Raw genomic sequence first — 56,090 nt, 5'->3', positions numbered from 1 at the left:
ACAGCTGCTGAAGCAAATGAATATATCCAAGGTGTTGCCAAGAGTAAAAATGCTAAAAAGGTAGTCAAAGCAAAATCAATGGTGACTGAGGAAATTTCTTTGAATTCAGCTCTCCAGCAAGCAGGCTGTGAAGTCATTGAAACGGACCTCGGGGAATACATCCTCCAAGTGGACGACCATGATCCGCCATCACATATTGTTGTTCCTGCTTTGCATAAAAACAAGGAACAGATCCGCGATGTGTTTGCGGAGAAGCTAGGCTATCAAAAGACTTCCAAACCTGAAGAACTGGCCCTTCATGCAAGGCAGAAGCTTCGAGAGGAATTCATGAGTGCCGATATTGGCATTACCGGCTGCAACTTTGCAGTAGCTGAGACAGGATCCTTCAGCCTTGTTACAAATGAAGGAAATGCCGATCTTGTTACTTCCCTTCCAAAGACGCAAATTACCGTTATGGGAATGGAGCGGCTTGTTCCTACTTTTGAAGAAATGGAAGTGCTTGTCAGCCTATTGACAAGAAGTTCTGTTGGACAGAAGCTCACCAGCTATATTACTGTTTTGACAGGCCCTAGAGAAGAACTTGAAACAGACGGACCTGAGGAATTCCACCTTGTCATCGTTGACAACGGCCGGTCCAGCATTCTCGGAGGGGAATTTCAGTCTGTCCTTAACTGTATCAGGTGTGCAGCCTGCATCAATGTCTGCCCGGTTTACCGCCAGGTCGGCGGCCATTCATATGGCTCCATCTACTCTGGACCAATTGGCGCAGTATTGTCACCGCTTCTTGGCGGATATGACGAATTCAAGGAACTTCCTTACGCAACAACGCTTTGCGGCGCCTGTACGGAAGTCTGCCCTGTCAAAATTCCGCTTCATGAACTTCTGCACAAACACAGGCAAGTGATTGTCGAAAAAGAAGGCAGAGCTCCATTTGCCGAGAAGATGGCAATGAAAGCATTTGGAATGGGGGCTTCTTCTCCTGCTCTTTATAAACTCGGAACTAAATTTGTCCCTTCTGTGATGAGTCCATTCACCGACGGGGATAAAATTTCCAAAGGCCCCGGCCCTCTTAAACTGTGGACGGACAGCAGAGACTTCCCTGCACCGAATAAAGAGAGGTTTAGGGACTGGTTTAAAAACAGGGATAAAGGGGGCAAGGAATCATGACCGGATCCATCCAAAACAGAGATGCTTTTTTAACCCAAATCGCAAAAAGCCTTGGCCGCGAAAGGCGCTCAAAAGGAGTAGCCGTACCTGCCTGGAAGCATCGTCCTCAAGACGAAGTATTGAAGGGCGCCACACAGGACGAACTGGTTGAAGTGCTGAAAACCCAATGCATGAAAATCCACACAAGCCTTGTTGTGACAAACCTTCAGGACCTTCCGGCAAAGCTTGGAGAAACGGTCTCCAACTATGGCGGAGGCCCGGTCATCAGCTGGAAGGATGAACGCTTCTCCCAGTGGGGCCTTGATCCTTTAATGAAAAAAGGCTGGAAAGAAAAAGATATTGAATTATACGAATGGGACGAGTCAAAAGGAAGCGAAAACATCCGGCAGGCTGAAAAATCAAATGTTGGCATAACCATCAGCGAGATAACCCTTGCTGAATCCGGAACAGTTGTCCTTTATACTGACAAGGATAAAGGACGGACTGTCAGCTTCCTTCCTGCCACTTATATTTGCCTTGTGCCAAAAAGCAGCATCGTTCCCCGCATGACGCAAGCTGCCCAAAAAATGCGCGAAATGCACCATCAGGGAAAACAAGTATCATCGTGCGTCAACTTCATTACAGGGCCGAGCAACTCAGCTGACATTGAGCTGAACCTGGTAGTGGGTGTCCACGGTCCTATCAAAGCAACCTATATTGTTATTGAAGATTTGTAAAAAAAAGCGGCCCGCGGGCTGCTTCTTTTTTTCATTCAATTGGAATCAGGCAGTTCTTGAAGTAGACACTTACTAATCTTTTAAAAGCAGAGAAACAGCCTGACTGATCCTCTCACTCTTGGTTATGTAGCATTTGTTCAAATTTCTTTTCACGACTTGAATCATCGAGAAACCCTTTGTCTGCAATCATGGCCTGAAGATACATGCAACAAAAATATAGGGATGCGGCAGTTATTGGCGGTGGCCTTCTCGGACTTGAAGCGGCGAAGGGCCTTTTGAAATGGCTAAACTACTGGCACGTTGTACATTTGTATTTTTTTGTAGTATTTTTATTTCTTTAGTTGTAAATGTTATTTTGCTCATGATCGTTCCCCTAATCCCCATATCTTAAGAATTAAGTATATAAAAAAAGTACCTATAGATGAAACACTCTTTTTCAAGTGTCCTATCTATAGGTACCATATTATCAATCACCCTCTCTTTCTATAATGCTTTTTCCTGTAATGAAGCAGCCTGCTTTAATTTCCTGTCGTGGACCGCTGTCGTCAGGATGGCTCCTGCCAGTAAGAATACTAGGACACTGAACAAAATGGACATTCCGTATACATCCGCAACGATTCCGCCAAGAAGCGGACCTACCATCCTTCCGGCAGTTGCCGTGCTATTGACTATCCCTTGGTAAAATCCTTCTCTCCCCTTTGGAGCAAGCTCATTTGCAACCGTAGGGACCGCCGGCCAAATCAGCATTTCGCCTATTGTCAGGACCACCATGGCTCCGAGAAAACCGGTGAATTCCCCTGCGGAGGCAGTAATGAAGAATGAACCGATAAAAATGAGAATCCCGATCATCATCTGGATTTTCAAAGACTTCTCAAATGGGCGGACGAGCCTGTTTACAATCGGCTGTCCCAATACAATCAAGGCGCCGTTAACCGTCCATAGCACACTGTATTGGCCGACTGTAACACCAAGCTCCCTCGCGTATGCAGGGATTACAGCCTGCCACTGAACGTACGCAACCCAACATAACAAGTAGCCAGCGCTGATTGTAACCATTGCATAAAGCTTCGCATAGTTTCTGACAGGACCGTTTTCTTGAAGTATGTTTGTCTGCTTCGGTTGGGCCGTCTGGATTCCCCGATAGCCATATACAGCAATGACCAGGAAAATGATATACATCAATGTGTTAGCCAGGAAGATCAGCTGAAAGGAAATGGAGGCAATTACACCGCCAAGCGCAGCCCCTAGGGCAACACCAAGGTTTTGAGCGATATAGATGGCGTTGAATGCCTTCCTCCCTCCTTCCTTCCATACAGAACCTGCCATTGCGTACATAGAAGGAAACACAATTCCTGAGCCAAAGCCGGCAACTGTCAGGAATATGACATAAGGAATCCAGTCATGCCAAAGAGTCAGTCCCCCAAGCGACAGCACCGTAATAAAGATTCCAAAGAGAATCGACCGGTAGCCGCCTATTTTATCAAATAATGTCCCGCCAATCAGGTTCCCCACAACAGAAGCTGCTGAATTCAGCATCAGGACAACTCCCGCTACGGACAGAGACTTTCCAAGATGTTCATGGATGTAAATGGTGTTTAAAGGCCATAAAAAAGAAGAGCCTGTTACATTTACCGCCATGCCAATTACTAAAAGCCAAAGAGCTTTAGGCATGTAAAACGCTCCTTCAAACAAGAGTCCCGGCGTCCGGGCTTCTCTTGATCATTCATTTCGATTATCAAAATAATATTTTAGTTGTTTTCACTTCCCTTGGCAACATTTATTACCTTTTTAGATCAGAAAAAAGGGAATATGTTCCCCTGGTGTATCACTGTAGTTTAGAAACTCACTTTCCACATTGTTGACACAGTGACGAAGATAGGACAAAATAAAGAAAAACACTGCACAAACCCCTATTTGCACAGTGTTTTTCTCTTTTTCATCATCGCAATTATGCGATGAACTTATTGTTTATTTTTTCGCTGCAGATGGCGGTACTGGCGGCTGCTGAGCCGGGAAGTAACTGTTTATGGCATGATCCTTCTTCTTGAAGTTATCACGTTCATCGTAAACAGTCTTCTTGGCTTTTTCTATTTCCTCATTCAATTCTTCCAAGTCCACTCTTGCTTTTACAAGCTCTTCCGTCGCAATCCGGATGGCTTCATTCGATGCCTCGGTTGAAATCCTCAGGGAATCCATGGATCCTTGCGGATTGTGGAAACCGGCGGAGCTTTCAGCAGCGACGAAATCCCAGAACCATTGGCCTTTGCGGATATGTTCCTGGGCTTGCTTCACTTTGTCTTCGCTTACCTTCGATGTAATCATTTTATTCACATAGTAATGGGCTGTAATGGATACATCCTCAGCCTTGTGAAGGGCCTTCATATGGGTATCCTGGATGTCTGTCACCCGCTCCTTGAGATCCTTCATATCACGGTTGCTGTGACAGGTTGAGCAAGACTGTTCCATTGTTTTGAGCGGTGATGTCCACCAGTGGGAACTGATCTTCTTCTTGCCATCCACTCGTTCATATGGCATATGGCAGTCTGCGCACGTTACTCCTGCTTTGCCGTGCGGCCCACTCATATGCGTCTCGAAATCAGGATGTTGCGATTTCAGGATAGGTGTTCCGGAAACATTATGGACCCAGTCTTTGTCAAATCCTTTTTCTTTAGCCGTTGTTTCATAATATTCGTACATTTCTTCAGGCTTGAAGCCTTTAGACCAAGGATATGTCACTTCCCCATTATCAGCTGCAAAGTAATACTCTACGTGACACTGGCCGCAAACATAGTTGCGCATGTCATTTTTAGTAGGATTGGACATATCGATTCCTTGCGATTCCATCGCTTTAATGAAGCTTGGGCGCGTGACCCGTAAATCCATTGTCTGCGGATCATGGCAGTCAGAGCAGCCAATTGGCGAGTGCCCCATTGCTTCGGCTTTTGGCCAAATATCTTTGTTGAAATTACCGTTCCAGTAATCATCTCCCATTTCCTCGATCATATGCGGGACGGCAGTTGATTTACAAGTCAGGCAGGAACCAATCGATTTGTCGGTAATCCTGGCAACCGAGCGGATATCCTCATTCGCGTAAGTATGGCCTCTGTCCTCATTATACTCGATTGCAAAGCCGTATCCGTTAAAGAGAATCGGAAGGTATGGTTCTTTATCGTGGTCGAATTTGCTACGTTTTTCTGAACCGCTATACTTTGTATCTTCCATTTTTTCATTCTTTTTATAGCTGTCATATTGAAGCGGGAACAAGTCCTTGAACGCTTCATTCCTGATTTCATCTTTTTTCAGTCCGGTTTTTAGCTCATCAGCTGAAGTTTGTTTATTTTCCGAATCCGAACAACCTGATAATATCAGCATGACAGCGACTAGGAGCAAATATGCCCAGCGGAAATCCCTAGCCATTGTTCATCGTGCCTCCCTTGTTTTCCAATAGTTCGCCTGGTTTCGGCGGCTTGAAGTAATCTTCTGTCTTGAATCCCTTGCCATGCGGCACTGACTGGTGACAGCTCGTGCAGTTGTCCTTCGCGTCATGAGAAACGTTCTTCAGCGTGTTCTCATGGCAGCTGATACAGTTCTCCGTGACGACTTCATCTGTGTTCTCCGAAGCATGCAGTACTTTTGGAATTTTTTCGTCCCCTATGAAATTAAAATAGACATGTGACATGCCGGATTTCGCCTTGTATGTATACTTTTTCACAAGGCTCTCATGCGGAAGATGACAATCTCCGCATGCAAGTTCTGCATGATTCGATTTGGCGAATGACTCATGTACTTCTGTCATGATGTGGCAGCTGCTGCAGAAATCGGGTGAATCCGTATACGCCAGTGTTTTAACTGTGGCAACCGAGACAATGATACCCGCAAAAACACCGATGAAAAGCAGCAGCCGTTTATCCATTGCCAAAATTTTCTTAAACATCCCTTTTCACCTCCCCATTTTTCAAAAATGAATCTATTAAAACACGAATGTGTTTTAACCTGGGTTAAGGCGTGGCTTTTTTCTCTATCAATTCAATCAGCTTTTCCTTTGTGGTCGGTCCAGAAAACCTTTCGACAATTGTGCCTTCTTTATTGATGATCATGGTTTCAGGCTGCCCAAGGACATTATAGGATTTTGCTGTTTCTTCTTTCGTATCGAGGAGGTATGTCAATTTTGAATTATGCTCTTTTACGTATTTCTCCATTCTTATTTTTGTTTCGCCTTTTGCAATAATCAATAGTTTGGCATCTTTGTATTCTTTCCCGAATTCTTCTAGTTCTGGTGCCTCTTCTAGGCATGGCGCACACCAGGTTGTGAAATAGTTCAGGACTACTGTCTGGCCCTTCAAATCGGAAAGCTTGTATGTTTCACCGGTAATATCCTTCATTTCAAAATCTGGCGCATTTTCTCCCGGTGTGACCGTTGCTTTTCCGCCAAGGCCGTTCATCAGGAAAAATAGAAACCCTGCAGCAGCAAGAATGATGAAAAAAGGAACGATTCTTTTGCCCATTTTAACCACCTGCTCCTATTGTTCTGTATTCCACTCGTCCAGCAGTTGCAATTCCTTTTTTAGAGCTTTCTGCCGCTTGCCAAGAATGACAATATACCCGGCGATCAAAGTCCAAATGATTGAGTATGCCAAGAACAAATAAGTCATGTTTATTTCCTCCCTATTAATATGGTTTAATTTTCAGCCAGCAAGACGGTTAATGGCTTTATTCTTTGCTTTTTTCACCGCATGGCGCATTTTTTCAATTTCTATCCCCTTGCGCATCAAGTATGCATAAAGGAGCGTGATCGTAAAAATGCAGAAAAGGAGGGTAAACAGCATCGGTGGCTCAATGCCTCCGCCATCCTGATTCTTTCCGTCTCCAAATACAACTGGGTGAAGCTTCGTATTCCACCAGCGAATGGCCATGAATACGATTGGAACATTGATAACACCGATGATGCCAAATACGGCAGACAGCTTTGCGATTTTCTCCCAGGAACCCTCCATCCTCCTGACAAACAAGTAGGCGACGTAAATGAACCAGAGAATCAATGTTGTTGCAAGGCGGGGCTCCCATGTCCACCAAGTATTCCAGCTTGATTTACCCCAAATCATACCTGTCAGGAGAGTGATCGTTGTGAACAGAACCCCGATCTCGGCTGAAATCCCTGCATGGATATGAAACTTGATATTTGGTTTAATGAGCGTTCTGACACTGTAGTAGCCGACTGTGAAAAAGGCCAGAAATGCTACCCAGGCACAGCTGACATGGAAGTAAAAAATTTTTTGAGGCGCTCCCATAAATTTTTCTACCGGCGACCAGATAAAGACAAAGTAAAGGGCCGCAAAGACCATCGGAATAAGCAGGTAAAACATCGCTGTATCAATGAAGCCGGATTTTTGTTTCATTCATGATCCCTCCATAATAAATTCAAATAAGAAAAAGCAGGCTGCAAGGAATAGTAAATCATAGGCGGCCATAAGCTGGATCCAGGACATGGCATCCTGTATGTCTGCATTCTCAAGGATTATTCTTGTGGCTTGAACTGCTGCAATCATCAGGGGACTGAGCAATGGCAGAAGCAGGACAGGCAGAAGCATTTCGCTGTTTTTCGCATTGACCGCCAGCGCAGCCAAGAATGTACCGACAATGATGAAACCAAGCGTACCGGCTGCCAGCACAAGCAAAAACCAAAGGAACTCTCCCATGAATCGATAATCAAATAAGAGGAACAAGACAGGAATGCTGATGATCTGGACTGCTGCAACCATTGTGCAGTTAGCCATTACCTTTCCCAGATAAATGCTTGAAGGGTCGATGGGTGCGGACCTTAAGCCTGTGATAGAATCATTCTCCTGTTCTGACAGGAAGGAACGGTTCAGTCCGAGAAGGCCCGAAAAAATAGTGATCAGCCAAATGAGACCTGGAATGACCGCCTTCACCATATTGTTCGTCGGGTCAAAAGCGAAGCTGAAAACAAGGATAACAAGGCTTGAGAAGATGACCATCATTCCGATTGTTTGCTTGTTCTTCCATTCGTTGCCCAAGTCTTTTCCAGCGATAGTCCACGCATCGGAGATAATAGCCTTCATGCTCCCTTCACCGCCTTTTCATACCACTCCTTCAAAGCCTCCAGGTTTGAGCCTTGTCTGATCGCCATCGTATCAGCGATTTTTCCTTTAGACAGCACAGCAACCCTGTCAGCGAGTTCTTGTACTTGTTCAAAATCATGCGAGATCATTAAAATGGCTGTCCCCCTACGCTGCTTTTCTTTTAAGATTCTGTTTAATAGGTAGGCAGCTTCTACGTCAAGGCCTGTATGCGGTTCATCCAGCATCAGGATTTCGGGTTCCGCCAGCAGGACTCTCGCTATGGAGAGCCTTTGGACCATCCCCCTTGAGAAAGAGCGGACCGGCATATCCCTGAATAAATGAAGGCCAACCTCTTTAAGCAGTTCTGCCGATTTTTTATCCGCTTCTTTGATTTTGTACAGTTTTCCGTAGAATTTGAGATTCTCGAGCGGAGTCAGAGTACTGTATAGATAAGACTCGTGTCCAAGAAAGCCGATTTTTTGCTTCACAGACATTGAGTTCTTACTAATCAGTTCGCCATCCAGGTAAACCTCTCCGCTTGTCGGCCGGAGCAGTCCAACCGTACATTTGAAGAATGTGCTCTTCCCTGCGCCGTTCGGTCCGACTACCGCAAGGCTTTCTCCTCTATCAAGCGAAAGGCTGACATTGCGAAGGATCACTTTATCGCCGAGTATTTTGGTTAGGTTTTTTAATTCCAGCATATGTACCAGCTCTTTCATTGAATAAATTGGCGTAAATCCTGTTGTACCTTGGCGAGATGCTTGGAAAGTTCCCTTGATTCGTCATCATATTTTTCCGTTGGTAAACTACCTTCCGCTAGCTTCTTATCCAGTTCGGCCATTTGGTCTTCGATTAGGGTTCTTTTCCTGATTAAATGCTTAAATTGAACTTCATCAGGGTCAGATACTAAGATTCCATCCTGCCTTTTTCTTTTCCCGAAGTACAGAACTCCCGCAAACAAACCTAAAAGAGCAAGGGTGTAATGGGCGTTCAGCTGATTCAATCCCGGAGTTTCCATCCAAAAAGTGACAAGCCATTCGGGATGCATTGCAGGCACGTCCATCACTGTCTTCCTTTTTGTTTCCGCAGCCGCTGCAGTTCCTGGAGGATTTCAAGCTCTTCCTCATGGCTATCTTGCTGTCCAGCTTTTTTCTTTGGCCTTCTGTCTGTTTTCATTAAGTCAGCGGCCAACAACTGGTAGTGTTCCTTCATGTGCAAAAAGTCTTCCTCGTTAATTTTCTTCATCAAAAAATCCATTTCTAGTTCATTGACTGCGCCATATATGAGTTCAAGGGCGGGCCTGTCGTTCTCAGTATTACTTTCTGACAGTTCCCCGGTTCCAGAGAAGAACGGGGAGATAATGAAGTAGAAGCAAGTGAGAATGACGGCTGAACCTGCTATCAAAAAAACATAATCCATTTCATTCATCTCCTAAAATAGCTTGCGGCGTTCCTCATCCAGTACTTTTTCGGTAATTTGTTTTTCCGTTTCGGACTCCCATTCCAAAGTCTTAATCCCGCTGCCAGCAGTTGCTTTTGTTTTCAGTTTTCTAATCCACAAAGCAACAATTGCCGCACCGCCTGCAAAACCTGCTGCCGGCATGCCCCATGCAATCAGCCCGCTTTTATCTTTTCCCGGTGTACGAAGCGCAGCCTGGCCGTATTCATTAACATAGGACTGAAGAACCTGTTCTTCAGATTTTCCGCCATTAAGCATCTCGATTATTTCCTCATAATAGACCTTCTTAACCGAGCATGTTGACAATTCATGATCAGCATGGCCCTGCATATCAAGCTTTTTGACAATTGAGGTAAACTCTTTTGAGTTATAGGTATAAGCTGCTGTGAATCCTGGCATGGCCAGCAAGATGATAATTGTAGCAGCTATCATTTTTTTCATAGAGTTCACCTCCCCTTAAATTTCTGACCGGCAATCGCAGGAATGCGGGATAATGTTGGCTTCCCGCCGAACAAGGCAAATACCGTTCCAGCCAGCATAATGATTCCTCCAGCCCATATCCAGCTTACAAATGGATTGACTTTGACAAGAAAAGTAACCTTGTCCCTACTCTCCCATGAACTGACAACCACATAAAGATCTTCTGCAAGGTTGGTTTTGATCGCCACTTCAGAAGAAGGCTCAGGCCATGTCTCGTAAAATATTTTTTCCGGCATGATCTTTCCGATTGATTTCCCCTTATACGAAGCATCCACATCTGCCGTTACAATGCCATTCCCATCTTTCATCCGTTCTGCGAGACTGTTAAAGGTCAGCTCATACTTACCGATTGTAAAGCTCTCTCCTTTGTTCACTGTCTTCATCACTTCTTTGGAGTATGCTTGCGATGAAATGACTCCGATAGCCAGGACTGCTATTCCAATATGGACAATGTATCCGCCATACCTGCGCTGGTTCTTGGCTGTCAGTCTATAGGCTGCCTTCCATGGATTTTCCTTTGTCGCTTTCATCCTCGCGCTGGTTCCTCTCATAAATTCCTGAATATGCGTGGCCAACATGAAGGAAGCGGATGATAATCCGATAATGGCAAATATCCCCTTGACACCAAGTACCGTGAGAATGATTCCTGTAGCGGCACCGACTGCAAGAGGCCACATCATGCTTTTAAGGAATTTGTCCACCGCAGGCTTTTGCCATGCAATTAAAGGGCAGACAGCCATCAATACAATGAGCGAGAGCATGATTGGAGCCATGACTTTGTTAAAGTAAGGCGCTCCGACATTTATTTTTGCACCTGTCAGCGTCTCAGAAATCAGCGGATACATCGTTCCCCAGAAAACCGCAAATGCTGCCGCTACGAAAATCAAGTTGTTCACCAAAAAGCTGCTTTCTTTTGAAAAATAGGATTCGACCTGATTGCTTTCCTTCTTGATCAGTTGGTAGCGAGTCATGACAATATAAATGGAAACAAGCATCATGAATGACATAAATACAAGAAAATAAGTTCCGAGATTGCTGTCTCCAAAAGCATGGACACTCGTCAGAATTCCGCTTCTGACCAAAAATGTTCCGAATAATGACAGGATATAGGAAAGAATGATCAGGCTGACATTCCAGGTCTTAAGCATATTTTTCCTTTCCTGGATCATGACTGAATGAAGGAAAGCGGATACGGTCAGCCATGGCAGGAATGATGCATTTTCGACAGGATCCCAGGCCCAGTAGCCTCCCCAGCCTAGTTCGAGGTATGCCCACCAGCCGCCGACGATATTTCCGATCGTCAGGAACATCCAGGCTGTGAGTGTCCACCGCCTTGTCAGCTTGATCCATTCAGCATCCATCCTTTTCAGGATTAATGCTGCTATCCCGAAAGCAAAGGGAACAGAAAGTCCGACATAGCCAAGGTACAAAGTGACCGGGTGAACGACCATTCCCGGATTTTGGAGCATGGGATTGAGCCCTTTTCCATCAGGTGGAATGCTCCCAGTCATTTCAAAAGGGTTGGCATTCAGGACCATCACTGTAAAGAAAAATAAAATATTTACGAGCATGATGCTCGAAACATATGGCATCATCGGATTTCTTTTTTCTTTTGAAAAAACGACCATTGCTGCATACACACACAAGAGGAAAGCCCAGAGCATCAGTGATCCTGCATTTCCTGCCCAAAAAGCTGAAAGTTTGTAGATGAGCGGTAGCGTTTCATTTGTATACGTTGCCACGTATTTAAATTGAAATTGGCTTGTTCCGAGCAAATACAAAAGTAGCGCTGCAGCTATGCTTGATACAAACAGGAGGGATAGAACGCCACCGCGGGCGCTTTCAAGCCATCTGTTGTCTTTTTTAATCATCCCGATGATATTGGCCAAAAGGGAATAAGCCGCTATCACGATTCCAAGGTACAAGGCGATATTGCCGATCACATACATACTGATAACCACCCGTCTGTTTTATTGCTTTTTGTCATTGAAGATTTCTTTATGCTTTTCTTCGTCATAATCTTTCCCTTCATATTTTGAAGGGCATTTTGTTTGAACTTTTTCCGCGTGGAAAACTCCGTCTTTTTGGATGAAGCCTTCTACAATGATAATGACGTCATCAGAGAAATTATCCGGCTTGACTCCCTTATAGAATATCGGCATGATTTCCTTTCCGCTCTCATCATATATATCAAAGTGCAATTCCAGCTTGTCCGCATCCCATTTTACTGTCTCTTTCTTCAACAAGCCTTGAGTCATGATATAGTCATCTTGATATTTGGCAGCGTTTTCACTAAGGTCAGTAATCGTAATTTCCTTGCTCCCTGCACTTGGCATTGTGGAGAATAGCATGATGATAATGGCTGTCGCTGCCAGAGCCAAACCAGCGAGTATTTTACTGTTTTTTTTCATGTTATTAACCTCCGAATTTTTTCGACAGTTCGTTGTATTCTTCCTCAGTGATGCTTCCATCGAGAAGCATGCTCCTGAGCTTTTGCTTTTTCAATCCGTTGCGGTCCTGTCTGACAGCTTTATCGGGAATACTTTTCGCTCCTCTGGTTGAACGTTTCTTCATGATTGCTGCCAAAATAAGTGCTGCGGCAGCTGACACTCCGCCTACTACAGCAATCACGAGCCATAATGGCATTCTCTCTGTGTTCTCTCTGGCAGGCGCTTTTTTCCCGGTTGTTCCGGCCATTGAATCCAGAATTTCGGCAGTAGTGTTCTTTTCATTCCGTTTGTAGTCAAGCTGGATGTTTTTCACAGTGCCTGGCTTCATTCCCTGAGTCTGGTACACAAACATATTCATGTTGTATGTATTTTTCTGATGTGATTCTGCCTCAGGCTTCAATTTGAAGCTCTCACTTTTCAACGGTTCTACAAAGATCAGGTTCATTAGGCCGATATCGGCAAAGCTTTTGAATGTATATTGAAGCTGTTTGCTGTCTCTTTTCTCCTTGATGGTGTCACTGTAGTACTCGATTACAAATTTGTATATTTCCTGAGGCTGAATCTCTTCACTCGTTTTCCACGATATTGTCCCTTTGCGCTTATCTACTTCATATTTGATCTCGTTCATTTCTGTAAGGTCCCGGGAATAATCAGCTACATACCCAATCCGAAAGTTCTTTTCATTCATTGGAAGCGGGATTTCAATTTGGCCTTTCTGCCCCTTTTCCGTATTGTTCTTCAGCGATCCATGATAACCGACCAGCAGTGGTGGCCTGTCACTGTTTTTATCTTTTGGGTGGTAGGAAAATTCGGGCATGACCTGAACAGTCAGCTCTTCCATTTTCAATGCGTTCTCGCTAATATTTGCATTGGCAAAGCCCGGTATAGCGATTAGAAGGCTGATGGTCAAAGGCAAAACAAGCCCCCACTTTTTCATATGTAACATCCTTTCCTGTATTCTTTTTGTAAGTCCTCCTATAAACATGTCCGTTTTGTGAATAATTTCACATTAAAAGTTCCTTATTGCCGCTTTCCCCGGATAATCTTTGACTTTTTAGGGGAAGAGCATGATTATGCATGTTTAATTGTCTACTCTATTTTAAACATTTATAAAAGCCCTCTATCTGTGACTTAAATCACGAAATATGTTCGAGATTTAACTGTTTTGTGAACAGGATGAATTGCACAAGGAATTTTAATTGCCCAGGGGACATAGAAAAAGCCGCATATCCATAAAGGATAAATACGGCTTCCCTCTTACGAAGATTGCTCTGGTTCTGGATGGAACTTGGATTTAACAGGCTGCCCTCCGCTTTCTTCGTACTTCTTTTTTGCTTTCTTGACAGGGTCATGTTCGGAGCCCAATTCCAAATCCCGATTATTCACTCCATTTCTTGTCTTTTGCTCTGGGTTATTTTGCTTTGATTTCTTTTTCATCCACTGCTTGCCCCCTTTTTAATGGCCACGCAAAATCATACTGTTTTGCAGCTGCTGAAGCTGGAGCCTCATTCGGTGAAGCCTTTCACGCTGCTGGGAATTGCAGCTGAACGCAAGCTTGGCTAGGTCATTATAGGCAGTTTCCAGCTGCTGCAACGAGGATGTGTATTCTTCCTCATTATAATGCTCCTGCATGCCTGCCTTTTCATACTGCTCCCTGGCGGAAACGATACTGTTTTCGCATACCTGGATATGTTCTTCAACTGATTGGCGTGTTGCCATCGGCAAAGACCCCCTAACCCTAAAATATCAAATGAAGCTGGCCGCTTCCTTATTAGTGTGTTCACATCATTACTTCCTATCACTGTGAATCCTTGCTTAATGCTTCCATTTCTTTTTGGGCATTGGATACCCGAAACCTTCGTGATACAATTCTTTTTATGGGTTTGCTGGCTTAAACAGCCACATTCGGAAAAAAAGCTGAAGAGGAGTTTTTACAATGAACCGGGAAAATCCATTTCCATACGCTACCGACCAAAAAAGGTATCATACATGGAATTACCATTTACGAAACCATTTCGGGCATAAGGTGTTTAAAATTTCGCTTGATGGAGGATTTGACTGTCCAAACCGTGACGGGACCGCTGCCTATGGAGGATGTACCTTCTGCAGCGCCGCAGGGTCAGGCGATTTTGCCGGGGACCGGAATGAGGACCTTGATACTCAATTTCGCCGGGTAAGGGAAAAAATGCATACTAAATGGAAAGACGGAAAATACATGGCTTATTTTCAGGCCTATACCAATACACATGCACCTGTTTCTGTGCTCCGTGAGAAATTCAAGCCTGTGCTGAAGCAGGAAGGTGTTGTCGGCTTATCAATTGCCACAAGGCCTGATTGCCTTCCGGATGAAGTAGTGGACTATCTTGCCGAACTTAATGAACGAACTTACCTTTGGCTGGAAATGGGTCTGCAGACCATTCACGAAAAGACGGCGCTCCTTGTAAACCGCGCACATGATTTCCAGGTGTATAAAGAGGGCGTAGAGAAACTTAGAAAAAGAGGAATCAGGGTTTGTACTCATATCATCAATGGACTGCCGCTTGAAACACCTGAAATGATGATGGAAACAGCCCGTGAAGTCGCGAAACTTGATGTGCAAGGCATTAAAATACACCTTCTCCACCTTCTCAAAGGAACGCCGATGGTCAAACAATATGAAAAAGGGATGCTTGAGTTCCTTTCTTTTGAAGATTATGTTTGCCTCGTTTGCGACCAGCTTGAAGTTTTGCCCCCTTGCATGATTGTCCACCGTATCACGGGTGACGGTCCGATTGATTTAATGATTGGACCTATGTGGAGCGTAAACAAGTGGGAAGTACTGAATGCGATTGATGCAGAATTGGAAAGGCGGAACAGCTGGCAGGGGAAATATTACAGCAGAGCAAAAGAAAATCTTGCTCCTGGTAAGGAGGATCTCGCTTGAAGCTTGAACGGATTCTCCCATTTGCCAAAATCCTGCTGGAAAAAGCTGTTTCTCCAGGCGATATTGTGATTGATGCAACTGTGGGAAATGGCCATGATACTGTATTCCTTGCAGATCTTGTCGGCGAAAATGGCAAGGTCTTTGGATTTGACATTCAGGAAGCAGCTTTGGAATCCTGCATGGAAAAGCTTGTCAAACGGGGGCTGGAGAAAAGGGCAGCTCTATTTAAAACCGGGCATCAGAATACCAAAGCCTGGATTCCACCAGAATTCCATGGGAGGATATCCGGGGCCATTTTTAATCTCGGCTACCTTCCTGGAGGCGACAAATCGATTGTTACAATTCCTGATACGACTATTGCAGCTGTGGAACAAATTTTTAACATGTTATCACCGCAAGGAGTCATTGTGATTGTGATTTACCATGGCCACCCGGAAGGCAGTGCTGAAAAAGATATCCTGCTGCAGTATGCCGAAACACTCCCGCAGGACAAAGCCCATGTTCTACGCTACCAATTCATTAACCAAAAGAACAGCCCGCCCTTCATCGTAGCAATAGAAAAACGGTGAAGGGAAATGCGAAAGCGCCTTGTTCAGAGGCGACAAGCATAAGACAAGCCAGCGAGAAGGTTGCTCTTTAACCTTCTTGACGGCTTGGCTTATGACTCAAGCCTCTAGGCGCTTTAGCTGGACAATGAAAAGCGGAAGCGCCCGGTCAGCGCCAAATCAATGCTGAACGAGTGCTTTTGTTTATTTTACAAATGAGCGGACAAGGCTTGCCGGAACCCATTTTTGAATTGACCGGTACAATAGTCCGTTCACATAGAAGAAATAGCTGACATGTCCGCCGCTTTTAATCATGCTTTTAGCCAGCTTTTTCACATTATGCTGGCTCCGGACTTTTTCATCGGATAGGTATACGCCCAGCAGGCCTCGGTTGATCAGTTGATGAAATTTGCGGTGGGGCAGGTTTGATGTATGGTAATCTGCATTCTCGATAAAATGGAGAAGCCTGCTGAACAAGGCTTCTTCGCTTTCGTAGTAGAAGCAAAAATTCAAATCCCCTTCCTTCAAGTCTTCATCTTGATCGATAAAGTAATCGAGGAGAATATGTAAGCCCTGTATATATGGAAAATATCCATTGCGGATGCTGTCGGCAAACTCCGGCCGGAAATCGTCACGCATCGCATAGGAAACGAGACAAAAAATTCCAAGTGTCGATCCGGTACAAGCGGAAAATTCATACCACTGCATTTCAGGCATCTTGTCCCTATGTCCGTCAAACCACTCCTTCAGCCTCTCGACTCTTTTGCCCTGTTCAACATGCTTATGAATTTGCAGGTCACAATAATACCTGCAAAGCTCATTTAGCTGTCCTTTTATCAATGGATAGCTTGGCAAACCTGCAATCGTCTCCCGGCAGACTGTCACAAGCTCTTCCAAGTAGCCTCCGTCATTGCAGTCTTCTCTTTCCCGATAATAATTACGAAGTTCCCCGCTATCAGAAAGCGCGTCCTCCATTGATTCATGAATCGCGGCAAAATCTGCTGGATCAAGAGAAGTGCTCCGGTCACAGAGATTATCCAGATAATCGCTAATCGTTTGGTATGCCACAATGAACTTGATTGCTTTTGGGCAGCTTTCATTGGCAATGAGACTGAGGATGCCTCCACCTTCGCAATGAAATGTTTTATCTTCAATGCTCGCAAGTGCCTGTTTCCTTAATTCATCATTCGGTATATCTTTTGCTTTTTCCTTCCAATATTTAAGTTCGTGGTGAACCTGTGGGAGGACTTTTCGATAGACTCGGTACATCAAGGCAATTGGCATCGATGGAATCGACATAGATTGCTCCTCTCTAGTAAATATAGCCAATTGCTTTCAACTGGCTTATAACAAAGTCCTTTGCATATTCAAAAACTTCATCCCTCTCGGGTTCATTGAAAATTTCGTGATAGCAATTTGGCCATTCCTTATACCTTTTTTCTGATAACGGAGCGTTATTGAACCATTCCTTCACAGCGCGCTTGTCGACAATTTTGTCGTCACCGCCCTGCATCAGCAGCATAGGGATATCCTGGATTTTCCCCATATCCTCAAAAGCTTGTTCCATGGCATCTAGCAGTTCCCGATACCACCTGACAGAGACTTTGGTCACGTAAAGCGAATCATTGTAATCTACTTCTTTGACATCTTCATTCCGTGTAGCCATATCGACAGACAGACCAGGCGCTATCCTGAAGGAAGGGACAACCGAGTTGAGTACAACCGAAAGGAAATTCAACGCCTTCGACGGATAATTTACAAGCCCAAGACATGGCGAGGAGAGAATCACCCCGGCAATGTTGCCCCTGTGTTCCTGCAGATGACGGATCGCTACAAGCCCTCCCATACTATGCCCGATCAGGAAGACTGGAAGATCAAAAACATATGCGGCGTTCAGCCATTCCTTGACTTCTACAAGATAATCATCAAAAGCATCGATGTGGCCCCTGTGGGCTCTTGTTGTCATGCCTTGTCCAGGCAAGTCTCCCATGATGACGTGGAACCCGGATGTCCGCCACATTTCTATCAGCCAGCCATAGCGGCCATGATGCTCGAGCGCACCATGGACAATCACGATTACTGCTCTTGCCTCTCCCTCTGCTTCCCATTTCCACATGAATGTCTGCACCTACCTTTTACTTTCACAACTATTAAAAGAACTATAATATATAATTAACTGTAAAGGAAAGCCTGAACCTTCCGGGATTTCCTATTATTCAATCCTATACATGACAGGAGTGCTTTTTAATGATTTACCCTTATAACGATAAGCTGCCCAAAATTGCTGAATCAGCCTTTATCGCAGACTATGCCACAGTGACTGGAGATGTTGAAATCGGCGAGGAATCCAGCGTCTGGTTTAACAGCACAATCCGCGGCGATGTTGCGCCGACTATTATCGGCAGAAAAGTAAACATTCAGGATAACTCCGTGCTGCACCAAAGTCCCAATAACCCGCTGATTTTAGAAGATGAAGTGACGGTTGGCCATCAAGTCATCCTGCACAGCTGCATCATCCGAAAAAAAGCACTGATTGGAATGGGATCCATCATCCTTGACCAGGCGGAAATAGGAGAAGGAGCTTTTATCGGGGCAGGAAGCCTCGTGCCGCAGGGAAAGAAAATTCCTCCTAATACGCTAGCATTCGGAAGACCTGCCAAAGTCATCCGTGAACTAAACGAAGATGATATAAAAGACATGGTGCGAATCAGCCGCGAATACGCAGAAAAAGCTCAATACTACCGCTCAATCCAGGGAAAGTGACTGATGCTTTGCCGCATCGCCGCACCGGGGGCCTGACCCCCGGTGCGGTGCTGTGTTAAAGTTCCGCTAAACTTCAAATATCCCCCATCTTCCCCCCTAAAGGATCCAGGGATCAAGCCGATATAAACTTATATACTATACCCTCAGAAACAAAAAATACTCGAGCATTCAAGGTGATCCTATGTTTTTATTATACCTGACAATCGCTTTTTCTTCCTCATTGACCCTATTTCTTGTATTGTGGCTTCGACGAAAAACGCCTGTTAGGTTCGTTTCAATGGTTTTTCTTGTCTTCCTGGCTGCTGCTGGAGCATTCCTTGCAGACGGAACTGGATCCATAAAAGTTGCCAAAGCAGTTGATACAGTCAAGTCCTGGATATCCTCCCCGCTTGATGAGGGCAGCTTCCTGGAATCCGGAAGCCAGTCCCCAGTCATTAAACTGGAAGAATCCATACAGCTCGATGTTCCAGCTGTATCACAGCTCCCTGAACTGGCACGGGGCTGTGAAGTGACCAGCCTATCTATGCTTCTCAAGCACGCAGGTGTAAAGGTAGACAAGCTTGAACTTGCTGATCAAATCTACAAAAACCCTGAACAACGTACTGTTGTTGGAGGAGTCATCCATTATGGGCACCCCAATGAAGGTTTTATCGGAAATATGTATACTCATGGGGAGCATGGCCTCGGTGTTTATCACAAGCCAATCGCTGACCTTGCCGGGAAGTTTCTTCCCGGAAGAATACGCGATTTAACAGGTGCTGACTTTGATGAGCTAAAAATACCTCTCTCCGACGGACGGCCAGTATGGATTATCACCAATACGCGCTATAAAAAGCTTGATTCAAGCGAATTTGAGAAATGGCACACACCGCAAGGCGAAGTGATGGTGACATATAGGGAACATTCCGTCCTGCTGACAGGCTACGACAGTAAATATGTGTATTTTAATGACCCCCTCACCGGCCAAAAAAATAAAAAAGCACCCATTGCCGATTTCAAGGAGGCATGGGTGCAAATGGGGAGGCAGGCCGTTACTTACCTGCCTCTATGAAGTTAAAATTACATTGTCTGGAATGACTTTTTCAGCTCATACTCCTTTTGAAAGGAGTATTTTTTTTCGACATACACATCATGCCACATCATGAACATAAGAACTGTCCAAATTTTACGGCTGTTGTCCGCCTTGTTTTGGCAGTGGTCATCGAGTAGACGGAGCAGATAGGATTTGTTGATTAAATGCTCTGTATTGCTTTCCTTGATGATGTTCTTTGCCCATTCGTTCATTTCATCCTTCAGCCAGTGGCGGATGGGAACAGGAAAGCCCAGCTTCTTGCGATCAAGAACATGTGCAGGCACAACGCCTTCCGCTGCCTTTCGCAAAATGTACTTGGTTGTTCCGTTCGCAGTCTTCAGGCTTGTCGGAACCTTCGATGCTATTTCAAACACAGCTTTGTCAAGGAATGGAACACGAAGTTCAAGTGAATGCGCCATTGTCATCTTGTCCGCCTTCAATAGTATATCACCGCGCATCCATGTATGGATATCAATGTACTGCATCCGGTCCACTGGGTCATATCCTCTGCTTTCAGCATACAAAGGCCTAGTGATATCTTTGTAATCAAGCCCCTCCTGATATACATTCATGAGCTGGCGCTTTTCCATTTCCGTGAACATTTTGGCATTGCCGATATATCTTTCTTCCATCGGGGTCACACCACGTTCAATAAAACTCTTACCCTTCATGCCCTCAGGCATCATTTTCGCAATGCTTCTCAGAAGTGCTTTCATTGTCGAAGGAATCTTGTTGAAAATCGCAAGGTCCTGAGGTTCACGGTAAATATTGTATCCTCCGAACAACTCGTCTGCCCCTTCTCCTGAAAGAACAACCGTTACATGCTTCCTGGCTTCGCGCGCAACAAAGTAAAGAGGCACGCATGCAGGGTCTGCAAGCGGATCATCCATATGCCACATAATCTTCGGCAGTTCTTCCATATATTCCTGAGGGGAAATTACATAGCTGATATTTTCGACACCAAGCTTGTCAGCTGTTTCTTTTGCAACATCAATTTCACTGAAACCGTTCCGCTCAAAACCAACTGAGAATGTTTTGATTGCAGGATGGAATTCCTTCGCAATCGAAGCGATGATTGACGAGTCAATTCCCCCTGATAGGAAGGATCCGACAGGCACATCACTGCGCATATGCATTTTGACTGAATCAAACAGAATATCTCGGATTTCTTTTGTAAACTCTGCTTCAGATTTCAACATTGGCTGGAAATTCGCTTTCCAGTAGCGCTCGATTTTCATCGGCTGCCCGATTTTCTTTGTAAAATAATGTCCAGGCTCAAGCTTATGAATGCCTTTTGACATCGTGTCAGGCTCAGGCACAAACTGGTAGGTCAAATAGTGCTGGAGAGACTGATAATCAAGCACATCATTTTCAAGTGCAAGCAGGATGCTTTTCTTTTCCGAGCCAAAAAAAGTCTTATCCCCATCCTCAAAATAGAAAAAAGGCTTAATGCCAAACGGGTCTCTTGCACCAAAAAGCTTTTGCTCTTCTTTATCCCAGATTACAAATGAAAACATTCCGCGCAGTTTGCTGACAGCCTTTTCCTTCAGATGGCTGTAAAGGGCGATGATAACTTCCGTATCCGAGTGCGTCGCAAACTCCAGACCTTCTTTCAGAAGTTCTTCCCGAAGCTCGACATAGTTGTAGACTTCGCCGTTAAAAATAATCCAATACCGCTCATTTTCATATGTCAGCGGCTGATGTCCGCATTCAATATCAATGATGCTCAGGCGCCGGAAGCCAAACTGGATATGTTCGTCATAGAAAAATCCATCATCATCCGGGCCTCGATGGGTAATTACGTCATTCATATTTTTAAACAGCTGTTTTTGTTCAGCGCTGTATTCTTGTGTATTTTCATGTACACAACCGATAAAGCCACACATTATGTACGTCACCTACTCCATTCAAAAAAATTTAGTACTGTACAGGCATACCATCTCCCACACACTATCTAATACTAACATTAAACGTGTTCCCTTTGCACCAACGAAGAAAAAAATTCAGCATTGGATAATATTTACATATAACCAATTTAACGCAGCATTTGCACTTGCATTTAAGAGCGCCACGTTCTGCAGCAACATCGGCACCCGTACTTCCTGTTCACCTGTAAATGGACGAGAAAAACGCACGGTAGCGAGGTCTACTAGTCGCTGGGCGCTATAGCTAGAAAAAATAAAACCGGGGGCTGCATTTTTTATACAGCACCCCGGCTATAGTCGGGATTAAATATTTGCCTGCTTACGCAGTTCTTCTGCCCTGTCCGTGCGCTCCCATGGAAGGTCCACATCCGTGCGGCCAAAGTGGCCATATGCAGCAGTCTGCTTATAAATCGGCTTGCGGAGGTCAAGCATTTTAATGATGCCTGCCGGACGCAGGTCAAAATTCTTGCTGACAAGGTCTGTCAATACATCTTCACTTACTTTTCCTGTGCCGAATGTATCCACGGAAATGGAAACAGGTTTGGCAACACCAATCGCGTAAGCAAACTGTACTTCAACCTTATCAGCCAGTCCTGCAGCAACGATATTTTTAGCAACATAGCGTGCAGCATAAGCAGCGGAACGGTCTACTTTTGTAGGATCCTTCCCGGAGAATGCGCCGCCTCCATGGCGTGCATAACCGCCGTATGTGTCAACGATGATCTTGCGGCCGGTAAGGCCTGCATCTCCCTGAGGGCCGCCGATAACGAACCTGCCTGTTGGGTTGATAAAATATTTTGTATGCTCATCGATCAATTCTGTTGGAACGACCGGATTAATCACATGTTCCTTCAGGTTTCTCTGGATCTGTTCAAGAGAAACTTCTGGATGATGCTGAGTTGAAATGACGATTGTATCAATTCTTACAGGTTTGTTGTTTTCGTCATACTCAACTGTCACCTGTGTCTTGCCATCAGGGCGAAGATACGGAAGAATTTCTTCTTTCCGGACTTCTGTCAGTCGGCGTGCAAGCTTGTGCGCCAAAGAGATTGGTAGAGGCATAAGCTCTTTAGTCTCATTGCATGCGAAACCGAACATAAGACCTTGATCTCCTGCGCCAATCGCATCGATTTCTTCATCAGACATTTGGCCTTCACGGGATTCTAGCGCTTTATCCACGCCCATTGCGATGTCCGCAGACTGTTCATCAATGGATGTTAGCACTGCGCATGTTTCGGAATCGAAACCGTATTTCGCGCGGGTGTATCCGATGGTCTTAACCGTTTCGCGTACGATTTTTGGGATATCCACATAAGTGGAAGTCGTAATTTCTCCTGCAACCAGGACAAGGCCTGTTGTAACGGATGTTTCAGCCGCAACACGGGCATTGGCATCCTTAGCAAGGATCGCATCCAAGATTGCGTCGGAAATCTGGTCGCAAATCTTGTCTGGATGGCCTTCTGTCACTGATTCGGAAGTGAACAAACGGCGTTTTGTTGACATCTGGTTTCCTCCTTCGTTTTATGCAGTTGTCAGGACTTTCAATATACAAGCCCCGATTGATACGGTACTCATTCCCTTAGTAGTATGAAATAAACGAAGAGTTATTATTAGGAAAATGGCGGCTGAAAATCAATTTACCCGTCGTATGTCTCCGGAATCCATTTATCGTATCTCCACTCCCAATTATAGGCACCGGATCGGTTAAAAGTTCCTTCACCTTCGGAAAATCGGCATAAAAAAACCTTTCCGTCATTGTTTGAGGAAAGGTTTTTGGCTTCAAGTCCGCGCCTTTCGCTCTTATCGTTCAAGGGCTGTCCCTTGCCTCAGGTTAGCACCTTTGCCATGGAATCACCATTTTGGGTTCCTTGTTCAGCAGGTTGCTGGGTTTCATAGGGCCTGTCCCTCCACCAGCTCAGGATAAGAGAGTATCCGTTCAAGACAAAATCATACGCAATGACATGCTATATGTCAATGGTTTTATCAATCATTTAGAGTACATGAATTTCCCGTACATTTTTTCCGAAAAAAACGGTGCCGATTCTTAGCGATTATCTTGTAAATCGGTACCCCGGCAGCAGGGACAAAGGGCAGGTACAAGAGGGCTCCAATAAAGAAAACTGGAGGGAACAAAAGGAATAATTTTCTTATGGCATAAAAGCCCTTCACTACTTTTTCCTCATCTGTAATGACGTGAATTTCTTTCCGCAAATTTTCCGGCCGGAAACCAAGAGCTCCCGGTTTTTGTTCATAATCTTCAAGTGGGATCCACCTCACCCTGTCCAGCCAGTCCAGCTTTTTCATCATTTCTTTTGTGCGAATGCACAACGAACATCCGGAGTCATAAAGCACCATCGTTTTTTGCAAAGCCCTCTCCTCCTGATCATTATTTCCCTTCCTATTATAATACTATATTCAACGTGAAAAATTTCAAAAAGAGATGGAGTTTTCAAATGAATAGTATAGACTATTCATTTCAATGTGCTATACTTTTCAATGAGATGAAAATGCTTTCAACTAACTAATTTTTAATAAAGGAAGGTATTCTTGAGATGACATTTTTAAGTATATCCAATGAAGTTTCCCAGCTTCTTGCCGGGAAAAACATCCATATGCAGCTATCTGTTCCGCAACTGACGGAAAAAGTACTGTCCCGCGATGAGGGAATGCTGACTTCTACAGGAGCAGTACGCGCTGCAACTGGAAAATACACCGGACGTTCGCCGAAAGATAAATTTATTGTTGACGAGGCTTCTGTCAGGGATAAAATTGATTGGGGTTCAGTCAATCAGCCTATTTCAGAAGAAGTCTTTTCAAACTTGTACAATAAAGTATTGAATTATTTAAAAGAAAAAGAAGAAATATTTGTTTTCAAAGGATTTGCCGGTGCAGACAAAAAATATCGCCTGCCGATCCAGGTAATCAATGAGTATGCTTGGCATAACCTTTTTGCCCACCAACTGTTCATCAGGCCTGACAAAGAAGAGCTTGACAGCCATAAAGCAGAATTCACTGTCATTTCAACTCCTAATTTTAAAGCAGATCCTGAAGTGGACGGAACAAGTTCAGAAACTTTCATTATTGTTTCCTTTGAGAAAAAAGTGGTACTGATCGGCGGAACAGAATATGCGGGCGAAATGAAAAAGTCCATTTTCTCCATCATGAACTATCTCCTGCCTGAGTCTGGCATCATGCCGATGCACTGCTCCGCAAACGTTGGACTTGAAGGGGACGTAGCGTTGTTCTTCGGTCTTTCCGGAACCGGAAAAACAACGCTGTCCGCCGACCCGACAAGGCGCCTGATCGGAGATGACGAGCACGGATGGTCATCTAACGGCGTGTTCAACATCGAAGGAGGATGCTATGCGAAATGCATCAACCTTTCACGGGAGAAAGAACCGCAAATATTTGACGCTATTCGCTTCGGCTCAGTCCTGGAGAATGTTATTCTAAATGATCAAACACGCGAAGCTGATTACGATGACGGCTCTCTGACTGAAAATACAAGAGCCGCGTATCCGATTCAAGCAATGGAAAATATTGTTGACCCTAGCATTGCGGGCCATCCTAATACAATTGTCTTCCTTACGGCTGATGCTTTCGGAGTACTCCCTCCAATCGCCAAGCTAACGAAGGAACAAGCGATGTATCACTTCCTGAGCGGATACACATCCAAGCTTGCGGGCACTGAGCGCGGAATTACGTCTCCGGAAGCTACGTTCTCTACATGCTTCGGTTCACCATTTCTTCCTCTTCCAGCTACAAGATATGCAGAAATGCTCGGACAAAAAATTGATGAGCACAATGCGAATGTCTACCTTGTCAACACAGGCTGGACTGGAGGAGAGTACGGAACTGGCAGCCGTATGAAACTGAGTTATACCCGTGCAATGATCCAGGCTGCACTTGAAGGGGAACTGCACAATGTGGAAACGATAAAAGACGAAAACTTCGGCTTGGATATCCCGCTTCACGTTCCTGGCGTACCTGACGACGTCCTTCAGCCAGTAAAAACATGGCACGATGAAGAAGCCTATAATCAAAAAGCAAGCGAGCTTGCATCCAAGTTCCGTGAAAACTTCAAGAAATTCTCCAATGTCCCGGAAGAAATCGTTGAAAAAGGCGGTCCAGTGAATTCCGTACAGGAATAGGAGAAAAGACATAGTAATGATAAAAGAGGGAGTCCCAAAGCATAGCTTTTGGGACTCCCTCTTTTTTTGACAACATACTGTTTAGTTCGTAGTTTTCAGTGAGAGAAGCTGGTATGTCAGGAGAGTCGAGCTATCGGACCATTCCACTTTTTTAATCACTCCGTAGCCAGTCAACTCGCCTTCGATCGTCTTCTTCACTTCGATTGGAATATCGAGGGGATACAGTCTGTATCCATCTTTCTGTAATGAAAACCAGTTTTCCTCATGCCTTTTTTCCTTTCCCTTTGTAACAATCATCGTATTCAGTTCCAATGGCATTCCCATAAGATCCGCTCCTTTATCTGTCTTGATGCTATCTTAACATCCACACTCCTGTTTTTTCATCCAATTCGTCAATTCTTTTACAATCCTGCGATTAACTGCAGGAGGGAAGTAGTGCGTATATTCCTTGAAGTACCATGCTTCAACGGGCTTTCCCAGTTCTCTCAATTTCTTTTCGAGACGGAGCGAATGCTCCTGCGAGACATTTGTATCGCGGGAACCGTGAATGATGAGCACAGGTACTTTCATTTGTTCCAGGCGATATAATGGAGTCCTTGCCCTGTACCTTTCCGGGAATTTACCTGGAGTACCGCCAATCACTCTCTTCATCATTCTCCGTAAATCTTTGCGTTCACCATATGTTAGGAACATATCACTTACACCACCCCAAGTAACCGCCGAGTGGGCTTCTGGATATCGCAAGGCAGTCAGCAAGGCCATAACGCCACCGCGGGAGAAACCAAAAATATGGATTCCTTTAACCCATGACAGTGACTTCAACAGCTCGAATGCAGCAAATGCATCTATCCTGTCATCCCCTGCAAAGTCCTCATTTCCTTCGCCTCCCTGGTTACCGCGGTAAAAAGGCGCAAAAACAGTGAAGCCTTCCGCCGCAAACTGAGCAATCCTCGCTGGCCTTACCTTGCCGACATTTTTGATTCCGCCGCGCAAATATAGAAAACCGTTCTTCCCAGACCCGTCCGCGGGCTGGGCAAGCATCCCTTTTACCTTTAATCCCCCAGCATAATAGGTGATTGTTTCAAGCTTTACACGCGGATTAGGTGATGGAAAGGGAAATGAGGAAACAATGGTCCCATCTTTTATCACCGTATCACCCCTCCTTGCTCCAAACTTCGATTTTTTATCATAGCATTCACACATTTTTCATTTACTCATACAATATCGTAAACCACTTTCCTGTAAACGATAAAGGAGGCTTCCTAATGTTTAAATTGCTAAAAACCGCAGGCCCTTTGCTGCTGTCACTTCTATTGATCGTCCCTCTTGCGGCATGCGGCAAAGAGGAGGTTCAAACAGTCAGGGTTGCAGAAGTAACTCGTTCCATTTTCTATGCTCCCCAATATGTCGCGCTCGCTAAAGGTTTTTTTAAGGAAGAAGGCCTCAAGGTTGACCTAAAAACAACCTGGGGCGGGGATAAAACGATGACTGCCTTGCTCTCGAATGGTGCCGATGTGGCTCTTGTAGGCTCAGAAACCTCCATTTACGTTTATGCGCGGGGTTCCAGCGATCCCGTTATCAACTTTGCCCAGCTCACTCAAACAGATGGCACTTTCCTCGTTTCAAGAGAGAAAATCGACAATTTTACATGGGACCAGCTGAAAGGGAAAACTTTCCTTGGCCAGCGCAAAGGCGGCATGCCGCAAATGGCTGGGGAGTTTGTGCTGAAAAAACATGGCATCGATCCAAAGTCTGATCTTAAGCTCATCCAGAATGTTGATTTCGCAAATGTCCCGAGTGCTTTCGCTTCAGGGACGGGTGACTTTGTACAGCTGTTTGAACCGACTGCAAGCATCTTTGAAAAGGAAGGAAAAGGGTATATCGTTGCATCATTCGGTGCGGAGTCCGGGCATGTTCCTTATACCACTTTCATGGCAAAACAAAGCTTTATGAAGAAAAATAAAGAGGCAGTAGACAAATTCACGAGAGCGATTTACAAAGCCCAGAAGTGGGTCGACTCACACAGCGCAAAGGAAACAGCAGAAACCATAAAGCCTTTCTTTAAAGATACTGATCCAAAGTTGATTGAAACAGTCATCAGCCGCTACAAAGAACAGGGTTCATTTGCAACCGATCCGATACTGGATGAAAAAGAGTGGAAGAATCTCCAGAATATTATGGGGGAAGCAGGTGAACTTCCAAAAGAAGTTTCCCATGACATCCTTGTAAATACAGAAATCGCCAAAAAGGCGATAAAGTGAGAGGGGTGCAGGTAATTGGGGTTTCTAACACTAAACGATATTCACCATACTTATTTTACGAAAACGTCTGCGACCCCCGCTCTTCGGAATATAAACATTGATATAAAGGAAGGTGAATTCGTTTCCTTCCTCGGCCCCAGCGGCTGCGGAAAAACAACGCTTCTTTCCATCATTGCAGGGCTGATCCAGCCGGCAAGAGGCTGCGCTATGCTTGACGGAAAGAATACTGGCAAAACAGACAGCGGGATAGGCTATATGCTTCAGCAGGATTATCTTTTTCCATGGAAGACAATTGAAGAAAATATTTTAATCGGCCCGAAAATCAACGGGACACTAAACCATGCGATAAAAACCGAAACGCTTGCCCTGTTGGACAAAATGGAGCTTAGAAATGTCCTTACTTCCTACCCGAAACAACTCTCAGGCGGTATGCGGCAGCGTGTCGCTTTGGTAAGGACACTTGCAACGAACCCAAAGCTTTTGCTCCTTGACGAACCATTCTCAGCACTTGACTACCAGACAAAACTGAAACTGGAAAACTTGGTGTCAAGCACTTTTAAAACGTTTAACAAAACAGCCATTCTTGTCACGCACGATATTGGAGAGGCAATCGCCATGAGTAACCGGGTACTCCTATTTTCCCAGCGGCCAGGTAAAATCCACAAAATCTTCGATGTCCCTGAAAACCTCAGGTTATTAAGCCCTTTCGAAGCAAGACATCATCCAGCTTACAATGAGCTGTTCCAAGTCATCTGGAAGGAGCTGGAATCACTTGAACCCGAAGAATGAAACAGAACAACTTCATCTCCAGTATATTAAAAGGCTGAACAAGGGACATAAGCAGATCCGCTTCTATCAACTGCTCATTTTCCTGGCTTTCTTTTCTATCTGGGAGCTTGCCAGCAGGAAGAATTGGATTGACCCTTTGCTCTTTAGCTCTCCTTCGAAAATATGGGAGCTGCTTCAAACTAAACTGACAGACGGTTCCCTTGCTGCCAACCTTGGCATTACCCTTACAGAGACCGTCCTTGGCTTTATTCTGGGGACGCTATTAGGCACCTGTCTCGCTGCGTTATTATGGTGGTCACCCCTGCTTTCCAAAATCCTTGACCCCTACCTCGTCGTCCTCAACGCTATGCCCAAAATAGCGCTTGGCCCCATTTTGATTGTAGCTCTTGGGCCAAATCTTACATCAATCGTTGCAATGGGGGCAATCATTTCTATCATCATCACCACAATTGTGGTTTTCACATCATTCCGGGAGGTTGACCATAACTACTTGAAAGTCCTTCAAACCTTCGGAGCTACCCGGTTTCAGTGCTTTAAGGAAGCCGTTCTCCCGGCATCTTTCCCAACCATTATCTCAACCCTAAAAGTAAACGTAGGATTGTCATGGGTAGGAGTCATTGTCGGCGAATTCCTCGCGTCCTCAAAGGGACTTGGATATATGATTATCTATGGCTTCCAGGTGTTCGATTTCACGCTTGTCCTATTGTCCCTCTTGATTATCGCTGTTTTCGCTACACTCATGTACCAAGCCGTTGAGCTGCTTGAAAAGAAATTGATTAAAAACGGTTGAAGGCCAGCTTCCCCTTGAGCCGGCCTCTCCCTGCTTTTGCTACTTGAGTTGTGTCAACTTGTTTCTCCAAGATATTCGAGTACCCATTTCATTACATCATCCTTCATAATGAAGCTGTATTCCGCACCAAAACGTTCCTTCAAAAGATCGACTTTTGCAAAAACAGGACCCTTTGTTTCGAAATAGTGGCTTTGCGGTAAAAATTCATTGATATCCGCATAGAATACACGTTTGACAAAATTTCCTGAAGGACCAGTTACTTCATACTCTGCGATGAATTTCAGCTCTTTTACAATGGCGCCCGTTTCTTCACGCACTTCCCGCACAGCGGCTTCTTCAGGTGTTTCACCTTTTTCCTTCTTGCCGCCGGGAAACTCAAGCCCTCTCTCTGAATGTGCAGTAAAAAGCCAATTCCCGCCACTCCTACATATAACCAGAACATGTCCCGGCTCACTGCCAAAGCTGTCTTTCTCGAAAGAAAACCGAATATCCTTCCCTTCATGGTCTTTGAATTGTTTCATGATTTACCTCACTGTATACTTCATATTATCACTATTATAAATCAAAAAAAGGGACAGCAGTTAACTGCCGCCCTGTGAACCTAAAGATCTGGAAGGATTCCCATGGTCTCAATATGTTTTTTTGCATCTGCATCCCCTAGCTCATGTATGGTTTTATAAATTTCAAGCAGTGTTTTATCCTGAGCGTCGTTTTCCCTGTCATAGTGATATTGGACATAGGGAACATGGGCTCTGAAGAAGTTTTGCCAGTCAGTTGAATAGTTTTGCTCAAATTTTTCCCTCAAACGGATAATCTCCTCATCACTTGCAGATATTTTATAATTCCATGCAGATGAGCTTCTGCTTTGGGAAATTTCACCGCTCCCTATATCGATATAATACGTTTTTTTCATTCCGAGCACCGCATCTCACTCCTTTTTTACAGGTTTCCGTCTTTCTCCCCTATTTATACGGCGAAGATTGTCAAAAAAACATGTCCAAAAATTTATTGGTATTTCAATATCCATGTTAAAATAAATGTACAATGGATGGGTGGAAGCTTCCTATTTAACAAAAATAGGAATAAATTAGCCGGTTTAGGGTATTTAATACATATAAGAAGAAAAGAAACTGAAGACCAGAAAAAGTGAGGGGAGTGAGAAAAATGAAACTGATTGATGAACTGTATGAGTTATACCGGAACAAACTCACGGGCGATGAGGAAGACATCGATATGCTGGCTTTCGCTTTTCTGGAGGAAATGAGCCGCGATGATTTAATCAAGCTGATCCAGGAACTTGATACACAGGAGCTTTACAATTTAATGGGCGTCTATCTCATCGAAAGCTTGAAAGGAAAATTCGCACAGGAAGAATTCGGGCAGCATCGCGCTCCATTATATCCATCCCGCAATATCCATTAATAACAGCAAAATACATATTTCTGATATATGGGTCTGCGCCTTACGCAGGCTCTTTTTTATGTAAAGTAGTTACGACCATGGACTTTAGAATTTTTTAAATAAAACAACAAACCAGCCGCGGCAATGGAATTGCGCACGGCTGGTTTATTAAGTCTTTTAAGCCAAGTATGCTTTGAACATCCAGAGATGTTTGCGAAGGCTTTTCTTGACGCCAAGGAGCATATCGGCTGTACCCTCGTCTTCAGATTGCTGAGCGAGCTCTATCCCTGCCTGCAGTTCATCCACAATTTTTGAAAAGTCCTCACTTAAAGCGCGGACCATATCTTTTTCGTTTTCAGAGCCAGATGCCTCTTGAATAGAAGAAATTTCAAGGCATTCTTTCACTGTGCCCACAGGCTTGCCGTCAAGCGCAAGAACACGCTCAGCAAATTCATCAATTACGACAGACGCCTCATTGTAAAGCTCTTCAAATTTCTCATGTAATGTAAAGAAATGCGGACCCTTTACGAACCAGTGATAATTATGTAGCTTTACATAAAGCACCGTCCAGTTGGCTACTTGTTTGTTTACAGCTTGTATCAATTCTGTTGACATATTGAATAACCTCCTCTGCTATTCCATTCCCTGTCCCCAGGCACTTAAAACATATCTCATGCGAGCAGGGACAAGAACATGATAAAATCATTTTGAGGCAAAGGAGGTCTTTTTATGTATCCAGTTCTAATTATTGCGGTCATCATTGTCATTCTTGTACTCATCCTGAGTGTAGTAACGACTTCGAAGGCCTATACGTACAAACATACAGTGGACCCTCTCGAAAAGAATCCGTACTCGGACTCGGACGAGGACAAAGAAAAAGAAAAAGAAAACAGCAGCCATTAACAAAAGAGGGATGGATGGCAAAAAAGGACCGGCATACGCCGGTCCTTTCTTCTCGATTATGCAAATACTTGTTCCAGTTTCGCTTTATCCTGCTGCAGCCAAAAATGCATAAGCTTCTTGGCTCCTTCAAGGTCATGCAGTTTTGCCTGGCCGCACTGTTTTTCATTCGCTGCTGGAATTTCAGTTATTTCGACTGCTTCCTTAAACGTAGCTTCAAGTAAATCGATGATCTCTCTCACTGTCGGCGTACCGCTTACAACTAGGTAATAGCCTGTCTGGCAGCCCATCGGAGAAATGTCAATGATTTCAAAGTGATCGTATTTTTCAGCATGCCCGCGCAGGTTAAAGGCAAGCAGATGTTCAAGTGTATGGATTGTATCAGGCTTCATAGCCTGTTTGTTTGGCTGACAAAAACGGATATCAAACTTGTTGACGATACCGTCGCTCCCTACTTTGTGGACACCGCAGTGCCTGACATATGGAGCTTTGACTGCATTATGGTCGAGTTCAAAACTTTCGACAGATGGCATGTATGAATCACTCCTTAATGGTTGCTGATTTCATTATACATTAAATTCCGAGTAAATTCATCAGTTTACAAAGAATTTTCACATTTAGACGGATTTTAGAAAATATGCTATGTTTGTTTCAGAAGGAGGCAATCAATTTGCTGAAGAAAGCCGTTCTGAAACTGATCCGATTTTACCAAGTGGCAATCTCTCCACTAAAGCCGCCATCGTGCCGTTTCTACCCGACCTGTTCCCATTACGGGCTCGAAGCTGTCACGAAATTCGGCGCCTTCAAAGGCAGCTTGATGGCGATCATCCGTATCTCGAAATGCCATCCATTCCACCCCGGCGGCTTCGATCCGGTACCGGACGAGTGGCCCTCAAGGAAAAAAGACTCTCAAAAGTATGACGATGATCAGGCTTGATATCCATTCACTACAAGGTCAAGCTTTCCTGTTGCTGGATCAATGACAAGCCCGTGTACCGGAACGTCCTTTGGCAGAAGCGGATGCTTCTTGATCATATCAGCACTGTGTGCAACGCTTTGGGTAACGTTGTCAAAGCCGTGAAACCACTCTTTAATATCAATCCCTGAATAACAGAGCGTATCAAGCGTTTCTTCTTTAATACCCCGTATTTTCATCTCTTCAATGACAGCCTCAGGCTTCATTCCGCTCATTCCGCAGTCATGGTGGCCAATAACAAGGACTTCCTCTGCCTGAAGCTGATATACAGCTACGAGCAAACTTCTCATGATACTTCCAAAAGGATGGGTAACAAGCGCTCCCGCATTCTTAACAATCTTAACATCCCCATTCCCAACGTTAAGGGCTTTAGGAAGAAGTTCAAGCAACCTTGTGTCCATGCATGTCAGGATCACCATCTTCTTATTCGGAAATTTAGTAGTGGTAAATTCCTCATACTTTTTTTCTGCAACAAATTTTTCATTGTAGCTAAGAATCTCCTCTAGTACTCTCATCCCCATACCTCCGCATCCTTACTCTTTTACGATATAAGGATACCGTAATTTTCTCAGCAAGTGAACTCCTTGATTTTTGGTACATTTTTATGTAAGATACAAAGAGTAAATCGTAATCATTACGGATTACATCAGCATGGCAGAGCAATACTAGAACTTGGAGGCACATTATGAATAAATTTGGTGTACTGGCGGCATCCTTACTCGGTGCAAGCCTTATTCTCTCGGGCTGTTCCGAGGCAAAGAACGAAAGTAAAGAAGATAAGAATAAAGTAGATATATACACAACCGTCTATCCCCTCCAATACTTTGCAGAAAGAATCGGAGGAAAAAACGTAGACGTTAAGACTATTTATCCTCCAGGCGCAGATGAGCACACATTCGAGCCTTCGCAAAAAGATATGATGGAGCTTGCGGATTCAGAATTATTTATTTATGTAGGACTTGGTCTGGAAGGATTTGTAGAAAAAGCAAAAAATACGCTTGCTGGCGAGAATGTCGAACTCCTTCCCGCTGGTGAAAATATTCACTTTGAAAAAGGACACGATGAAGAAGCCCACAGTGAAGATGAAGAAAAAACAGATGACGGTCATCATCATGGCGATATTGATCCACATGTGTGGCTGGACCCTGTGTATGCAAAAGAAATGGCTGCAGAAATAAATGAAAAGCTTGGAGAGCAGCTTCCTTCTAAGAAAGAAAAATTCAATCAAAATTATAAGGAGCTTGCTGACGAATTGGACGCATTGGACAAAAAGTTCGAAAGCTCACTTGTGGATTCCAAGCATGATGAAGTCCTTGTCTCCCACGCTGCATACGGCTATTGGGAAGAGCGTTACGGAATTAAGCAAACGAGCATCTCAGGACTTTCAACAACCAACGAACCGTCCCAGAAACAGCTTGGCCAGCTCGTCTCCCATGCAAAAAAAGAAAAAATCAAATATGTCCTTTCCGAGCAGAATTTCAAATCTAGCATTGCTGAAACTGTCCAGAAAGAAATTGGAGCCAAATCGCTTACCCTCCACAATCTTTCCGTTCTGACAGAGAAGGATATTGATAACAAGGAAACTTACTTCACGCTTATGGATAAGAACCTTAAAACCTTGAAAAAAGCATTAAATGAATAAATCTACTTCCTCGGGCATTCCCGGGGGATTTTTTTGTAAATGAAGGGAATGTTTACAACAGCCTGTCTATTGATAACTATAAGAATGAGAATAGACAGGGTAGGGAGTTCAATATGGATAATTTGGTAATCGCATGTTCAATGTTTGGTGCGAAAATGAGGATTCACATATTTTCGCCACCACGGAAGTTATATGGTAATTATTGGCTGGTTTTCTCAGCCTAAAAAGAAAATACTATCATTGTTCCATACTTGCTAAGGGGGTCATGCGAATGGCAAAAGATGTTCTATGCGAGGTCAACAACTGCCAGTACTGGGCACATGGAAACCTATGCAGCGCCGACCAGATATACGTTGTCAGCAATGTAGGGGATACAGCTGATAGCTCAGGTGAAACAGACTGTAAAACCTTTGTCCCGGCCGAATAGATAGGAATAAGGGAAAGGGTTCTGCCCTTTCCCTTTCAATTAAAATTGTTCCATTGGTCCAAAGTATTCAAAGTGAATATTGGCGTGCGGCACGCCAAGCTCCCTGAGCGATGAATGAATTGATTTCATGAATGGCACAGGACCGCAAAAGTAGACATCACTATCTGTCAGGTGAACATGCTCTTCCAGCCACTCTTTTGTGACAAAACCTTCTTCATCAAAGCGTCCAGCCTCTCTATCATCTTCGTTCGGGGAATCGTAAAAGACATAGTTGCTCACATTTCCTTTGGCTGCATATGCTCTTACTTCATCGGCCAGGGCGTGCAGCTGACCATTAGATGCTGCATGAATAAAGGATACCTTCCTCTCCGGCTGCGCTTCAACGACAGCCTGAAGCATGCTGACCATTGGTGTAAGGCCTACTCCTCCGCTAATGAGGACAACAGGATTGCTCCCTTTAAGATCAATGACGAAGTCACCTGCAGGGGCGCTGAGTTTCAGGATCATCCCTTCCTCAATTTTATCGTGGAGGTAATTAGAAACCACGCCATCAGGATTGCTATTACTATTTTCTTTTTTTACTGTGATTCGATAATGGTCACGGCCAGGTGCTGCAGACAGACTGTACTGGCGGATATGCGTAAAAGTTTCGTTTTCCATTTCTAGCATGATGCTGATATATTGTCCGGCTACAAACGGTGCAGGCTTGCTCCCATCTTCTGGTTTCAGATAAAAGGAAGTGATATGCTCACTTTCCTTTTCCTTACGGGCCACAATGAAGTTTTTAAACCCCTCCCAGCCCGCCTCCTGGTACATTTCCGCTTCGACACCGATAAAGGCGTCGGCAATCATACCGTATGCCTTAGCCCATGCTTCAATCACATCATCACTCGCAGTAACTCCGAGTACTTCCTTAATAGCGATCAAAAGGTACTTCCCTACGATTGGATATTGGTCCGGCTTGATGCCGAGGCTGCGGTGTTTGTGGGCAATTACTCTGACTGCCGGAAGAATCGCACCAAGATTATCGATATATTGTGCTGCTGCATATACAGTTGAAGCCAAGGCTCTTTGCTGCCTTCCTTGCTTCTGATTGGCATGATTAAAAATATTCAATAATTCAGGATGGTCTTCAAACATCCTTTTATAAAAAACTGTCGTGATTTTTTCTCCGTGTTCTTCAAGGACAGGCACAGTCGATTTAATGATATCTATCGTTTTTTGATCCAACAGAAACAACTCCCTTTATGTAATTAACACTATCAACACAGTAATTATACTCAAAACAAAGAACAGCCTTTGTGATTTGAATCACACTTGCTGTTTTTTAGCAAAAAAAAGAAGCACCCCGGCCTCAATTTTCCTAAAGCTTGGTTACTTCTATTCAAAAGAAAAACGACATTCTATTCAAACATAAATTCTTCTTGGGCAAGTGTAACTTCTTTCAGTCTGCGAAAATCCAGATCAAACCCCAGGCCCGGGCGCTCGGGAATTTTGATCCTTCCCTTTTCTACCACAATCTCCGGTGTGATAATATCCTTTTCCCAATATCGGTCTGAACCCGATATATCACCAGGTATTGTAAAGCCAGGAAGAGAAGCCAGCGCCACGTTATGGGCTCTTGAGACGCCGAACTCAATCATCCCACCGCACCATACCGGTATATGATGCTTCCTGCAATAGTCATGGATTTTCTTTGCGGGCCCCAGTCCGCCGACCCTCCCAGGCTTGATATTGATGACCCGGCAGCTTCCGAGCTTTATCGCTTTTACAGCATCGTCAAGGCTGACAATGCTCTCATCAAGGCATATCGGCGTGCTGATTTTTTTCTGCAAGCTTGCGTGGTCAACGATGTCATCATTGCCCAACGGCTGCTCAATCATCATCAGGCCGTATTCATCAAGAGCCTTTAACTTGTCCACATCTTCCAGGGTGTATGCTGAGTTCGCATCGGCCATGAGATCCAGATTTGGAAATTGGCGGCGGATTTCCGCAACAAATGCCACATCATTTTCCGGGCTAATTTTGATTTTTACCCGGGTATAGCCTTTATCCAGGAAGGTTTCAATTTGGCCAACTGCAGCCTTGATATTCGGAGTCCCAACAACAACCCCTGATGGAATTGAGCCGCCGCACCCGCCAAGAAAAGCCGATAACGATAGACCTTTCCTTCTCGCTTCCAAATCCCAAAGAGCGCTTTCAATCGCTGCCTTGGCCATATGGTTTCTTCTGAAGAAACTAAACAATTTTTCCGTCTCACCAAGGTGCTCAGGCGTTCTTTTTTTTAACAAAGGAATCAAAAAGTCCTTCAGCATATGCCAAGAGGTGCTTACCGTTTCTTCTGTATACCACGGGGATGAAAAAGCCACACCTTCCCCGCAGCCTTTACTGCCATCTTTTCCGGTCACTTCAACAATAATTCCCTCTCGTTCGGACACTGTTTCAAGGTGCGTAGAAAAAGGAACCTTTAACGGCATTTTGATATGATGCAATTTTATCGACCAGATATTCACAACGGCCCCTCCCCACCCTTGGAAGACTCCCGCAGTTCTCTCCGCACTAATTTCTTCGCTGCATTTCGGGGCAGTGTTTCCATGAAGAAAACAAGCTTTGGAACCTTATATTTGGCAAGACGATTTTTACAATAAGCAATAACGTCCTCTTCGGATAAAAGTGCACCTTCCTTTTTGACGATAAAAGCTGCCGGTACCCGGCCCCACTTTGAATCATCAATCCCGGCCACGCCAGCATCGGCAATGCTAGGATGGGAAAACAGGACACTTTCAATTTCAGCTGGGTAAATATTTTCCCCGCCGGAAATGATTAAATCGGATCGCCGGTCTAGCACAAACAGGAAACCATCGCTGTCGAGATAGCCAATGTCCCCTGTATGAAGCCAGCCTTCTTCCATTTTTGCCTCTGTTTCATCAGGGCGGTTATAGTAGCCTGGAGTAACATTGGGACCCTTCACAAGGATTTCACCTTCCATTTTGGCCCCAGCAGCTAATCCATCTTCCCGAATCACCCGAATCTGATTTGGAAACAAGGCTTTCCCAGCAGATCCCAGTTTTAATATGCTGTATTCGGGAGCAAGAGTTGCAAACTGTGAAGATGTTTCCGTCATTCCGTACGTCTGATAAACCGGTATCTGCTTGCTCCGGCAATGTTCAAGTAAAGGCAGCGGGGCAGGGCCGCCGCCCAGGAGCATACAGCGGAAAGAGGCAGGAAAAGAGTTCTCCCCAAGTTCATCCATTATTTGTGAGAGCATTGCAGCGACAGCCGACATGATGGTAATTCCTTTTTGCTTGATGGAATTAACCGCGTTGGTGGCGTCAAAATGCGCGTGGAGGTCAACGCCTATCCCGTAAATCAAACTCCTCATAAGGATGGAATAGCCGCTTATATGGAATATGGGCACGGCACACAACCATTTATCGTTATCATGAATTCCGAGATTAAGTGCCGAACCGCAAGCGCTCCACCAATGGTTCCCATACGTTTGCAAAACACCTTTTGGATTACCTGTCGTTCCGGACGTATACATTATCGTAGACACTTGTCCTAGTTTATATTCCTCCTGCAGGTGAGGGGCGGCATCTGAAGGCATCTCATTGAGCTTTTCTGACACAACCAATGTTATGCTTCCGCCCCCCATGGCCCTTGCAGCGGCTGCCGTCTCTGCAAACCGTTGTTCTACCACCAAGAGGCGCGCTTCGCAATCTCGAATTTGCCAATCAATTTCCCCTGCTGCTAGCCTGGTATTTAAAATGACAATTTCTGATCCAAGCATCTGCAGGGCGTGAAGGATGAATACCGAATCCGGAGTGTTTGACAGCAGTACTGCAACACGAACTCCTTCTTTTGCACCAATCGTTTCAAGACGGCCGGCAGCCAGTACCGAATGCTCGAACATTTCACTGAAAGAGTATGTATCCTCGCCAAAAATCAATCCCGTTCTGTCAGGAGTCAATTCAGCACGCTTTTTCAGCCAGTTTGGAATGGCTGTATCCATAAGAATCACTTCCCTTCGAAAATAGGAAAACAGCCTGATGGTCACCATCAGGCTGCAAAAAGGTCTGTAGAAGGATCAAGGGAACCGAGGGAATTGCCCGAAGTCCGGTTTTCGTTTTTCCTTAAAGGAATCCCGTCCCTCTTTCGCTTCGTCCGTAGTATAGTACAGCAGCGTAGCGTCTCCTGCAAATTGCTGGAGCCCAGCAAGGCCGTCCGTATCTGCGTTCATGGCCGCTTTCAGGAAGCGGAGCGCAGTCGGGCTCTTTTCAAGGATTTCCTCACACCATTTAATCGTTTCTTCTTCCACCTTTTCAAGTGGAACGACAGTGTTGACAAGACCCATGTCGAGTGCTTCCTGTGCATTGTACTGGCGGCAAAGGAACCATATTTCGCGGGCTTTCTTGTGGCCGACAATTCTTGCAAGGTAGCCTGAGCCGTATCCTGCATCAAAGCTGCCGACATTAGGTCCGGTTTGTCCAAAAATTGCATTGTCTGCAGCAATAGTCAAATCACAAACAACGTGGAGGACATGTCCGCCCCCAATTGCATAGCCTCTGACCATGGCAATAACCGGTTTTGGAATGACTCGGATTAAACGCTGAAGATCAAGGACATTCAGGCGCGGAATCTGGTCTTCTCCAACATATCCGCCGTGGCCGCGGACTTTTTGGTCGCCCCCTGAGCAGAAAGCTTTCTCTCCAGCACCTGTAAGTACGATGACTCCAATACTTGAATCGTCACGCGCATAAGCAAATGCATCAATAAGTTCCATTACAGTTTTCGGACGGAACGCATTGTGCACTTCCGGACGATTGATGGTAATCTTGGCAATGCCATTGTATGTTTCGTACAGAATATCTTCATAAGTACGTTCTGATACCCACTCGGTCATCGTATTAGCCTCCTAAATATATGTATTACATAAAAACCTACTTACTATTGTACCAAATTTCTCAGGTTGTTCCACATGAATTGCATGCCCTGCGTCATTTATTGTCAAATGACGGCAATGAGGAATTTTCGAGGACATTTCTTTTGCAATCCCACAAAACTTTGGGTCAAGGCTTCCAGATAGAAGCAGTGTTTCACAGCTGAAGGATTCAATCTCATTCCACCACGATGGCTGTGCACCTGTCCCCATGCCAAGAAGACTGTTGGCAAGCCCTATTGGATTGTTCCCGAGCCGCTGTTGCCGTATTTCTGCACGAACGGCTTTTGGCAGTTTTGTTTGCGAACTGAAAAGTTGAATGCTCTCCCAATAGTCGACAAAGTACTGTATCCCTTTGGATACAATCATTTCTGCGAGCATACCGTCCTGCTTTATTCTTGCTGCTCTCTCTTCATCATTGCGAAGTCCGGGAGAAGTGCTCTCAAGTACAAGCTTTCGCACTTTTTCAGGGTAGCGCGCCGCAAAAGTAACGGCAAGCCTACCTCCCATGGAATAGCCCAGGAAGTCAGCCTGTTCTGCCCCGTTTTCTTCCAGCATTGTAGCAAGGGCATCCGCAGCCTTCTCAATGCTGTAAATTTTTGAATCATGGGGGGACTCCGTCATTCCATGCCCAATCAAATCAGGCATTAGCATGCTTGAATGCTCACCCCATACCGGACAAAAAGCCTTCCAGTTCGTGGCAGCGCCCGTAAATCCATGGAGAGTGACAAGCGGAAAACCGCTTCCGCATTCTTCCGCACGATATTCCACTCCATCCACGCAATACTTCACTGTGCCCCACCTTCCAGCAGAACATCTATTTCCCGGGAAACATAATTCCACAAATCTCGATGTTCCTTCAGGTTTACATCCCTAGATGTTACAATTTCCATTACCTTTAAGCCATTTTTGTGCATGTTTTTTTCAATTGCTTCCCTGAATCCATCCCATTGAGAAATCCTGTCGAAGGTTCCCCCATACATTTCTGTAGCAAGTCTGAAATCAAGATCCAGCGGTGTTCCAAACAGCTTTTCAAAATGCTTAGGATGGCTTGCTTGCGGAAGGAATGAAAAAATGCCGCCGCCATTGTTATTAATCAACAGAATATTGATATTGAGGCTGTTTAGTTTGGATGCTAAAAGACCGTTCAAATCGTGAAAAAAAGTCAAATCACCAAGGACAAGATACAAAGGCCCGGAATGGGCGGCCACTCCTGAAGCTGTGGAAATAATTCCGTCAATCCCATTGGCACCTCTGTTAGCCATCACCCTGATATTCTTCTTGTTAAAATAAAAGAATGTATCGAGATCACGGATTGGCATGCTATTGCCTACGAATAAGACTGCATTTTCCGGCAGCAGTTCCGCCATCATATGAAACAATTTCCCCTCACTAAGCTCTTCCGTATCCCGGACACGAGAAAGGAGGTCTTTTGTCATGTTGTTTAATTCACACCATTTCCTTGTATAACCATTTTCTTTTTCTTCACATAAAAAACTGGAGATGGATTTACAGAACTGTGGCTCATCAGCATATATCATATCGGTAGCTGACATGAAAGGATCTCTCCAGCCATTGCCTCCATCAACAACAATTTGCCTTGAATTCCTATTTTCCTTCAGGAAGATAGATAGAGCTTTCGATACGGGCATGGCCCCAAATCTGATAATGACCTCTGGCTTCAGCTTTTCTTTGACGTTTTCGTTCCGCAGAAAAGTATCATAAGCATCCACAATATACTTTTCGCTGTGTCCCCCGCTTCTCAGCTGCGAGAGCGGATCGGCGAGAATAGGAAATTTCAATTTTTCCGCAAGAAGAACCACTTCCTCTACGAACCCTGCTTCCTCCAGCGGTCCGCAAATGATAATCCCTTTTTCACATGAATGCAGATCATCTGCCAGCTTTTCAAAGAAAGAATCAGGCATGGTTAATTTCCCCTGATGAATGCCTACATAACCTTCCGGGCGTTCTAGCATATCAAACATACCTTCATATAGATTAGGGATAAGGGGTTCACGCAGAGGAAAGTTCAAATGAACCGGGCCGGACGGAAAGCTTGCTGCTGTGGTTGCTGCACGAGCACATACAGTCCGTGCATAACGCCTGGAATCTTCGCCAGCTTCGGGCAGGGACATTTCGACAAACCATTTGACATTGTGTCCGTATAAATGTATTTGGTCAATGGCTTGGGGCGCGCCAACATCCCGCAGTTCATGTGGGCGGTCCGCCGTGATGACAATAAGCGGGACACGTGAAATTCCGGCCTCGATAACAGCAGGATAATAGTTGGCCGCTGCTGTCCCTGATGTACAAAGAATAGCCACAGGCCTATATGAGGCCTTGGCGATTCCCAGCGCAAAAAAAGCGGCAGACCGCTCATCCACATGAATGTGGAGGCGGAGCCGCGGATGTTCCGCCATAATAAGTGCGATGGGGGTTGACCGGGAACCCGGACTGATGACGACATCCTCGACTCCCGCAATTGATAATTCTGCAACAAAACTTGAAATAAAGGCTGTCATATCTTCTTGGTGACTCATAGATTATTTCCTCCAAACGCATTCAGCATTGGGCGAAATTTGATGCTTGTTTCCCTGTATTCACTGTCCGCGTCAGAATCTGCCACAATACCGCAACCGGCAAACAATGATGCTTCTTCTCCCTGGAGAAGGGCAGAGCGTATGGCCACAGCAAATTCGCCGTTTCCGTTATGGTCGAGCCAGCCGAGAGGAGCAGCATAGTAACCTCTGTCTAGCCTCTCCATTTCCCTGATTTTCTCAACAGCAAGTTTCTTTGGGAGACCTCCCAGTGCAGGAGTTGGATGGAGGCGGTCCACCAGGCTGAAAATTGGAGTTCCCCTCCTGTTCTTACCGATTACCGGCGTATATAAATGCTGGATATACTTCATCTTCATAAGCTGAGGAGTAGCTGGAATGATGACTTCATCACATGTTTCTTCCATCGCTTCTCTAATCATATCTACAACATACTGGTGTTCAATCAAGTTTTTCTGATCTTCAAGCAGACTTCTGCCAAGTTTTTCATCCGAGTCCGAATCTGCGCCGCGTCCGATTGACCCTGCAAGGCAGGCAGAAAAAACACTGTTCCCTTCCTTTTTTACAAGACGTTCCGGTGTCGCCCCAATAAAGCAATCACCATTGGACTCAAATGCAAAAATAAAGCTGCCTTGCTGCTCTTTTAGCAAACGGAACAACACACTCTCTGCTTCTGCTGCCTTCGAAAAGCGGAGGCGGAGTTCTCGCGCAAGCACTACTTTTTTCAACGGGCTATCCTTCAGCTCTCTGACCAGCTCTGACACGCTTTCCTTCCATTCTTCTGGTGCAATCTCTATTACTTCCTGCAAAGCAGGCATGGGCAGCACAGGTTGTTTTTGAGCCAGAAGGATGATCTGCCTCTCTTGTAAAACTTTTTCATACAGATCCGCATCATCGTGCTGAGTGCAAATAACATTGCTGGTGAAATAAGCCTGTCCTCCGGCAACTGTCAGCATATATTTCGGAACATGGAAATGGGAGTCTGAAAATTTCGACCAAAGACCAGTCTTCTCCTTCAAAGGATCAAAGGAAAATCCCCCGAACATAAGAGGCCCGGTGCCTGAAGTTTTATATTCATCAAGAATAACCGCTGTTTCTATAAAGCGGTTCCATTCTTTTTCCGTCTTCGTAAAACGCCCTCTAACACCATCATGCTGGATCAGCCGGCAATTCCCCAACCCTGCAATGATATGCCTGCTGTCCGGGTCCTTCCAAAAAAAGCGCTCGCCCAAAAACTGCTCCCTTCCTGCGTTAAAAAAAGAGAATGGATCAATATCGGCAATTTTTTGGACTTCGCTTACCAATACAGGTTGAACCGTTTCTTTGGCCAGTCGTATTGCAGAAAGGATACCTTCCCTCAACTCGGTTTCTTGAATGGTAACCAAAATAATCCCTCCAATAACAGCCTCTCACTGTTATTACACGTTTTCAAACTTATTTTAAGATACACCCCACGTATGACAATGTCAATAACAGCCATCATGATAGCGACTAGTTTTATCCTTATTATATATTTAACTCTCTCCATGCAATATAAGCAACCAAACCACAGGGAATATTTCCCGGTTTAAGGAGTTAAATTTGATTGACAGCGGATACAGCAGAATCTACACTTTAATTGTAGTGTATACACCATTTTTACCATGAAGCAATTTTGACAGATTTACGTACTTTTGATAGGATTATATGGTTTGTTTATATAAATTCAAGGGAGAGAATGAGAACTATGCATACACAGCTTCACACTAGTTCTTCGCCAATCCAAAGAAACCATGGCTGGAAAGTTTGGTGGCAGTTAACCCGCCCTCATACATTGACAGCAGCCTTTGCACCAGTCCTGCTTGGGACAGCACTGGCTGTTGAAATAACCGATCTTCACCTAGGGCTATTCATCGCTATGCTTGTCGCCAGTCTATTGATCCAGGCTGCGACAAATATGTTCAACGAATATTACGATTATAAAAGGGGACTTGATACAGACGAGTCTGTCGGCATTAGCGGAGCGATCGTCCGTGACGGACTCAAGCCAGGCACTGTCCTATCGCTTGCCCTCATTCTTTATGGCATCGCTATGATCACCGGTGTTTATATTTGCGCCCATAGCAGCTGGTGGCTCGCGGCCATCGGCCTGGTGTCCATGGCGGCCGGTTATCTATATACAGGCGGCCCGCTTCCGATAGCCTACACGCCATTCGGCGAAATAGTGGCCGGATTTTTCATGGGACTGCTGATTATCCTGATTTCTTTCTACATCCAGACTGGCACAATTACCGAAACAAGCATCCTTGTTTCATTGCCGAGCTTCGTACTCGTAGGCGCCATCCTTCTAGCTAACAATATCCGTGACCTTGATGGCGACCGGAGATTCGGAAGAAAGACGCTGGCAATACTTCTGGGACGTAAAGGAGCAATTACCTTACTCGCAGGTATGTTCATCAGTTCTTATGTTTGGGTTGTTGTCCTCATTTTCCTTGGGGTCATATCCCCGTGGCTTGGGCTCGTTGCCCTTAGCCTGCCGAAAGCCCTTGCAGCTGTGAGAGGATTTATCAGGAACAAAAATCCGCTGCAAATGATGCCGGCCATGAAAGCTACAGCACAGACAAACACGATTTTCGGGTTATTGCTGTCAGCTGGATTGTTCATTGGCTTCTTTCTTTAAAGGATACTCCAGGCTTCCGCCAGCTTACGCGGAAGCTTTTTCTATGTTTCCGGATAACGGCAAAGGGTATTAAATAGATATGTATTATCAAATACCATAGCATAGAATGAAGATGTGAGAAACTTGCTGTCAACCCAACAAATAGATCAACTGAAAACAGTTCTTCAAGAGGATAGAGAAACCCTCCGCATGCAAATTGAGGGCAACCATGAGGAAGGATACTTAAATGGGAGCGCCAGCGAAGCGACAGGAAAACTTTCTGCATATGATAACCATCCGGCAGACAGCGGAACCGAGCTGTTCGAAAGAAGTAAAAATATTGCGATGGACGAGCACCATGAAGGCCAGTTAAGTAAGATTGATTCTGCACTTTAAGCCATGGTGGATGGGACTTACGGCAAATGCCGGGAATGCGGGAAAGACCCAATTCGGGACGTCTGAAACGCCAGCTGATGTTCTCGGAGAACATAGCAATTACGATGATCTTTATGATGACAGTCAGAGTGATGAGGGGTTTTCCGAGGATTATGAATCGTTCTCAGGTACAGATAGATATCGATGGAAAGAATCAAAAAATCTATCCAAATAAAAAAGAAGAAGCGTATGAAGAAATGCTGGACAATGCAGGAACGGAATCGCAGCTTGGCGATATTCCTTACCGCAGGAAGGACAACTATATTTAGGACAATTAGAAATCAAAGAATGAGTAGTATACGACAAAAGTAGTTCCAAGAATCAGGAACTGCTTTTGTCTGTACCTCCATATGAACCTATCCAGCCATTACCTGTATTTTTCCCATAAAAAATTTCATCCATTTCAAGCTGAACCTTCTTGGTGATTTCTTCTGCTTCTCCGTCATTGAGCTTGTCTTTAGTGTATCCGAACAAATAATTATTTAGGTCAAAATCCTTCAATTTGCACTTTGTATGAAAGATGTTTTCCTGATATACGTTAACATCAATCATTTGGAACAGACTTTTAAGGTCCTCCGGTATATAATTTTGGATGCTGCTGATTTCATGATCGATAAAAAGTTTATGGCCACTTTTATCCCTTGTAAAACCTCTTACTTTATAATCCATCGTCATGATGTCGGTATCAAAGGAACGAATTAAGTAGTGAAGCGCCTTTAAAGGGGAAATTTCCCCGCAGGTGGAGACATCGATATCCGCCCGGAAGGTGCTAATTCCTTCATCCGGGTGGTATTCCGGATACGTATGGACGGTAATGTGGCTTTTATCCAGCTGCAAGACTACATTGTCAGGAAGCGGCCCCGGTGATTCCGCAAAGGATTCTGTAGGAACCTCAACCACTAGCTCTTCGGAAATCAAAACTGTAACGCTTGCCCCCTGGGGAACATAATCCTGTTTAGCAACATTCAAGACATGGGCTCCAATAATCTCAGAGACCTTCATTAAAATGTTTGTCAGCCTGTCCGCATTATAATGTTCATCAATATATTCAATATAGGCTTCACGTTCTTCTCTGGTTTTTGTATAACAAATATCATACATATTGAAACTTAAAGATTTCGTTAAGTTATTGAATCCGTGCAATTCGATTCTTTGCTGGTTTGTGAGCTTCATGCTGTATTGTTTCCCCCTTCTAATCAAACTGCCGCACTGCTTTTTTTTATGATACCCTTCCGGAAAAATTAAAAACAAAAAACTCCGCCCGATAAAGGCGGAGTAAAAAATTCCGATTACTTTTTTGCATGGGAAGATATATTCCAGATTTGTCCCGCATACTCCTTGATCGTCCTGTCACTGGAGAAATAGCCGGATTTGGCAATATTGAAGAGGCTCATTTGACGCCATGATTCCTTGTCACTATAGCACTTGCCGATCCTTTCATGGGTATCAGCATAGGAGGCAAAGTCTCTATACACAAAATATTGGTCATTATGGGAAAGCAACGAATCGTATATTGCCGTGAATTCATTTTCGGTATCTGGGAAAAATCCATTAATCAACTGATCCGTCACCTGGCGGATTCTCTTATCATGATGATAGTATTCGTGTGAATAGTAACCGCCATTTTTTTGGTATTCCATTACTTCTTCTGCAGTTAAACCAAACAGAAAAATATTTTCCCTTCCGACCAATTCAGTGATTTCTACGTTTGCACCATCCAAAGTCCCCACGGTTAATGCGCCGTTCATCATAAACTTCATGTTCCCTGTCCCTGAAGCTTCCTTGCTGGCGGTGGAAATTTGTTCACTGACATCGGAAGCCGGAAAAATTTCCTCAGCAAGAGAAACTCTGTAATTCTCAAGAAAGACAACCTTCAGCCTGTCGTTAACTTGAGGGTCGGTATTTACTTTTTCAGCGACGGTATTGATCAGCTTAATGACTTTCTTGGCAAAATAATATCCCGGAGATGCTTTGGCACCAAATATGAAGGTCAGTGGGAAAAATTCAAATCCTGAATCCTCTTTCATTCTGTTGTATAAATACATGATATGGAGAATGTTTAAAAGCTGGCGTTTGTAGGCATGCAGCCGCTTAACCTGTACATCAAATATGGAATGGGTATCAACTGCAATTCCATTCTTCTCGAGTATTCTTTTCGCCAGACGCTCTTTGTTGACAGCTTTTATGCGGCTGAGCTCTTCAAGAAACCCATTGTCCTCCTTGAACTTTAGAAGTCTCTCCAGTTCTTTTGTATCTTCAATCCAGTCTTCCCCTATCGATTCAGAAACTAGGCTGGAGAGCGAAGGGTTAGCCTTAAGCAGCCAGCGGCGGTGGGTTATCCCATTCGTTTTGTTGTTGAATCTGTCAGGAAACTCTTGGGAGAACAGCCTCATTTCCCGCTCTTTCAAAATTTCCGTATGAAGTTTTGCTACACCGTTTACGCTGTGGCTTCCTATTATAGCTAGAGGAGCCATTCTTACTTCCTCCTGCGCAATGACAGACATACTTTCGATCCTTTTCCAATCTCCGGGGTACTTTTCCCATAGCGAGTGGCAAAAACGCTCGTTTATTTCTTTCACGATCATATAAACCCTTGGAAGAAGCGGCTGAAAAATGTGTACCGGCCATCTTTCAAGCGCTTCCGACAAAGTAGTATGATTTGTGTAGGAAAGTGTATGCCAGGTAATGTGCCACGCTTCATCCCAGCCAAGGCCCTCTTCATCCATCAAAACTCTCATCAATTCCGGGACAGCAAGTGCAGGGTGTGTGTCATTGATATGGATAGCGACATGGTTGTGCAGGTCAAGCAGGCTCCCATTTTGCTTTTTGTATGACGCCAGGATTGACTTCAGGCTTGCTGCGACAAGCAAATACTGCTGCTTCAGTCTTAGGATTTTCCCTTCATCATGTGTATCGTCTGGGTAGAGGAATTCCGAAATCATTTCTGTTTCCTTTTTATACTTTAATACATCGCCGCTATCCATATATCTGGAGGGCTCTGCCGTCCACAGCCTTAGCGTATTCACCGTATCTGTATGGTAGCCGATAACAGGCATATCATATGGAACAGCCGTTACAGTTTCGGCGTCAAGATGACGAAATACAAGCCTCCCATTTTCCCAGTAGCTTTCTACCCTGCCCCAGTAGGGAATTTGAACGGAAGCATCAGCTTTCCTTACTTCCCAGACGTGTCCATGCCTTAGCCACTGCTCTGGCAATTCAACTTGATATCCTTCAATAATCTTTTGTTCAAACAATCCGTATTTATAACGGATCCCGCAGCCGTGACCTGGCATTCCCTGCGAGGCAAGGGAATCAAGGAAACATGCGGCTAGCCGCCCAAGGCCTCCATTTCCGAGGCCCGCGTCCGCTTCATTCTCTTCAAGTTCATCAAGATCGATTCCAAGGCTGTCGAGTCCATTTCTGACTGCATCTTCAATCCCCAGGTTCATTAAATTTTGACGCAGAAGCCTTCCGAGAAGAAACTCGATGGATAAATAATAAACTTGTTTCTGCCTCAATGTCCTGTATTGTTCATTCGTTTTGATCCAGTCTGAGCTCACGCATTCCCTGACCATGGTACCAAGTGTCTGGAATTGTTCCCGCTTCGTGCTTTCACTGAAGCTGATTCCATGCATCATCTCGAGCTTCTTCAAAAAAGCCGCCTTAAATTCTTCACCATTAGCAAACATGCGTTTCACTCCCTGTGATGAGATCTTTGTACAGCTCTTGATAGACTTTGGCAGATGTGGACCAGCTAAAATCCAGTTCCATTACGGTTTGGACAAGATTATTCCATTCCTGATTGTTCCTGTAAATAGCCAAGGCCCTTTCTATTGTGAAAAGCATGTCATGTGCGTTGAAATTGGTAAAAGTAAAGCCGCTTCCGCTCTTATCTTCCGGATTATACGATTGGACAGTATCGTTCAACCCTCCGGTTTCACGAACAATCGGAACCGTTCCGTACCGCATTGCAATCAGCTGGCTTAAGCCGCAAGGTTCAAATTTCGAAGGCATTAGAAACATGTCAGCTCCAGCGTAAATGCGGTGTGCCAGACTTTCGTCAAAACCAATCAATACCCTGCACTGCTGAGGATATTGGGAAGCCATTTGGGTGAGGAACTGTTCAAATTCAATATCACCCGTTCCAAGTACAATCATTTGCACCCCTGTTTTCATGATTTCATGGAAGATGCCCCTCACAAGGTCAAGCCCTTTTTGCTTTGTCAGCCTAGTAACCATTGCCATTAGGGGCTGCTCGTTTTCTGGAAGGCCGTACTGGCACTGCAATGACATCTTATTAAGCTGCTTCCCCGCTAGGTCCCTTGATGTAAATGCTGCTTCGAGGCTGGAATCGTTGCTAGGATCATACAGGGAGTTATCGATTCCATTCAATACCCCCTTCAAGTCAGCTTTTCGCATTCTCAGGATCCCATCAAGCTTTTCCCCAAAGTAAGGAGTTTGTATTTCCTCCATATACGTAGGGCTGACCGTTGTAATTTTATCCGAAGAAACAAGGGCTGCTTTCATAAAATTGATATTGCCATAGAATTCGAGCTGCTCCGGGTTGAAGTAACGGTAGCTTAAGCCTAGCAGATCACCGAGTGTCTCAGGTGGGAAAATCCCCTGAAATTGAAGATTGTGAATGGTAAAAACCGTTTTGATATGATTGCAGCGTGCATCAGAGTTATATTCTGTCCTAAGCAGAAAAGGAATCATTCCCGCATGCCAGTCATGGCAATGCAGGATGTCCGGAAAAAACTCGATTTGGAACATGGCCTCAAGTACTGCCCGGTTAAAATAAGCGAATTTCTCACCGTCATCATAATCGCCATACATCTGGTTTCGCTTAAAATAATATTCGTTGTCGATAAAGTAATAAGTTATACCTTCATGTTTCAATTCTTCTATCCCGCAGTACTGCCGCCTCCACCCTACCTGGACAATAAACTCCGCTCTCTTCTTCATGGCCTTTTTAAATTTTTCGGGGATCAAGGCATATTTAGGCAGGATTACCCTGATATCGGCTCCAGCCTTTTTTAGCTCGGAGGGCAGTGTCCCTGCTACATCTGCAAGGCCGCCTGATTTGATAAATGGGACACATTCCGATACTGCAAATAATACTTTCACGAATTCATCCACGCCCCCTGCACGGTTCCTTTGCGGACAACATAAGGCTTTTTGCCGCTGGCCTTAATATGTGCACCTCTTTCGACTTTTACATCCTTGTCCAGGATTGCACCTTCAACAATACAATTCTCTTCTATCTTCGACTTTTGCATGATAATGCAGTTTCTCACGACAGCCCCTTTTCCAATTTTGACCCCTCGAGCAATAATGCTGTTTTCAACAGTCCCCTCAATGAGCCCACCATTGGCAACCATCGTGTTATGAACATAGGCTTCCCTTGCGTAGCGGGTCGGAGGCTCATCTTTTACTTTTGTAAGGATTGGCCTTTCTCTAGGAAAGAGCTGGTTCCAAACTTCAGGCTCGAACAAATCCATGCTGGCGGAAAAATATGTATCCACCGAATCAATCATGGCTGCATATCCTTCATAAGGATAACTGCAAAGAGAAAGGGGGCTGTTGGGATCAGTTGCTGCATCTCTTACGCTTAAATATCCGGTTTCATGCCGTGTTTCAATGAGTTCCCGGAGAAGTGACGTTTTCAGCAGGTACATTCCGAGTGAAACTCCACCTTTCCTTATGGCAGTAATATCGCAGCCCGATGCGATATGCCACTCAAGGACAGGAAAGAAATGTGTGTTAAAAATAGTGCAGGCATTGGTAATGAGTGTATACTCCTGCTCACTGCGTTTAAAAAAATCAATATTTGCAGCAAAGTGATCAAGAGGGCCTACGCCGGTTACAGGATGGTCAAGGCGTGGGGATGGAAAGAAAAATAGTCCGTCACGCTTTCTATTAAGGTCCCAGTTCCTTCCTGATCCAAGGTGGTCCATAAGCGACCTGTACTGGTATTTTGGAAAAATAGCTACACTCTGTATTCCTGAATTCACCATATTGGATAGCACAAAATCAATCAGCCTGTATCTTCCCCCAAACGGGATAGCTGCCGGCGAACGGTGCAGCGTCAATTCTTGAAGACCTTCATGGAAGGCTGTAGCATCAATGACACCAAGCAAGCGTTTTTCCAACATAATCCTCCTCTCATTGTCATTATGTCAACAGGATAAAAACTGTTTGATACTGTCCTCGGATACAAGAACGATCTCCCCCTGTATATCAGGTGTTATTACCGTTCCAGCAGGTATGTTGATTCCTGGTGAAACGATTGCTTTTTCTATATGACACCCTTTGCCAATAACAGCATCTGGCATGATGACGGACTCTTTAACAGCAGCCCCCTCCTTGACAGTAACTCCCTGGAACACAACAGAGCGGACAACTTTTCCTTCCACCATACAGCCTTCATTTATGAGTGATTCTGTCACAAATGCATGCTGGCCGATATATTGAGGGGGCTGATTTGGATTAACCGAATAGATTCGCCAGGTGTAATCAAACAAATCTAATCCGCACATATCGTCAAGAAGATCCATATTCGCTTCCCAAAGGCTGCGTATAGTCCCCACATCTTTCCAGTATCCTTTAAATGGATAAGCGAATACCTTTTTTCCTTCTTCCAACATACGCGGGATAATATCTTTCCCAAAATCATGACTCGACTGCGGAATAATGTTATCCTTTTCCAAACAATCCTCCAGGACACTGTAATTGAAAATATATATGCCCATGGACGCAAGATTGCTTTTCGGCTCGGCAGGTTTTTCCGTAAATTCAACAATCCTCATATCCTCATCTGTATCCATAATCCCAAATCTGCATGCTTCCTCCCACGGGACTTCAATAACAGAAATGGATGCATCTGCACCTTTTTCAATATGGGCCTCAAGCATTTTTTCATAGTCCATTTTGTAAATATGGTCACCAGAAAGAATCAGGACATAATCGGGCTGATGATGCTTGAGATAATTCAGGTTTTGGAAGATGGCGCTCGCTGTTCCCGAATACCACTTAACTTCCCCTGAAGCGGTATAGGGAGGGAGGACAGTAACACCCCCATCTTTCCTATCAAGGTCCCATGCGCTTCCAATCCCTATATAAGAATTCAGGACAAGCGGCTGGTATTGTGTCAGCACCCCGACAGTGTTAATGCCAGAGTTCGTACAATTGCTAAGCGGGAAGTCAATGATGCGGTACTTCCCTCCAAATGGAACCGCCGGCTTAGCTATGTCTCTTGTCAACGAGTTTAGCCTGCTTCCCTGCCCCCCTGCGAGTAGCATGGCGACCACCTTTTTCTTTTGCATCTGCTTCACTCCTCCCCTTCCGATTTTTAACTGGACGCAAAATACTGATTCCGAACGGTGGAATATTCAATTCAATCGAATAGGCTCTACCATGAAAATGGATATTCTCCGCCTTTACGGGATTCTTGTTTATGACCCCGGAGCCTCCGTAAACCTCGGCATCGCTATTTAATACTTCCCTGTAAGCAGCCTTGTATGGGACGCCGATCCGGTAGCCTGAATAGGCCCTTTCAGTGAAGTTGCAAATAATGATAAGGAACTCTTCCGATTTACTTCCTTTTCGGACAAAGGAGAACACGGATTGTTCATGGTTATCGGCATCAATCCATTCAAACCCCTCCTGCACGTTGTCAAGCTCATACAGAGGCTTGCAGCGTTTGTAAATTTTAAGAGCATCCTTCACAAAAATGTTGAGACTGGAGTGCATATCGTAGTCCAGCAAATGCCAGTCAAGCTGCTCTTTGTCCTTCCACTCAGCAAATGGTCCAAGCTCTGTTCCCATAAAAGTAAGCTTTTTTCCTGGATGCGCCATCATGTAACCTAAAAGGAGCCTAAGCTGTGCAAACTTTTGCCAATAGTCACCGGGCATTTTATCGAGCAAGGACTTTTTCCCATGAACGACTTCATCATGAGAAAAAGGAAGCACAAAACTTTCGGTAAAAGCATACAGCAATGAAAATGTCACTTTACTATGAAGATGTTTCCTTTTTCCAGGGGATGTCTCCATATATTTCAGCATGTCGTTCATCCATCCCATATTCCACTTGTATGTAAATCCCAGTCCGCCTTCTTCCGGCTTCTGCGTTACGTTTGGCCAGTCAGTTGAATCCTCAGCCATCATCAGCACGCCGGGAGTGTGCTCCGCCACCGTGCGGTTCAGCTTCTTTAAGAAATCAACTCCATAAGGGTTAACTGATTGGTCTGAATTTGGCCAATAAATGATATTGGCCACAGCATCTACCCTGAAGCCGTCAATATGATAGCGTTCAGCCCAAAAAATAGCATTGGAGATTAAAAAGCTTAGAACCTCGGTTTTCCCCAAATCAAAGTTGGCTGTTCCCCAAACGGTATTTTCTCTGTCCAGTTCATGTTGATACTCATATGCAAAACTCCCGTCGAAGCTATACAGGCCCTGCTCATCCTTACAAAAATGTCCTGGTACCCAGTCAAGAATCACACCAAGGCCGTTTTGATGACACTGGTCTACAAAGTACATGAAGTCCTCTGGAAGTCCATAGCGGCTTGTAACTGAATAATAGCCTGTCGACTGGTAGCCCCATGATATATCAAGCGGATGCTCTCCCAAGGGGAGCACCTCTATATGCGTATAGCCATGAGAAAGAACATAGGGGATCACTTGATCTGCCAGCTCCCTGTAGGAAAGGAAGGAACCATCTTTTTTCTTCTTCCAGGAGCTAAAATGGATCTCATAAATGGCTACAGGGCTTGAATGGCTGTCTTTCTTCTGACGTTTACGCATCCAATTCCGGTCATTCCAGGCATAACCATCAAGAGGATGGACGATCGAGGCCGTATTTGGCCTAAGTTCGGAACGAAATGCAAATGGATCTGCTTTTAGCTTAATATCTCCCTCATTCGTGATAATCTCATATTTGTATAGCTCCCCAGTTAAGTCTCTATTGACTGTAAAGACCCACACGCCCTGTTTATTCAGCTTTTCAAATTCACAGCCGTTCCCTATCCAGCCATTAAAACTTCCAGCCAGGCGTACTTGCCGAGCCTCGGGTGCCCAGACACAAAAGCGAGTATATGCTAAGGTGCTGTCTTTTATGACATGTGCGCCAAATAGTTCATGGCTCCTGAAATAATTTCCTTCATGAAATAAATGAATCTGAAAATCAGTTGGGTTCATAATCATCTCTTTCTCACCTGCCCAGTTAAGTCCACTCTCACAGTACTATTCTCGCCGCCAGGATAAAACCCTTGAAAATACTTTTTAAATCTTTCGACAATTTTCTTTGTAATTCTTGCATTAAGCGCTTCCATCCCTGTTAAATAGGTTTACGACAAAATCAGCAAAACCCATAAAATCACTTGGTAAATTGACACACCCGCAACAATGCAGCTTTTTTTAGTAAGCAAACAAAAAAGCCACAAGCATGAGCTTGCAGCTTTGTATTGTAAGTGGGATTCTTTTTGATTCGCACTCTACTAATAAGGGACATCCTTACTTTCTGAAGAGTAAAATGAAATTAACATCCTCTAATTAGGGCGGTTCATTTTCCCGGACAAAAAAAATAAACTGCAAGCTATTGCTTGCAGTTTATTTTTATGACCCCTACGGGATTCGAACCCGTGTTACCGCCGTGAAAGGGCGGTGTCTTAACCGCTTGACCAAGGGGCCAAATGGCGGAGAAGGAGGGATTTGAACCCTCGCGCCGCTTACGCGACCTACACCCTTAGCAGGGGCGCCTCTTCAGCCTCTTGAGTACTTCCCCGTATGGCTCCGCAGGTAGGATTCGAACCTACGACCGTTCGGTTAACAGCCGAATGCTCTACCACTGAGCTACTGCGGAATAATATAAAGAAATGGTGGGCCTAAATGGACTCGAACCATCGACCTCACGCTTATCAGGCGTGCGCTCTAACCAGCTGAGCTATAGGCCCACAATGGAGCGGGTGATGGGAATCGAACCCACATCAACAGCTTGGAAGGCTGTGGTTTTACCACTAAACTACACCCGCATATTAAATTAAACATGGGGCGACTGATGGGAATCGAACCCACGAATGTCGGAACCACAATCCGATGCGTTAACCACTTCGCCACAATCGCCATTATATCCAAAATTGTAAACTAGCCATTAATTAAAGGTGGCTCAGGACGGAATCGAACCGCCGACACAAGGATTTTCAGTCCTTTGCTCTACCGACTGAGCTACTGAGCCAAACTGGCGGTCCCGACCGGGATCGAACCGGCGATCTCCTGCGTGACAGGCAGGCATGTTAACCGCTACACCACGGGACCATAGATTGCGGGGGCAGGATTTGAACCTGCGACCTTCGGGTTATGAGCCCGACGAGCTACCGGACTGCTCCACCCCGCGACGGTAATATTTGATATAAACTTGCTTATGCTCACAGAGAGCAATGACTGTCCCGATCTCAGAAGCCTATTCAAGCAGCAATTCGATCGGTACAACTCGCAGTAATTCAGTGAAGTAACGCTCGTTGCTCCACCCCGCGACGGTAATATTAAATTGGATCTAGATGATAAAAGTAATATGGAGGAGGAAGAGGGATTCGAACCCCCGCGCG

General features: G+C 44.8%; 60 protein-coding genes, 9 tRNA genes and 1 riboswitch (1 of these 70 running past the window's edge). Of the genes, 18 read left to right on the top strand and 51 right to left on the bottom strand.

Annotated features, from left to right (window positions below; genetic code table 11):
- Positions 1-1,167: the 3' portion of a LutB/LldF family L-lactate oxidation iron-sulfur protein gene (locus tag D1970_RS16235; protein ID WP_119113915.1), read on the top strand. 264 nt of this gene lie to the left of the window's left edge; 1,167 of the gene's 1,431 nt are visible here — the last part of the coding sequence; its start codon lies beyond the left edge, outside the window; its stop codon occupies positions 1,165-1,167.
- The gene (locus D1970_RS16230) at positions 1,164-1,883 is read left to right on the top strand and encodes a LutC/YkgG family protein (RefSeq protein WP_119113914.1); all 720 of its coding nucleotides are present in this window, start codon (positions 1,164-1,166) and stop codon (positions 1,881-1,883) included. Before D1970_RS16235 ends, D1970_RS16230 begins: the two co-directional genes overlap by 4 nt.
- Positions 1,884-2,114: 231 nt before the next feature.
- Here the strand turns inward: D1970_RS16230 and D1970_RS23110 are convergent, their stop codons facing one another.
- The 17 genes from D1970_RS23110 to D1970_RS16150 all read right to left on the bottom strand — a co-directional run bounded on the left by D1970_RS23110 (position 2,115) and on the right by D1970_RS16150 (position 14,070).
- Positions 2,115-2,246 (bottom strand): hypothetical protein, encoded by a 132-nt coding sequence (locus D1970_RS23110; RefSeq protein ID WP_259339693.1) that lies wholly within the window; start codon positions 2,244-2,246, stop codon positions 2,115-2,117.
- Between the two features lie 120 nt (positions 2,247-2,366).
- A complete protein-coding gene (locus D1970_RS16225) occupies positions 2,367-3,554 on the bottom strand; it encodes an MDR family MFS transporter (protein WP_119113913.1) in 1,188 nt (395 codons plus the stop codon).
- Positions 3,555-3,851: 297 nt separating this feature from the next.
- Positions 3,852-5,300, bottom strand: coding sequence for an ammonia-forming cytochrome c nitrite reductase subunit c552 (locus D1970_RS16220; protein WP_119113912.1), 1,449 nt, complete (start codon positions 5,298-5,300; stop codon positions 3,852-3,854).
- Positions 5,293-5,817, bottom strand: a complete 525-nt coding sequence (locus tag D1970_RS16215) for a cytochrome c3 family protein (protein ID WP_119113911.1) — start codon at positions 5,815-5,817, stop codon at positions 5,293-5,295. Before D1970_RS16215 ends, D1970_RS16220 begins: the two co-directional genes overlap by 8 nt.
- Positions 5,818-5,881: 64 nt before the next feature.
- Complete coding sequence (locus tag D1970_RS16210; RefSeq protein WP_119113910.1) at positions 5,882-6,388, bottom strand: TlpA family protein disulfide reductase; 507 nt, start codon at positions 6,386-6,388, stop codon at positions 5,882-5,884.
- Positions 6,389-6,403: 15 nt separating this feature from the next.
- Positions 6,404-6,535: a CcmD family protein gene (locus D1970_RS16205; protein WP_119113909.1), complete on the bottom strand. Its 132-nt coding sequence runs from the start codon at positions 6,533-6,535 to the stop codon at positions 6,404-6,406.
- Between the two features lie 33 nt (positions 6,536-6,568).
- On the bottom strand, positions 6,569-7,279 hold the full coding sequence (locus tag D1970_RS16200; protein ID WP_119113908.1) for a cytochrome c biogenesis protein: 711 nt from the start codon (positions 7,277-7,279) through the stop codon (positions 6,569-6,571).
- Positions 7,280-7,963 carry a heme exporter protein CcmB gene (locus tag D1970_RS16195; RefSeq protein ID WP_119113907.1) on the bottom strand — a complete coding sequence of 228 codons (684 nt, stop codon included), beginning with the start codon at positions 7,961-7,963 and terminating at the stop codon, positions 7,280-7,282.
- Positions 7,960-8,664 carry a heme ABC exporter ATP-binding protein CcmA gene (gene ccmA / locus D1970_RS16190; protein ID WP_181213197.1) on the bottom strand — a complete coding sequence of 235 codons (705 nt, stop codon included), beginning with the start codon at positions 8,662-8,664 and terminating at the stop codon, positions 7,960-7,962. The genes D1970_RS16195 and ccmA overlap by 4 nt, the downstream gene beginning before the upstream one ends.
- Before the next feature lie 14 nt (positions 8,665-8,678).
- The gene (locus tag D1970_RS16185) at positions 8,679-9,026 is read right to left on the bottom strand and encodes a hypothetical protein (RefSeq protein WP_119113905.1); all 348 of its coding nucleotides are present in this window, start codon (positions 9,024-9,026) and stop codon (positions 8,679-8,681) included.
- Positions 9,026-9,382, bottom strand: a complete 357-nt coding sequence (locus D1970_RS16180) for a hypothetical protein (RefSeq protein ID WP_119113904.1) — start codon at positions 9,380-9,382, stop codon at positions 9,026-9,028. The genes D1970_RS16185 and D1970_RS16180 overlap by 1 nt, the downstream gene beginning before the upstream one ends.
- Positions 9,383-9,394: 12 nt before the next feature.
- Positions 9,395-9,862, bottom strand: a complete 468-nt coding sequence (locus D1970_RS16175; RefSeq protein ID WP_119113903.1) for a cytochrome c-type biogenesis protein CcmH — start codon at positions 9,860-9,862, stop codon at positions 9,395-9,397.
- Between the two features lie 5 nt (positions 9,863-9,867).
- Positions 9,868-11,850, bottom strand: a complete 1,983-nt coding sequence (locus D1970_RS16170; protein ID WP_119113902.1) for a heme lyase CcmF/NrfE family subunit — start codon at positions 11,848-11,850, stop codon at positions 9,868-9,870.
- A 21-nt stretch (positions 11,851-11,871) separates the two neighbouring features.
- Positions 11,872-12,312 (bottom strand): cytochrome c maturation protein CcmE, encoded by a 441-nt coding sequence (locus D1970_RS16165; protein ID WP_119113901.1) that lies wholly within the window; start codon positions 12,310-12,312, stop codon positions 11,872-11,874.
- 4 nt (positions 12,313-12,316) lie between these two features.
- The gene (locus D1970_RS16160; RefSeq protein ID WP_119113900.1) at positions 12,317-13,288 is read right to left on the bottom strand and encodes a hypothetical protein; all 972 of its coding nucleotides are present in this window, start codon (positions 13,286-13,288) and stop codon (positions 12,317-12,319) included.
- A 320-nt stretch (positions 13,289-13,608) separates the two neighbouring features.
- Positions 13,609-13,788, bottom strand: a complete 180-nt coding sequence (locus D1970_RS16155) for a glycogen biosynthesis protein GlgD (protein WP_119113899.1) — start codon at positions 13,786-13,788, stop codon at positions 13,609-13,611.
- A gap of 18 nt (positions 13,789-13,806) precedes the next feature.
- Complete coding sequence (locus tag D1970_RS16150; protein WP_119113898.1) at positions 13,807-14,070, bottom strand: YtzC family protein; 264 nt, start codon at positions 14,068-14,070, stop codon at positions 13,807-13,809.
- A gap of 217 nt (positions 14,071-14,287) precedes the next feature.
- Here D1970_RS16150 and mnmL point away from each other — a divergent pair, with 217 nt between their 5' ends.
- Positions 14,288-15,274, top strand: a complete 987-nt coding sequence (mnmL, locus tag D1970_RS16145; RefSeq protein WP_119113897.1) for a tRNA modification radical SAM protein MnmL/YtqA — start codon at positions 14,288-14,290, stop codon at positions 15,272-15,274.
- Positions 15,271-15,843: a tRNA 5-(aminomethyl)-2-thiouridylate-methyltransferase MnmM gene (mnmM, locus tag D1970_RS16140; protein ID WP_119113896.1), complete on the top strand. Its 573-nt coding sequence runs from the start codon at positions 15,271-15,273 to the stop codon at positions 15,841-15,843. Before mnmL ends, mnmM begins: the two co-directional genes overlap by 4 nt.
- Before the next feature lie 180 nt (positions 15,844-16,023).
- On the opposite strand, the gene tbcS is transcribed toward mnmM, so the two are convergent.
- Together tbcS and D1970_RS16130 are read right to left on the bottom strand one after the other, a co-directional pair.
- Positions 16,024-17,118 (bottom strand): tetraprenyl-beta-curcumene synthase, encoded by a 1,095-nt coding sequence (tbcS, locus tag D1970_RS16135; protein ID WP_119113895.1) that lies wholly within the window; start codon positions 17,116-17,118, stop codon positions 16,024-16,026.
- A 13-nt stretch (positions 17,119-17,131) separates the two neighbouring features.
- Complete coding sequence (locus D1970_RS16130) at positions 17,132-17,935, bottom strand: alpha/beta hydrolase (protein ID WP_119113894.1); 804 nt, start codon at positions 17,933-17,935, stop codon at positions 17,132-17,134.
- Between the two features lie 131 nt (positions 17,936-18,066).
- Between D1970_RS16130 and D1970_RS16125 the strand changes: the two genes are divergently transcribed.
- Positions 18,067-18,582 (top strand): gamma carbonic anhydrase, encoded by a 516-nt coding sequence (locus tag D1970_RS16125; protein ID WP_119113893.1) that lies wholly within the window; start codon positions 18,067-18,069, stop codon positions 18,580-18,582.
- Between the two features lie 181 nt (positions 18,583-18,763).
- Entirely contained in the window at positions 18,764-19,633 is an 870-nt protein-coding gene (locus tag D1970_RS16120; RefSeq protein WP_119113892.1) for a C39 family peptidase, read from the top strand.
- 8 nt (positions 19,634-19,641) lie between these two features.
- Here D1970_RS16120 and asnB read toward each other — a convergent pair whose 3' ends face one another.
- The 3 genes from asnB to D1970_RS16105 form a co-directional block, all read right to left on the bottom strand.
- Positions 19,642-21,540, bottom strand: coding sequence for an asparagine synthase (glutamine-hydrolyzing) (asnB, locus tag D1970_RS16115; protein ID WP_119113891.1), 1,899 nt, complete (start codon positions 21,538-21,540; stop codon positions 19,642-19,644).
- A 342-nt stretch (positions 21,541-21,882) separates the two neighbouring features.
- Entirely contained in the window at positions 21,883-23,082 is a 1,200-nt protein-coding gene (gene metK, locus D1970_RS16110; protein ID WP_119113890.1) for a methionine adenosyltransferase, read from the bottom strand.
- 294 nt (positions 23,083-23,376) lie between these two features.
- Positions 23,377-23,506: riboswitch (SAM riboswitch) on the bottom strand.
- A 56-nt stretch (positions 23,507-23,562) separates the two neighbouring features.
- Positions 23,563-23,946 carry a thiol-disulfide oxidoreductase DCC family protein gene (locus tag D1970_RS16105; protein ID WP_246369953.1) on the bottom strand — a complete coding sequence of 128 codons (384 nt, stop codon included), beginning with the start codon at positions 23,944-23,946 and terminating at the stop codon, positions 23,563-23,565.
- 185 nt (positions 23,947-24,131) lie between these two features.
- On the opposite strand from D1970_RS16105, the gene pckA reads away from it, so the two are divergent.
- The gene (pckA, locus tag D1970_RS16100; protein ID WP_119113889.1) at positions 24,132-25,730 is read left to right on the top strand and encodes a phosphoenolpyruvate carboxykinase (ATP); all 1,599 of its coding nucleotides are present in this window, start codon (positions 24,132-24,134) and stop codon (positions 25,728-25,730) included.
- Between the two features lie 81 nt (positions 25,731-25,811).
- Here pckA and D1970_RS16095 read toward each other — a convergent pair whose 3' ends face one another.
- Both D1970_RS16095 and D1970_RS16090 read right to left on the bottom strand, forming a co-directional pair.
- The gene (locus D1970_RS16095) at positions 25,812-26,054 is read right to left on the bottom strand and encodes a DUF2584 domain-containing protein (RefSeq protein ID WP_119113888.1); all 243 of its coding nucleotides are present in this window, start codon (positions 26,052-26,054) and stop codon (positions 25,812-25,814) included.
- Positions 26,055-26,087: 33 nt separating this feature from the next.
- Positions 26,088-26,876 carry an alpha/beta hydrolase family protein gene (locus D1970_RS16090; RefSeq protein ID WP_259339706.1) on the bottom strand — a complete coding sequence of 263 codons (789 nt, stop codon included), beginning with the start codon at positions 26,874-26,876 and terminating at the stop codon, positions 26,088-26,090.
- Positions 26,877-26,995: 119 nt separating this feature from the next.
- Here D1970_RS16090 and D1970_RS16085 point away from each other — a divergent pair, with 119 nt between their 5' ends.
- From D1970_RS16085 to D1970_RS16075, 3 genes are read left to right on the top strand one after another with little or no spacing between them, the layout of a single operon-like run.
- Positions 26,996-27,991, top strand: coding sequence for an ABC transporter substrate-binding protein (locus tag D1970_RS16085; RefSeq protein ID WP_119113886.1), 996 nt, complete (start codon positions 26,996-26,998; stop codon positions 27,989-27,991).
- A 15-nt stretch (positions 27,992-28,006) separates the two neighbouring features.
- Entirely contained in the window at positions 28,007-28,780 is a 774-nt protein-coding gene (locus D1970_RS16080; protein ID WP_119113885.1) for an ABC transporter ATP-binding protein, read from the top strand.
- Complete coding sequence (locus D1970_RS16075; RefSeq protein WP_119113884.1) at positions 28,764-29,570, top strand: ABC transporter permease; 807 nt, start codon at positions 28,764-28,766, stop codon at positions 29,568-29,570. Before D1970_RS16080 ends, D1970_RS16075 begins: the two co-directional genes overlap by 17 nt.
- A gap of 53 nt (positions 29,571-29,623) precedes the next feature.
- Here the strand turns inward: D1970_RS16075 and ytkD are convergent, their stop codons facing one another.
- Both ytkD and D1970_RS16065 read right to left on the bottom strand, forming a co-directional pair.
- A complete protein-coding gene (ytkD, locus tag D1970_RS16070; RefSeq protein ID WP_119113883.1) occupies positions 29,624-30,091 on the bottom strand; it encodes an RNA deprotection pyrophosphohydrolase in 468 nt (155 codons plus the stop codon).
- An 80-nt stretch (positions 30,092-30,171) separates the two neighbouring features.
- Positions 30,172-30,483, bottom strand: a complete 312-nt coding sequence (locus D1970_RS16065; protein ID WP_181213220.1) for a hydrolase — start codon at positions 30,481-30,483, stop codon at positions 30,172-30,174.
- 251 nt (positions 30,484-30,734) lie between these two features.
- On the opposite strand from D1970_RS16065, the gene D1970_RS16060 reads away from it, so the two are divergent.
- The gene (locus tag D1970_RS16060) at positions 30,735-30,992 is read left to right on the top strand and encodes a DUF6154 family protein (protein WP_119113881.1); all 258 of its coding nucleotides are present in this window, start codon (positions 30,735-30,737) and stop codon (positions 30,990-30,992) included.
- Between the two features lie 156 nt (positions 30,993-31,148).
- On the opposite strand, the gene D1970_RS16055 is transcribed toward D1970_RS16060, so the two are convergent.
- Positions 31,149-31,586, bottom strand: a complete 438-nt coding sequence (locus D1970_RS16055) for a Dps family protein (RefSeq protein ID WP_119113880.1) — start codon at positions 31,584-31,586, stop codon at positions 31,149-31,151.
- Between the two features lie 114 nt (positions 31,587-31,700).
- Here D1970_RS16055 and ytzI point away from each other — a divergent pair, with 114 nt between their 5' ends.
- On the top strand, positions 31,701-31,874 hold the full coding sequence (ytzI, locus tag D1970_RS16050) for a YtzI protein (RefSeq protein WP_119113879.1): 174 nt from the start codon (positions 31,701-31,703) through the stop codon (positions 31,872-31,874).
- A 56-nt stretch (positions 31,875-31,930) separates the two neighbouring features.
- On the opposite strand, the gene D1970_RS16045 is transcribed toward ytzI, so the two are convergent.
- Positions 31,931-32,404, bottom strand: coding sequence for an S-ribosylhomocysteine lyase (locus tag D1970_RS16045; protein WP_119113878.1), 474 nt, complete (start codon positions 32,402-32,404; stop codon positions 31,931-31,933).
- Positions 32,405-32,508: 104 nt separating this feature from the next.
- Between D1970_RS16045 and yidD the strand changes: the two genes are divergently transcribed.
- Positions 32,509-32,808 (top strand): membrane protein insertion efficiency factor YidD, encoded by a 300-nt coding sequence (gene yidD, locus D1970_RS16040; RefSeq protein ID WP_374978559.1) that lies wholly within the window; start codon positions 32,509-32,511, stop codon positions 32,806-32,808.
- On the opposite strand, the gene D1970_RS16035 is transcribed toward yidD, so the two are convergent.
- Positions 32,799-33,362, bottom strand: a complete 564-nt coding sequence (locus tag D1970_RS16035) for a beta-class carbonic anhydrase (protein ID WP_119113876.1) — start codon at positions 33,360-33,362, stop codon at positions 32,799-32,801. The two genes, yidD and D1970_RS16035, sit on opposite strands and share 10 nt — an antisense overlap.
- A 170-nt stretch (positions 33,363-33,532) precedes the next feature.
- On the opposite strand from D1970_RS16035, the gene D1970_RS16030 reads away from it, so the two are divergent.
- Together D1970_RS16030 and D1970_RS16025 are read left to right on the top strand one after the other, a co-directional pair.
- Complete coding sequence (locus D1970_RS16030) at positions 33,533-34,489, top strand: metal ABC transporter solute-binding protein, Zn/Mn family (RefSeq protein ID WP_119113875.1); 957 nt, start codon at positions 33,533-33,535, stop codon at positions 34,487-34,489.
- 271 nt (positions 34,490-34,760) lie between these two features.
- Positions 34,761-34,916, top strand: a complete 156-nt coding sequence (locus D1970_RS16025) for a DUF1540 domain-containing protein (protein ID WP_119113874.1) — start codon at positions 34,761-34,763, stop codon at positions 34,914-34,916.
- Between the two features lie 39 nt (positions 34,917-34,955).
- Here the strand turns inward: D1970_RS16025 and hmpA are convergent, their stop codons facing one another.
- The 7 genes from hmpA to D1970_RS15990 all read right to left on the bottom strand — a co-directional run bounded on the left by hmpA (position 34,956) and on the right by D1970_RS15990 (position 43,795).
- Positions 34,956-36,149 (bottom strand): NO-inducible flavohemoprotein, encoded by a 1,194-nt coding sequence (gene hmpA, locus D1970_RS16020; RefSeq protein WP_119114143.1) that lies wholly within the window; start codon positions 36,147-36,149, stop codon positions 34,956-34,958.
- Positions 36,150-36,319: 170 nt separating this feature from the next.
- On the bottom strand, positions 36,320-37,429 hold the full coding sequence (gene menC, locus D1970_RS16015) for an o-succinylbenzoate synthase (protein ID WP_259339692.1): 1,110 nt from the start codon (positions 37,427-37,429) through the stop codon (positions 36,320-36,322).
- Complete coding sequence (locus D1970_RS16010) at positions 37,426-38,928, bottom strand: o-succinylbenzoate--CoA ligase (RefSeq protein ID WP_119113873.1); 1,503 nt, start codon at positions 38,926-38,928, stop codon at positions 37,426-37,428. The genes menC and D1970_RS16010 overlap by 4 nt, the downstream gene beginning before the upstream one ends.
- Positions 38,929-39,003: 75 nt before the next feature.
- Positions 39,004-39,819 carry a 1,4-dihydroxy-2-naphthoyl-CoA synthase gene (gene menB / locus D1970_RS16005; protein WP_119113872.1) on the bottom strand — a complete coding sequence of 272 codons (816 nt, stop codon included), beginning with the start codon at positions 39,817-39,819 and terminating at the stop codon, positions 39,004-39,006.
- Positions 39,820-39,831: 12 nt separating this feature from the next.
- On the bottom strand, positions 39,832-40,647 hold the full coding sequence (gene menH / locus D1970_RS16000; protein WP_119113871.1) for a 2-succinyl-6-hydroxy-2,4-cyclohexadiene-1-carboxylate synthase: 816 nt from the start codon (positions 40,645-40,647) through the stop codon (positions 39,832-39,834).
- Entirely contained in the window at positions 40,644-42,395 is a 1,752-nt protein-coding gene (menD, locus tag D1970_RS15995; protein WP_119113870.1) for a 2-succinyl-5-enolpyruvyl-6-hydroxy-3-cyclohexene-1-carboxylic-acid synthase, read from the bottom strand. Before menD ends, menH begins: the two co-directional genes overlap by 4 nt.
- On the bottom strand, positions 42,392-43,795 hold the full coding sequence (locus D1970_RS15990; RefSeq protein ID WP_119113869.1) for an isochorismate synthase: 1,404 nt from the start codon (positions 43,793-43,795) through the stop codon (positions 42,392-42,394). Before D1970_RS15990 ends, menD begins: the two co-directional genes overlap by 4 nt.
- Positions 43,796-44,136: 341 nt before the next feature.
- On the opposite strand from D1970_RS15990, the gene D1970_RS15985 reads away from it, so the two are divergent.
- The 3 genes from D1970_RS15985 to D1970_RS15975 all read left to right on the top strand — a co-directional run bounded on the left by D1970_RS15985 (position 44,137) and on the right by D1970_RS15975 (position 45,752).
- Complete coding sequence (locus D1970_RS15985) at positions 44,137-45,069, top strand: 1,4-dihydroxy-2-naphthoate polyprenyltransferase (RefSeq protein WP_119113868.1); 933 nt, start codon at positions 44,137-44,139, stop codon at positions 45,067-45,069.
- Positions 45,070-45,192: 123 nt separating this feature from the next.
- Entirely contained in the window at positions 45,193-45,444 is a 252-nt protein-coding gene (locus D1970_RS15980; protein WP_119113867.1) for a TraR/DksA C4-type zinc finger protein, read from the top strand.
- A 26-nt stretch (positions 45,445-45,470) separates the two neighbouring features.
- The gene (locus D1970_RS15975; RefSeq protein ID WP_119113866.1) at positions 45,471-45,752 is read left to right on the top strand and encodes a hypothetical protein; all 282 of its coding nucleotides are present in this window, start codon (positions 45,471-45,473) and stop codon (positions 45,750-45,752) included.
- Between the two features lie 52 nt (positions 45,753-45,804).
- On the opposite strand, the gene speD is transcribed toward D1970_RS15975, so the two are convergent.
- The 15 genes from speD to D1970_RS15900 form a co-directional block, all read right to left on the bottom strand.
- Complete coding sequence (gene speD / locus D1970_RS15970; RefSeq protein ID WP_119114141.1) at positions 45,805-46,656, bottom strand: adenosylmethionine decarboxylase; 852 nt, start codon at positions 46,654-46,656, stop codon at positions 45,805-45,807.
- 116 nt (positions 46,657-46,772) lie between these two features.
- Positions 46,773-49,175: a glycogen/starch/alpha-glucan phosphorylase gene (locus D1970_RS15965; RefSeq protein ID WP_119113865.1), complete on the bottom strand. Its 2,403-nt coding sequence runs from the start codon at positions 49,173-49,175 to the stop codon at positions 46,773-46,775.
- Positions 49,165-50,613: a glycogen synthase GlgA gene (gene glgA, locus D1970_RS15960; protein ID WP_119114140.1), complete on the bottom strand. Its 1,449-nt coding sequence runs from the start codon at positions 50,611-50,613 to the stop codon at positions 49,165-49,167. The genes D1970_RS15965 and glgA overlap by 11 nt, the downstream gene beginning before the upstream one ends.
- On the bottom strand, positions 50,610-51,638 hold the full coding sequence (locus tag D1970_RS15955; RefSeq protein ID WP_119113864.1) for a GlgC family sugar phosphate nucleotidyltransferase: 1,029 nt from the start codon (positions 51,636-51,638) through the stop codon (positions 50,610-50,612). Before D1970_RS15955 ends, glgA begins: the two co-directional genes overlap by 4 nt.
- A 27-nt stretch (positions 51,639-51,665) precedes the next feature.
- Positions 51,666-52,811, bottom strand: coding sequence for a glucose-1-phosphate adenylyltransferase (locus D1970_RS15950; RefSeq protein WP_119113863.1), 1,146 nt, complete (start codon positions 52,809-52,811; stop codon positions 51,666-51,668).
- Entirely contained in the window at positions 52,729-54,690 is a 1,962-nt protein-coding gene (gene glgB, locus D1970_RS15945) for a 1,4-alpha-glucan branching enzyme (protein ID WP_119113862.1), read from the bottom strand. The genes D1970_RS15950 and glgB overlap by 83 nt, the downstream gene beginning before the upstream one ends.
- A 414-nt stretch (positions 54,691-55,104) precedes the next feature.
- Positions 55,105-55,176: transfer RNA gene (locus tag D1970_RS15940), tRNA-Glu, on the bottom strand.
- A gap of 3 nt (positions 55,177-55,179) precedes the next feature.
- Positions 55,180-55,270: transfer RNA gene (locus tag D1970_RS15935), tRNA-Ser, on the bottom strand.
- Positions 55,271-55,273: 3 nt separating this feature from the next.
- Positions 55,274-55,348 (bottom strand) — tRNA-Asn (locus D1970_RS15930).
- A gap of 14 nt (positions 55,349-55,362) precedes the next feature.
- Positions 55,363-55,439: transfer RNA gene (locus tag D1970_RS15925), tRNA-Ile, on the bottom strand.
- A 4-nt stretch (positions 55,440-55,443) separates the two neighbouring features.
- Positions 55,444-55,517 (bottom strand) — tRNA-Gly (locus tag D1970_RS15920).
- Positions 55,518-55,532: 15 nt separating this feature from the next.
- Positions 55,533-55,608 (bottom strand) — tRNA-His (locus tag D1970_RS15915).
- A 39-nt stretch (positions 55,609-55,647) separates the two neighbouring features.
- A tRNA-Phe gene (locus D1970_RS15910) sits at positions 55,648-55,720 on the bottom strand.
- 4 nt (positions 55,721-55,724) lie between these two features.
- Positions 55,725-55,800: transfer RNA gene (locus tag D1970_RS15905), tRNA-Asp, on the bottom strand.
- A gap of 5 nt (positions 55,801-55,805) precedes the next feature.
- A tRNA-Met gene (locus D1970_RS15900) sits at positions 55,806-55,879 on the bottom strand.
- Positions 55,880-56,090 lie beyond the last annotated feature (211 nt).

Origin of the sequence: Mesobacillus zeae, from assembly GCF_003570705.1 — a bacterium.
Taxonomy (GTDB): domain Bacteria; phylum Bacillota; class Bacilli; order Bacillales; family Cytobacillaceae; genus Mesobacillus_C; species Mesobacillus_C zeae.
The sequence above is the reverse complement of the archived record's forward strand: the minus strand, read 5'-3'. Positions and strand labels throughout refer to the sequence as shown.

Excerpts from the sequence above, each read along its gene's own strand:
- D1970_RS16230 (WP_119113914.1), top strand. The coding sequence starts at position 1,164 with ATGACCGGATCCATCCAAAACAGAGATGCTTTTTTAACCCAAATCGCA.
- D1970_RS23110 (WP_259339693.1), bottom strand. The coding sequence starts at position 2,246 with ATGAGCAAAATAACATTTACAACTAAAGAAATAAAAATACTACAAAAA.
- D1970_RS16225 (WP_119113913.1), bottom strand. The coding sequence starts at position 3,554 with ATGCCTAAAGCTCTTTGGCTTTTAGTAATTGGCATGGCGGTAAATGTA.
- D1970_RS16220 (WP_119113912.1), bottom strand. The coding sequence starts at position 5,300 with ATGGCTAGGGATTTCCGCTGGGCATATTTGCTCCTAGTCGCTGTCATG.
- D1970_RS16215 (WP_119113911.1), bottom strand. The coding sequence starts at position 5,817 with ATGTTTAAGAAAATTTTGGCAATGGATAAACGGCTGCTGCTTTTCATC.
- D1970_RS16210 (WP_119113910.1), bottom strand. The coding sequence starts at position 6,388 with ATGGGCAAAAGAATCGTTCCTTTTTTCATCATTCTTGCTGCTGCAGGG.
- D1970_RS16205 (WP_119113909.1), bottom strand. The coding sequence starts at position 6,535 with ATGACTTATTTGTTCTTGGCATACTCAATCATTTGGACTTTGATCGCC.
- D1970_RS16200 (WP_119113908.1), bottom strand. The coding sequence starts at position 7,279 with ATGAAACAAAAATCCGGCTTCATTGATACAGCGATGTTTTACCTGCTT.
- D1970_RS16195 (WP_119113907.1), bottom strand. The coding sequence starts at position 7,963 with ATGAAGGCTATTATCTCCGATGCGTGGACTATCGCTGGAAAAGACTTG.
- ccmA (WP_181213197.1), bottom strand. The coding sequence starts at position 8,664 with ATGCTGGAATTAAAAAACCTAACCAAAATACTCGGCGATAAAGTGATC.
- D1970_RS16185 (WP_119113905.1), bottom strand. The coding sequence starts at position 9,026 with ATGGACGTGCCTGCAATGCATCCCGAATGGCTTGTCACTTTTTGGATG.
- D1970_RS16180 (WP_119113904.1), bottom strand. The coding sequence starts at position 9,382 with ATGGATTATGTTTTTTTGATAGCAGGTTCAGCCGTCATTCTCACTTGC.
- D1970_RS16175 (WP_119113903.1), bottom strand. The coding sequence starts at position 9,862 with ATGAAAAAAATGATAGCTGCTACAATTATCATCTTGCTGGCCATGCCA.
- D1970_RS16170 (WP_119113902.1), bottom strand. The coding sequence starts at position 11,850 with ATGTATGTGATCGGCAATATCGCCTTGTACCTTGGAATCGTGATAGCG.
- D1970_RS16165 (WP_119113901.1), bottom strand. The coding sequence starts at position 12,312 with ATGAAAAAAAACAGTAAAATACTCGCTGGTTTGGCTCTGGCAGCGACA.
- D1970_RS16160 (WP_119113900.1), bottom strand. The coding sequence starts at position 13,288 with ATGAAAAAGTGGGGGCTTGTTTTGCCTTTGACCATCAGCCTTCTAATC.
- D1970_RS16155 (WP_119113899.1), bottom strand. The coding sequence starts at position 13,788 with ATGAAAAAGAAATCAAAGCAAAATAACCCAGAGCAAAAGACAAGAAAT.
- D1970_RS16150 (WP_119113898.1), bottom strand. The coding sequence starts at position 14,070 with ATGGCAACACGCCAATCAGTTGAAGAACATATCCAGGTATGCGAAAAC.
- mnmL (WP_119113897.1), top strand. The coding sequence starts at position 14,288 with ATGAACCGGGAAAATCCATTTCCATACGCTACCGACCAAAAAAGGTAT.
- tbcS (WP_119113895.1), bottom strand. The coding sequence starts at position 17,118 with ATGTCGATTCCATCGATGCCAATTGCCTTGATGTACCGAGTCTATCGA.
- D1970_RS16130 (WP_119113894.1), bottom strand. The coding sequence starts at position 17,935 with ATGTGGAAATGGGAAGCAGAGGGAGAGGCAAGAGCAGTAATCGTGATT.
- D1970_RS16125 (WP_119113893.1), top strand. The coding sequence starts at position 18,067 with ATGATTTACCCTTATAACGATAAGCTGCCCAAAATTGCTGAATCAGCC.
- D1970_RS16120 (WP_119113892.1), top strand. The coding sequence starts at position 18,764 with ATGTTTTTATTATACCTGACAATCGCTTTTTCTTCCTCATTGACCCTA.
- asnB (WP_119113891.1), bottom strand. The coding sequence starts at position 21,540 with ATGTGTGGCTTTATCGGTTGTGTACATGAAAATACACAAGAATACAGC.
- metK (WP_119113890.1), bottom strand. The coding sequence starts at position 23,082 with ATGTCAACAAAACGCCGTTTGTTCACTTCCGAATCAGTGACAGAAGGC.
- pckA (WP_119113889.1), top strand. The coding sequence starts at position 24,132 with ATGACATTTTTAAGTATATCCAATGAAGTTTCCCAGCTTCTTGCCGGG.
- D1970_RS16095 (WP_119113888.1), bottom strand. The coding sequence starts at position 26,054 with ATGGGAATGCCATTGGAACTGAATACGATGATTGTTACAAAGGGAAAG.
- D1970_RS16085 (WP_119113886.1), top strand. The coding sequence starts at position 26,996 with ATGTTTAAATTGCTAAAAACCGCAGGCCCTTTGCTGCTGTCACTTCTA.
- ytkD (WP_119113883.1), bottom strand. The coding sequence starts at position 30,091 with ATGAAACAATTCAAAGACCATGAAGGGAAGGATATTCGGTTTTCTTTC.
- D1970_RS16065 (WP_181213220.1), bottom strand. The coding sequence starts at position 30,483 with ATGAAAAAAACGTATTATATCGATATAGGGAGCGGTGAAATTTCCCAA.
- D1970_RS16060 (WP_119113881.1), top strand. The coding sequence starts at position 30,735 with ATGAAACTGATTGATGAACTGTATGAGTTATACCGGAACAAACTCACG.
- D1970_RS16055 (WP_119113880.1), bottom strand. The coding sequence starts at position 31,586 with ATGTCAACAGAATTGATACAAGCTGTAAACAAACAAGTAGCCAACTGG.
- ytzI (WP_119113879.1), top strand. The coding sequence starts at position 31,701 with ATGTATCCAGTTCTAATTATTGCGGTCATCATTGTCATTCTTGTACTC.
- D1970_RS16045 (WP_119113878.1), bottom strand. The coding sequence starts at position 32,404 with ATGCCATCTGTCGAAAGTTTTGAACTCGACCATAATGCAGTCAAAGCT.
- yidD (WP_374978559.1), top strand. The coding sequence starts at position 32,509 with ATGCTATGTTTGTTTCAGAAGGAGGCAATCAATTTGCTGAAGAAAGCC.
- D1970_RS16035 (WP_119113876.1), bottom strand. The coding sequence starts at position 33,362 with ATGAGAGTACTAGAGGAGATTCTTAGCTACAATGAAAAATTTGTTGCA.
- D1970_RS16030 (WP_119113875.1), top strand. The coding sequence starts at position 33,533 with ATGAATAAATTTGGTGTACTGGCGGCATCCTTACTCGGTGCAAGCCTT.
- D1970_RS16025 (WP_119113874.1), top strand. The coding sequence starts at position 34,761 with ATGGCAAAAGATGTTCTATGCGAGGTCAACAACTGCCAGTACTGGGCA.
- D1970_RS16010 (WP_119113873.1), bottom strand. The coding sequence starts at position 38,928 with ATGGATACAGCCATTCCAAACTGGCTGAAAAAGCGTGCTGAATTGACT.
- menB (WP_119113872.1), bottom strand. The coding sequence starts at position 39,819 with ATGACCGAGTGGGTATCAGAACGTACTTATGAAGATATTCTGTACGAA.
- menD (WP_119113870.1), bottom strand. The coding sequence starts at position 42,395 with ATGAGTCACCAAGAAGATATGACAGCCTTTATTTCAAGTTTTGTTGCA.
- D1970_RS15985 (WP_119113868.1), top strand. The coding sequence starts at position 44,137 with ATGCATACACAGCTTCACACTAGTTCTTCGCCAATCCAAAGAAACCAT.
- D1970_RS15975 (WP_119113866.1), top strand. The coding sequence starts at position 45,471 with ATGCCGGGAATGCGGGAAAGACCCAATTCGGGACGTCTGAAACGCCAG.
- speD (WP_119114141.1), bottom strand. The coding sequence starts at position 46,656 with ATGAAGCTCACAAACCAGCAAAGAATCGAATTGCACGGATTCAATAAC.
- D1970_RS15965 (WP_119113865.1), bottom strand. The coding sequence starts at position 49,175 with ATGTTTGCTAATGGTGAAGAATTTAAGGCGGCTTTTTTGAAGAAGCTC.
- D1970_RS15950 (WP_119113863.1), bottom strand. The coding sequence starts at position 52,811 with ATGCAAAAGAAAAAGGTGGTCGCCATGCTACTCGCAGGGGGGCAGGGA.
- glgB (WP_119113862.1), bottom strand. The coding sequence starts at position 54,690 with ATGATTATGAACCCAACTGATTTTCAGATTCATTTATTTCATGAAGGA.